This is a genomic window from Pseudoalteromonas sp. FUC4 (genome assembly GCF_008370255.1).
Lineage (GTDB): Bacteria > Pseudomonadota > Gammaproteobacteria > Enterobacterales > Alteromonadaceae > Pseudoalteromonas.
The window spans coordinates 1-57,671 of record NZ_SEUI01000009.1; the positions used below are offsets into that span (position 1 = coordinate 1).

At 40.2% G+C, this 57,671-nt stretch carries 60 protein-coding genes and 1 rRNA gene (1 of these 61 running past the window's edge); 16 read left to right on the forward strand and 45 right to left on the reverse strand.

All coding sequences use genetic code 11. From position 1 onward, the window contains the following. The 19 genes from EU510_RS18520 to EU510_RS18610 all read right to left on the reverse strand — a co-directional run. Positions 1-121, reverse strand: a 16S ribosomal RNA gene (locus EU510_RS18520); the annotation flags it as partial. Between the two features lie 1,306 nt (positions 122-1,427). Next, positions 1,428-1,829, reverse strand: coding sequence for a 50S ribosomal protein L17 (gene rplQ, locus EU510_RS18525; protein ID WP_002959450.1), 402 nt, complete (start codon positions 1,827-1,829; stop codon positions 1,428-1,430). Positions 1,830-1,868: 39 nt separating this feature from the next. Next, positions 1,869-2,855: a DNA-directed RNA polymerase subunit alpha gene (locus EU510_RS18530; RefSeq protein ID WP_002959452.1), complete on the reverse strand. Its 987-nt coding sequence runs from the start codon at positions 2,853-2,855 to the stop codon at positions 1,869-1,871. A 24-nt stretch (positions 2,856-2,879) separates the two neighbouring features. Next, a complete protein-coding gene (rpsD, locus tag EU510_RS18535; protein WP_002959461.1) occupies positions 2,880-3,500 on the reverse strand; it encodes a 30S ribosomal protein S4 in 621 nt (206 codons plus the stop codon). Positions 3,501-3,521: 21 nt separating this feature from the next. Further along, the gene (rpsK, locus tag EU510_RS18540) at positions 3,522-3,908 is read right to left on the reverse strand and encodes a 30S ribosomal protein S11 (RefSeq protein WP_002959471.1); all 387 of its coding nucleotides are present in this window, start codon (positions 3,906-3,908) and stop codon (positions 3,522-3,524) included. Positions 3,909-3,920: 12 nt separating this feature from the next. After that, positions 3,921-4,277, reverse strand: coding sequence for a 30S ribosomal protein S13 (rpsM, locus tag EU510_RS18545; protein ID WP_002959473.1), 357 nt, complete (start codon positions 4,275-4,277; stop codon positions 3,921-3,923). 125 nt (positions 4,278-4,402) lie between these two features. Then, positions 4,403-4,516 carry a 50S ribosomal protein L36 gene (gene rpmJ, locus EU510_RS18550; protein WP_002959476.1) on the reverse strand — a complete coding sequence of 38 codons (114 nt, stop codon included), beginning with the start codon at positions 4,514-4,516 and terminating at the stop codon, positions 4,403-4,405. 22 nt (positions 4,517-4,538) lie between these two features. Beyond that, positions 4,539-5,867, reverse strand: coding sequence for a preprotein translocase subunit SecY (secY, locus tag EU510_RS18555; protein ID WP_149594675.1), 1,329 nt, complete (start codon positions 5,865-5,867; stop codon positions 4,539-4,541). Between the two features lie 10 nt (positions 5,868-5,877). Further along, positions 5,878-6,312 (reverse strand): 50S ribosomal protein L15, encoded by a 435-nt coding sequence (gene rplO / locus EU510_RS18560; RefSeq protein ID WP_002959480.1) that lies wholly within the window; start codon positions 6,310-6,312, stop codon positions 5,878-5,880. A gap of 4 nt (positions 6,313-6,316) precedes the next feature. After that, on the reverse strand, positions 6,317-6,499 hold the full coding sequence (gene rpmD / locus EU510_RS18565; protein WP_002959482.1) for a 50S ribosomal protein L30: 183 nt from the start codon (positions 6,497-6,499) through the stop codon (positions 6,317-6,319). A 2-nt stretch (positions 6,500-6,501) separates the two neighbouring features. Then, a complete protein-coding gene (gene rpsE / locus EU510_RS18570; protein WP_002959485.1) occupies positions 6,502-7,008 on the reverse strand; it encodes a 30S ribosomal protein S5 in 507 nt (168 codons plus the stop codon). Positions 7,009-7,017: 9 nt separating this feature from the next. Then, positions 7,018-7,368, reverse strand: coding sequence for a 50S ribosomal protein L18 (rplR, locus tag EU510_RS18575; protein WP_002959486.1), 351 nt, complete (start codon positions 7,366-7,368; stop codon positions 7,018-7,020). 9 nt (positions 7,369-7,377) lie between these two features. Continuing rightward, positions 7,378-7,911, reverse strand: a complete 534-nt coding sequence (gene rplF / locus EU510_RS18580) for a 50S ribosomal protein L6 (RefSeq protein ID WP_002959488.1) — start codon at positions 7,909-7,911, stop codon at positions 7,378-7,380. Between the two features lie 13 nt (positions 7,912-7,924). After that, entirely contained in the window at positions 7,925-8,317 is a 393-nt protein-coding gene (gene rpsH / locus EU510_RS18585) for a 30S ribosomal protein S8 (RefSeq protein WP_002959491.1), read from the reverse strand. Positions 8,318-8,338: 21 nt separating this feature from the next. Beyond that, positions 8,339-8,644, reverse strand: a complete 306-nt coding sequence (rpsN, locus tag EU510_RS18590; protein ID WP_006794245.1) for a 30S ribosomal protein S14 — start codon at positions 8,642-8,644, stop codon at positions 8,339-8,341. A gap of 10 nt (positions 8,645-8,654) precedes the next feature. After that, positions 8,655-9,194 carry a 50S ribosomal protein L5 gene (gene rplE / locus EU510_RS18595; RefSeq protein WP_010554915.1) on the reverse strand — a complete coding sequence of 180 codons (540 nt, stop codon included), beginning with the start codon at positions 9,192-9,194 and terminating at the stop codon, positions 8,655-8,657. A 16-nt stretch (positions 9,195-9,210) separates the two neighbouring features. Continuing rightward, positions 9,211-9,525, reverse strand: coding sequence for a 50S ribosomal protein L24 (rplX, locus tag EU510_RS18600; RefSeq protein ID WP_002959496.1), 315 nt, complete (start codon positions 9,523-9,525; stop codon positions 9,211-9,213). A gap of 10 nt (positions 9,526-9,535) precedes the next feature. After that, positions 9,536-9,904 (reverse strand): 50S ribosomal protein L14, encoded by a 369-nt coding sequence (rplN, locus tag EU510_RS18605; protein WP_002959498.1) that lies wholly within the window; start codon positions 9,902-9,904, stop codon positions 9,536-9,538. Positions 9,905-10,176: 272 nt separating this feature from the next. Beyond that, positions 10,177-12,147: an AsmA family protein gene (locus tag EU510_RS18610; protein WP_149594676.1), complete on the reverse strand. Its 1,971-nt coding sequence runs from the start codon at positions 12,145-12,147 to the stop codon at positions 10,177-10,179. Between the two features lie 468 nt (positions 12,148-12,615). Between EU510_RS18610 and EU510_RS18615 the strand changes: the two genes are divergently transcribed. Both EU510_RS18615 and EU510_RS18620 read left to right on the forward strand, forming a co-directional pair. Then, positions 12,616-13,779 (forward strand): hypothetical protein, encoded by a 1,164-nt coding sequence (locus tag EU510_RS18615; protein WP_149594677.1) that lies wholly within the window; start codon positions 12,616-12,618, stop codon positions 13,777-13,779. A 275-nt stretch (positions 13,780-14,054) separates the two neighbouring features. Then, positions 14,055-14,735: a TorF family putative porin gene (locus EU510_RS18620; protein ID WP_149594678.1), complete on the forward strand. Its 681-nt coding sequence runs from the start codon at positions 14,055-14,057 to the stop codon at positions 14,733-14,735. 57 nt (positions 14,736-14,792) lie between these two features. Here EU510_RS18620 and EU510_RS18625 read toward each other — a convergent pair whose 3' ends face one another. The 4 genes from EU510_RS18625 to EU510_RS18640 all read right to left on the reverse strand — a co-directional run bounded on the left by EU510_RS18625 (position 14,793) and on the right by EU510_RS18640 (position 20,083). Continuing rightward, positions 14,793-15,122 (reverse strand): Bor/Iss family lipoprotein, encoded by a 330-nt coding sequence (locus EU510_RS18625; RefSeq protein ID WP_149594679.1) that lies wholly within the window; start codon positions 15,120-15,122, stop codon positions 14,793-14,795. After that, complete coding sequence (locus EU510_RS18630; RefSeq protein ID WP_149594680.1) at positions 15,119-15,430, reverse strand: Bor family protein; 312 nt, start codon at positions 15,428-15,430, stop codon at positions 15,119-15,121. The genes EU510_RS18625 and EU510_RS18630 overlap by 4 nt, the downstream gene beginning before the upstream one ends. Before the next feature lie 183 nt (positions 15,431-15,613). Then, positions 15,614-19,192 carry an ABC transporter permease/M1 family aminopeptidase gene (locus tag EU510_RS18635; protein ID WP_149594681.1) on the reverse strand — a complete coding sequence of 1,193 codons (3,579 nt, stop codon included), beginning with the start codon at positions 19,190-19,192 and terminating at the stop codon, positions 15,614-15,616. A gap of 9 nt (positions 19,193-19,201) precedes the next feature. Beyond that, on the reverse strand, positions 19,202-20,083 hold the full coding sequence (locus tag EU510_RS18640) for an ABC transporter ATP-binding protein (protein ID WP_149594682.1): 882 nt from the start codon (positions 20,081-20,083) through the stop codon (positions 19,202-19,204). A gap of 187 nt (positions 20,084-20,270) precedes the next feature. On the opposite strand from EU510_RS18640, the gene EU510_RS18645 reads away from it, so the two are divergent. After that, the gene (locus EU510_RS18645) at positions 20,271-20,948 is read left to right on the forward strand and encodes a nitroreductase family protein (RefSeq protein ID WP_149594683.1); all 678 of its coding nucleotides are present in this window, start codon (positions 20,271-20,273) and stop codon (positions 20,946-20,948) included. Here EU510_RS18645 and EU510_RS18650 read toward each other — a convergent pair. Continuing rightward, entirely contained in the window at positions 20,941-21,249 is a 309-nt protein-coding gene (locus EU510_RS18650; RefSeq protein WP_024594836.1) for an ArsR/SmtB family transcription factor, read from the reverse strand. The two genes, EU510_RS18645 and EU510_RS18650, sit on opposite strands and share 8 nt — an antisense overlap. A gap of 287 nt (positions 21,250-21,536) precedes the next feature. On the opposite strand from EU510_RS18650, the gene EU510_RS18660 reads away from it, so the two are divergent. Next, positions 21,537-21,881, forward strand: a complete 345-nt coding sequence (locus EU510_RS18660; protein ID WP_149594684.1) for a rhodanese-like domain-containing protein — start codon at positions 21,537-21,539, stop codon at positions 21,879-21,881. Positions 21,882-22,320: 439 nt separating this feature from the next. Here the strand turns inward: EU510_RS18660 and EU510_RS18675 are convergent, their stop codons facing one another. The 5 genes from EU510_RS18675 to EU510_RS18695 all read right to left on the reverse strand — a co-directional run bounded on the left by EU510_RS18675 (position 22,321) and on the right by EU510_RS18695 (position 24,511). Next, the gene (locus tag EU510_RS18675; RefSeq protein ID WP_262501251.1) at positions 22,321-22,461 is read right to left on the reverse strand and encodes a hypothetical protein; all 141 of its coding nucleotides are present in this window, start codon (positions 22,459-22,461) and stop codon (positions 22,321-22,323) included. 37 nt (positions 22,462-22,498) lie between these two features. Continuing rightward, positions 22,499-23,044 (reverse strand): PH domain-containing protein, encoded by a 546-nt coding sequence (locus EU510_RS18680; RefSeq protein WP_149594685.1) that lies wholly within the window; start codon positions 23,042-23,044, stop codon positions 22,499-22,501. An 87-nt stretch (positions 23,045-23,131) separates the two neighbouring features. After that, entirely contained in the window at positions 23,132-23,749 is a 618-nt protein-coding gene (locus EU510_RS18685) for a LysE family translocator (RefSeq protein ID WP_149594686.1), read from the reverse strand. Continuing rightward, a complete protein-coding gene (locus EU510_RS18690) occupies positions 23,750-23,932 on the reverse strand; it encodes a hypothetical protein (RefSeq protein WP_024599480.1) in 183 nt (60 codons plus the stop codon). A 180-nt stretch (positions 23,933-24,112) separates the two neighbouring features. Next, positions 24,113-24,511, reverse strand: coding sequence for a DUF3224 domain-containing protein (locus tag EU510_RS18695; protein ID WP_149594687.1), 399 nt, complete (start codon positions 24,509-24,511; stop codon positions 24,113-24,115). Positions 24,512-24,602: 91 nt separating this feature from the next. Here EU510_RS18695 and EU510_RS18700 point away from each other — a divergent pair, with 91 nt between their 5' ends. Next, positions 24,603-26,381 carry an ABC transporter transmembrane domain-containing protein gene (locus EU510_RS18700; protein WP_149594688.1) on the forward strand — a complete coding sequence of 593 codons (1,779 nt, stop codon included), beginning with the start codon at positions 24,603-24,605 and terminating at the stop codon, positions 26,379-26,381. Here EU510_RS18700 and EU510_RS18705 read toward each other — a convergent pair whose 3' ends face one another. After that, the gene (locus tag EU510_RS18705) at positions 26,382-27,014 is read right to left on the reverse strand and encodes an OmpA family protein (RefSeq protein ID WP_002959537.1); all 633 of its coding nucleotides are present in this window, start codon (positions 27,012-27,014) and stop codon (positions 26,382-26,384) included. A 190-nt stretch (positions 27,015-27,204) separates the two neighbouring features. On the opposite strand from EU510_RS18705, the gene chrA reads away from it, so the two are divergent. Continuing rightward, entirely contained in the window at positions 27,205-28,359 is a 1,155-nt protein-coding gene (gene chrA, locus EU510_RS18710; protein WP_149594740.1) for a chromate efflux transporter, read from the forward strand. On the opposite strand, the gene EU510_RS18715 is transcribed toward chrA, so the two are convergent. The 4 genes from EU510_RS18715 to speA are packed head-to-tail and all read right to left on the reverse strand — an operon-like array spanning position 28,316 to position 33,337. Continuing rightward, a complete protein-coding gene (locus EU510_RS18715) occupies positions 28,316-29,575 on the reverse strand; it encodes a mechanosensitive ion channel family protein (RefSeq protein ID WP_149594689.1) in 1,260 nt (419 codons plus the stop codon). The genes chrA and EU510_RS18715 overlap by 44 nt on opposite strands. Next, entirely contained in the window at positions 29,572-30,492 is a 921-nt protein-coding gene (locus tag EU510_RS18720; RefSeq protein ID WP_149594690.1) for an acetyltransferase, read from the reverse strand. Before EU510_RS18720 ends, EU510_RS18715 begins: the two co-directional genes overlap by 4 nt. 25 nt (positions 30,493-30,517) lie before the next feature. Further along, positions 30,518-31,396: an acyltransferase gene (locus tag EU510_RS18725; RefSeq protein ID WP_149594741.1), complete on the reverse strand. Its 879-nt coding sequence runs from the start codon at positions 31,394-31,396 to the stop codon at positions 30,518-30,520. A gap of 60 nt (positions 31,397-31,456) precedes the next feature. After that, positions 31,457-33,337, reverse strand: a complete 1,881-nt coding sequence (gene speA, locus EU510_RS18730; protein WP_024591379.1) for a biosynthetic arginine decarboxylase — start codon at positions 33,335-33,337, stop codon at positions 31,457-31,459. 198 nt (positions 33,338-33,535) lie between these two features. Between speA and speE the strand changes: the two genes are divergently transcribed. Then, positions 33,536-34,399 carry a polyamine aminopropyltransferase gene (gene speE, locus EU510_RS18735; protein ID WP_149594691.1) on the forward strand — a complete coding sequence of 288 codons (864 nt, stop codon included), beginning with the start codon at positions 33,536-33,538 and terminating at the stop codon, positions 34,397-34,399. Positions 34,400-34,455: 56 nt separating this feature from the next. Here speE and EU510_RS18740 read toward each other — a convergent pair whose 3' ends face one another. Continuing rightward, on the reverse strand, positions 34,456-35,688 hold the full coding sequence (locus EU510_RS18740; protein WP_149594692.1) for a hypothetical protein: 1,233 nt from the start codon (positions 35,686-35,688) through the stop codon (positions 34,456-34,458). After that, a complete protein-coding gene (locus EU510_RS18745; protein WP_149594693.1) occupies positions 35,678-36,301 on the reverse strand; it encodes a methylamine utilization protein in 624 nt (207 codons plus the stop codon). Before EU510_RS18745 ends, EU510_RS18740 begins: the two co-directional genes overlap by 11 nt. Before the next feature lie 158 nt (positions 36,302-36,459). Between EU510_RS18745 and EU510_RS18750 the strand changes: the two genes are divergently transcribed. Then, positions 36,460-38,502, forward strand: a complete 2,043-nt coding sequence (locus EU510_RS18750) for a glycoside hydrolase family 97 protein (protein WP_149594694.1) — start codon at positions 36,460-36,462, stop codon at positions 38,500-38,502. A gap of 19 nt (positions 38,503-38,521) precedes the next feature. On the opposite strand, the gene envZ is transcribed toward EU510_RS18750, so the two are convergent. Next, positions 38,522-39,838 (reverse strand): two-component system sensor histidine kinase EnvZ, encoded by a 1,317-nt coding sequence (gene envZ / locus EU510_RS18755; RefSeq protein ID WP_149594695.1) that lies wholly within the window; start codon positions 39,836-39,838, stop codon positions 38,522-38,524. A gap of 5 nt (positions 39,839-39,843) precedes the next feature. After that, on the reverse strand, positions 39,844-40,563 hold the full coding sequence (gene ompR, locus EU510_RS18760; protein ID WP_002959552.1) for a two-component system response regulator OmpR: 720 nt from the start codon (positions 40,561-40,563) through the stop codon (positions 39,844-39,846). Between the two features lie 195 nt (positions 40,564-40,758). On the opposite strand from ompR, the gene greB reads away from it, so the two are divergent. From greB to EU510_RS18780, 4 genes are all read left to right on the forward strand, one after another. Beyond that, positions 40,759-41,235: a transcription elongation factor GreB gene (gene greB / locus EU510_RS18765; RefSeq protein ID WP_149594696.1), complete on the forward strand. Its 477-nt coding sequence runs from the start codon at positions 40,759-40,761 to the stop codon at positions 41,233-41,235. A 119-nt stretch (positions 41,236-41,354) separates the two neighbouring features. Beyond that, positions 41,355-41,666, forward strand: a complete 312-nt coding sequence (locus tag EU510_RS18770; RefSeq protein ID WP_149594697.1) for a hypothetical protein — start codon at positions 41,355-41,357, stop codon at positions 41,664-41,666. Positions 41,667-41,716: 50 nt separating this feature from the next. Next, the gene (locus tag EU510_RS18775; RefSeq protein ID WP_149594698.1) at positions 41,717-42,298 is read left to right on the forward strand and encodes a CBS domain-containing protein; all 582 of its coding nucleotides are present in this window, start codon (positions 41,717-41,719) and stop codon (positions 42,296-42,298) included. 168 nt (positions 42,299-42,466) lie between these two features. Next, a complete protein-coding gene (locus tag EU510_RS18780; protein ID WP_149594699.1) occupies positions 42,467-44,791 on the forward strand; it encodes a Tex family protein in 2,325 nt (774 codons plus the stop codon). Positions 44,792-44,864: 73 nt separating this feature from the next. Here EU510_RS18780 and EU510_RS18785 read toward each other — a convergent pair whose 3' ends face one another. From EU510_RS18785 to bioH, 3 genes are all read right to left on the reverse strand, one after another. Further along, positions 44,865-45,725 (reverse strand): putative metalloprotease CJM1_0395 family protein, encoded by an 861-nt coding sequence (locus EU510_RS18785; protein WP_149594700.1) that lies wholly within the window; start codon positions 45,723-45,725, stop codon positions 44,865-44,867. A gap of 4 nt (positions 45,726-45,729) precedes the next feature. Beyond that, positions 45,730-46,038, reverse strand: a complete 309-nt coding sequence (locus tag EU510_RS18790) for a hypothetical protein (protein ID WP_149594701.1) — start codon at positions 46,036-46,038, stop codon at positions 45,730-45,732. A gap of 90 nt (positions 46,039-46,128) precedes the next feature. Then, positions 46,129-46,866, reverse strand: coding sequence for a pimeloyl-ACP methyl ester esterase BioH (bioH, locus tag EU510_RS18795; RefSeq protein WP_149594702.1), 738 nt, complete (start codon positions 46,864-46,866; stop codon positions 46,129-46,131). Between the two features lie 74 nt (positions 46,867-46,940). Here bioH and EU510_RS18800 point away from each other — a divergent pair, with 74 nt between their 5' ends. After that, a complete protein-coding gene (locus EU510_RS18800; protein ID WP_149594703.1) occupies positions 46,941-47,618 on the forward strand; it encodes a ComF family protein in 678 nt (225 codons plus the stop codon). 9 nt (positions 47,619-47,627) lie between these two features. On the opposite strand, the gene EU510_RS18805 is transcribed toward EU510_RS18800, so the two are convergent. The 3 genes from EU510_RS18805 to EU510_RS18815 form a co-directional block, all read right to left on the reverse strand. Next, positions 47,628-49,748: a TonB-dependent receptor gene (locus tag EU510_RS18805; protein WP_149594704.1), complete on the reverse strand. Its 2,121-nt coding sequence runs from the start codon at positions 49,746-49,748 to the stop codon at positions 47,628-47,630. 502 nt (positions 49,749-50,250) lie between these two features. Then, a complete protein-coding gene (locus EU510_RS18810; RefSeq protein ID WP_149594705.1) occupies positions 50,251-51,618 on the reverse strand; it encodes an alkaline phosphatase PhoX in 1,368 nt (455 codons plus the stop codon). Between the two features lie 178 nt (positions 51,619-51,796). Further along, complete coding sequence (locus tag EU510_RS18815; protein ID WP_149594706.1) at positions 51,797-54,352, reverse strand: M14 family zinc carboxypeptidase; 2,556 nt, start codon at positions 54,350-54,352, stop codon at positions 51,797-51,799. 146 nt (positions 54,353-54,498) lie between these two features. Here EU510_RS18815 and nfuA point away from each other — a divergent pair, with 146 nt between their 5' ends. Continuing rightward, positions 54,499-55,074, forward strand: coding sequence for a Fe-S biogenesis protein NfuA (gene nfuA, locus EU510_RS18820; protein WP_002959571.1), 576 nt, complete (start codon positions 54,499-54,501; stop codon positions 55,072-55,074). 9 nt (positions 55,075-55,083) lie between these two features. Further along, positions 55,084-55,353, forward strand: a complete 270-nt coding sequence (locus EU510_RS18825; protein WP_149594707.1) for a hypothetical protein — start codon at positions 55,084-55,086, stop codon at positions 55,351-55,353. A gap of 9 nt (positions 55,354-55,362) precedes the next feature. Here the strand turns inward: EU510_RS18825 and EU510_RS18830 are convergent, their stop codons facing one another. Next, the gene (locus EU510_RS18830) at positions 55,363-56,634 is read right to left on the reverse strand and encodes an MATE family efflux transporter (protein WP_149594708.1); all 1,272 of its coding nucleotides are present in this window, start codon (positions 56,632-56,634) and stop codon (positions 55,363-55,365) included. Positions 56,635-56,676: 42 nt separating this feature from the next. On the opposite strand from EU510_RS18830, the gene EU510_RS18835 reads away from it, so the two are divergent. Then, positions 56,677-57,671, forward strand: partial view of a polysaccharide deacetylase family protein gene (locus EU510_RS18835; protein WP_149594709.1) — the 5' portion only. The gene runs 43 nt beyond the window's last position; only the first 995 of its 1,038 coding nucleotides appear in the window; the start codon lies at positions 56,677-56,679; its stop codon lies beyond the right edge, outside the window.

A 57,671-nucleotide genomic window follows, 5' to 3' on the forward strand; every position in this document is an offset into this window, starting at 1 on the left:
ATTACTCACCCGTCCGCCGCTCGTCAGCAAAGTAGCAAGCTACTTTCTGTTACCGCTCGACTTGCATGTGTTAGGCCTGCCGCCAGCGTTCAATCTGAGCCATGATCAAACTCTTCAATTAAAAAGTTTTATGTCTTTCGACAGCTCAATGAATTCTGAATTTTTTAATATCTTTCGATATTGAATTGACTGTGCCGAATAATTACCGAAATAACTATTCTGTTGGTCACTCAGCTTTCAATTGAGACTCTAATTTGTTTGCCACGCTACCGAAGTAGGTTGGCTGTTAGAACTCAATCTGTACGAGTGCCCACACAGATGATTGCTTTATATTGTTAAAGAACGTTTTGAGTCGCTTTAGCGTCTCAAGGGATGCGAATAATACACCCTTTATTTTTCGAGTCAACACTTTGTTTTAAACTTTCTTTTGGAAGATTTAAAACCGAAGTTTTATTTAACTCTCTGAGTAGTTCGTGCCTCGCTATGCGTTGTCCGCTGCGCGTCGCCGTATCCCGTCTCAGTGGGGTCNTTGCTTTATATTGTTAAAGAACGTTTTGAGTCGCTTTAGCGTCTCAAGGGATGCGAATAATACACCCTTTATTTTTCGAGTCAACACTTTGTTTTAAACTTTCTTTTGGAAGATTTAAAACCGAAGTTTTATTTAACTCTCTGAGTAGTTCGTGCCTCGCTATGCGTTGTCCGCTGCGCGTCGCCGTATCCCGTCTCAGTGGGGTCGCATTATAGGGAGATCCGAAAACAGATCAACCCTTTTTTGAAGTAAACTTGAAATAATGTGCTGTTCGCTGAGTATTTGAGCTAAACGCTCAAAAACACAACTAAATTACCTGTATCAAAAAGTTTATAGAGCTATTTAAAATCAAAATTATGATAACTAGCAATCAGTAGAGACGTATTTGGATCGACAATCCTAAAAAAACAACCAATAAGTTAAGAGTCGTGTTGCTAAAATCATTTGAAATAGTCAAAGCTAAGATTTGAATCCATTGGGCTATGTTTTATTTAAGAAGTGAGTTTACTTAGGCCGCAATGATTAGCTTTACTATGAAGTTCTTAGTACCGGTATATAGATTAAGAGAGCGAACGCTATATCTTCTGAGCAGCTCTAATAAATAAAACTCATTTAGTGGTTGCTTAATGGTAGTTAAATTCGAAGTGCTATCATTAATAACTGTAGACCACTATATACTGAAAATGATCTTTAACTAGAACCTGATAGGCTATTTTGGATGAATGGTAAGTAAAGGGTAACTAGGCAGTTCTAGTAAAATAGCTGTCAAAACAACCTATCGATTCAGAATCTATGAGTCAATACCCATAATAGAAGGTAATTACTGGCTCATATAGTTTAACAAATTTTAGGCAAGAAAAAGCCGAGCATAAGCTCGGCTTTTAGGTTTCTTTAAGACTTACTCTGCAGACTGTGCGTCTTCTTGAACTGCTTCGCTAGTCGCTGGGCGACCAACTAGTTCAATATAAGCCATTGGTGCATTATCACCAGTACGGAAGCCACACTTAAGAATACGAGTGTAACCACCTGGACGATCCGCGTTACGTGGACCGATTTCACTGAATAATTTACCAACAACTTCATTATCACGCGTGCGAGCAAACGCTAAACGGCGATTTGCTACACTGTCAGTCTTAGCCAGTGTGATTAAAGGTTCAATTACACGACGTAACTCTTTCGCTTTAGGCAAAGTAGTTTTGATGATTTCATGTTTCACCAAAGAACCTGCCATATTGCTAAACATCGCTTTACGATGGCTACTGTTACGGTTTAATTGACGACCACTCTTACGATGGCGCATGACCCTATCCTTCTAACTAAACTAATATAGTGATTTAGATTATTCAGCTAAACTTGCAGGTGGCCAATTTTCTAGGCGCATGCCTAGAGAAAGTCCACGTGAAGCTAGCACGTCTTTAATTTCAGTTAGAGACTTCTTACCTAAATTAGGCGTTTTAAGAAGCTCAACTTCAGTGCGCTGAACTAAATCACCGATATATTGAATTTGCTCGGCTTTCAAACAATTTGCTGAGCGTACTGTTAATTCAAGGTCATCAACTGGACGAAGTAGAATAGGATCGAATTCTGGCTTCTCTTCTTTCTCTTCTGGCTCAGTTACATCACGTAAATCTACGAATGCATCTAATTGCTCAGCTAAGATAGTAGACGCACGGCGGATCGCTTCTTCTGGATCTAAAGTGCCGTTTGTTTCCATATCAATGATTAACTTGTCTAAATCTGTACGTTGCTCAACTCGAGCTGATTCAACCGAGTACGCAATACGTTCAACTGGGCTAAATGATGCATCAAGCAACAATCTACCAATTGGACGCTCATCGTCATCAGAGGATAAACGACTAGATGCCGGCACATAACCACGACCACGTTCAACACGAATACGCATGCTGATCTCGCTGTTATTTGTAGTTAAATTACAAATAACGTGATCTGGATTAGCAATTGTTACATCGCCATCGTGCTGAATATCAGCCGCAGTAACAGGGCCTACACCAGATTTAGTCAGGGTCAGAAAAACTTCATCTTTGCCTTCTAACGTTACTGCTAAACCTTTAAGGTTTAATAGTATTTCAATGATGTCTTCTTGAACGCCTTCTTTCGCGCTGTACTCATGTAATACACCGTCAATTTCAACTTCAGTTACTGCACATCCAGGCATAGATGAAAGTAATATACGGCGTAAAGCATTACCCAGAGTATGGCCAAAGCCTCGCTCTAATGGTTCTAAAACTATTTTAGAACGCGTTGGGTTGATAGCGTCGATGTCGACTAACCTTGGTTTTAGAAATTCTGTAACAGAACCCTGCATTTTATCCTCTCTTAACTCTTAACTTTACTTAGAGTAAAGTTCGACGATTAGTTGTTCATTAATGTCCGCAGACAGGTCTGAACGCTCAGGTAGACGCTTAAAGCTGCCTTCCAATTTCTTACCGTCAACTTCAACCCAAGTCGGCTTTTCACGTTGCTCAGCCAACTCTAGAGCAGCGATGATACGTGCTTGTGTCTTAGACTTCTCACGGATTACAACAGTATCTTCTGGAGTAATTACGTATGAAGGAATGTTCACAACACGACCATTAACTAAAATCGCTTTATGGCTTACTAACTGGCGTGCTTCTGCACGTGTGCTAGCAAAACCCATGCGATATACAACATTGTCTAAACGTTGCTCTAAAAGCTGTAACAAGTTTTCACCTGTGTTGCCTTTAAGGCGAGCAGCTTCTTTGTAGTAGTTACGGAATTGCTTTTCTAATACACCGTATATACGACGTACTTTTTGCTTTTCACGTAATTGTAAACCGTAATCAGATAAGCGACCTTTACGAGCGCCGTGCTGACCAGGTGCAGTCTCAAGTTTACACTTAGAGTCGATAGCTCTTACGCCGCTCTTAAGGAACAGGTCAGTACCTTCACGACGACTCAGCTTGAGCTTAGGGCCCAAATATCTTGCCATGTTATTTCTCCTAACCTATTGTTAAACGCGACGTTTCTTCGGTGGACGACAACCATTATGTGGTATAGGCGTCACGTCAGTAATGTTGGTAATACGGTAACCAGCAGCATTCAAAGCACGTACAGCAGATTCACGACCTGGACCTGGACCTTTAATGAAAACTTCTAGATTTTTTAAACCGTATTCTTGAGCAGCAGTACCTGCACGCTCTGCAGCAACCTGAGCAGCAAATGGTGTAGATTTACGTGAACCACGGAAACCTGAACCACCGGCAGTAGCCCATGACAGTGCATTACCTTGACGGTCGGTAATCGTTACAATAGTGTTGTTGAAAGACGCATGAACATGAGCCATACCATCAGCAACTTGTTTTTTAACCTTTTTACGACGAATTGGTGTCTTAGCCATAATACTATCCCCTTATCGCTTAATAGGCTTACGAGGACCCTTACGGGTGCGCGCGTTAGTCTTAGTTCTTTGACCACGTAGTGGTAAAGAGCGACGGTGACGTAGGCCACGATAACAACCAAGGTCCATTAGGCGCTTGATATTTAAAGTAACTTCACGACGAAGATCACCTTCAACAGTGTACTTGCCAACTGCATCACGCAGTACGTCAAGAATTTCGTCTGAAAGTTCACCGATTTTTGTGGTTTCGGCGATACCAGTCGCTTCTAAGATAGCCTTAGAGCGAGTCTTACCTATGCCATAAATAGCTGTTAAACCAATAACTGCATGTTTATGATCAGGGACGTTAATGCCAGCAATACGGGCCACTAACACATCTCCTATATTCGAATTTGGTAATCAAAAGTTTGAAAAGCCCGTAAGGATACTCAAACGAAGACCAAATCACTACTAAAAACACAGGCCGAGAAAACTCAGCCTGCACGACTGTTTACTTAGCCTTGCCTTTGCTTATGCTTAGGCTCACTGCAAATTACGCGTACTACACCAGCACGTTTAATAACTTTACAGTTACGGCATATTTTCTTAACGGAAGCACGTACTTTCATTGCTCAACTCCGTAAACTGACCTTATCGACCGTAGCCTTTAAGGTTCGCTTTTTTCAGCACAGAATCATACTGATGAGACATCAGGTGAGTCTGTACTTGTGCCATAAAGTCCATGATTACTACAACGATAATCAAAACTGATGTACCGCCGAAGTAGAATGGCGTTTGCCACGCCATCGTCATGAATTCAGGCACCAGACAGATAAAGGTTATATACAAAGCACCTGCCAATGTCAGGCGTGTCATCACTTTATCAATGTATTTAGATGTCTGCTCACCTGGACGAATACCTGGGATAAATGCGCCAGATTTCTTAAGGTTATCTGCTGTTTCACGCGGGTTAAAAACCAACGCTGTGTAGAAAAAGCAGAAGAAGATAATAGCCGCAGCTAAAACAAGAGAGTACAACGGTTGACCTGGAGTCAACGTAGTAGCAACAGCTTGTAATACATCAGCGACTGGACCTTCACCTTGGCCGAACCAGCTAGCAATTGTACCAGGGAACAGAATTATACTGCTAGCGAAGATTGGTGGAATAACACCCGCCATATTTACTTTTAGTGGTAAATGCGTGCTTTGGGCAGCAAATACTTGACGACCTTGTTGGCGTTTAGCGTAGTTAACAACAATACGACGTTGTCCACGTTCGAAAAACACTACAAGATAAGTAACAGCGAATACGATTACCGCAACCATCAACAGTACAAAAACATTCAAATCACCTTGGCGCGCCATTTCGACTGTCGAACCAATAGCAGACGGCAAGTTAGCTACAATACCAACAAATATTAGAACTGAGATACCGTTACCGATACCACGCTCTGTTATTTGTTCACCCAACCACATAAGGAACATAGTACCAGTAACTAAACTCACCACAGCGGTGAAATAGAAACCCATACCAGGGTTAACAACTAACCCCTCCATCATGCCCGGTAAGCTAGTAGCAATACCGATTGATTGAATAGTAGCTAGCACAAGCGTGCCATAGCGTGTGTACTGGCTAATTTTTTTACGCCCTTGCTCACCTTCTTTCTTAAGCTCTATAAACGGAGGATACATATGCGTTAATAGTTGCGTAATAATCGAAGCCGAGATATACGGCATAATACCCAGTGCTAACACTGAAGCTCGCTCAAGCGCACCACCACTGAACATGTTGAACATTTCAACAATGGTGCCCTTTTGTTGCTCGAAGAAATCGGCAAGTACAGCGGCGTCAATCCCAGGGATCGGCACAAATGAACCTAGACGGTAAATTATGATAGCACCCAATACGAAGAGTAATCGGCGCTTCAATTCCGAAAGTCCACCTTGTGCACTTTGTGTATCTTGACCTGGTTTAGCCATTAGTACTTCCTTAGTCTTCTACCTTGCCTCCGGCAGCTTCAATAGCTTCGCGAGCACCTTTAGAGGCTTTAAGGCCTTTAACGGTAACAGCGCGTGAAACTTCGCCAGATTTAACAACTTTAACGAAAAGAACGTTCTTTTTAACTAGACCAGCTGCTTGTAACGCGCTTAGGTCTACCACATCGCCTTCAACTTTAGCGATTTCAAAAAGGTTTATTTCTGCAGATACTAAAGATTTGCGAGAAGTAAAACCAAATTTAGGTAGACGACGTTGCATAGGCATTTGACCGCCTTCAAAACCAACGCGTACTTTGCCGCCAGAACGTGATTTTTGACCTTTGTGACCACGACCACCAGTCTTACCTAGACCAGAACCGATACCACGACCAACACGTTTTGGAGCAGTTTTTGAACCTGCAGCAGGTGAAAGTGTATTCAAATGCATCGAATTAACCCTCTACCTTAACCATGTAAGAAACCTTGTTTATCATACCACGTACACATGCTGTGTCTTCTAACTCAACAGTGTGGTTGATACGACGTAAACCAAGACCGCGTAATGTAGCTTTATGTTTCGGTAAACGACCGATAGAGCTTTTTACTTGTGTTACTTTTACAGTTTGATTTGCCATGGTTACCCCAGTATTTCGTCTACGCGAAGGCCACGTTTTGCAGCGATTGACTGTGGAGAATTCATATTCTCAAGAGCCGAAATCGTTGCACGTACTACGTTGATTGGGTTAGTAGAACCGTAACATTTAGAAAGTACGTTCTGAACACCAGTCACTTCTAGTACTGCACGCATAGCACCACCTGCGATGATACCAGTACCTTCAGAGGCTGGTTTCATGAACACTAGTGAGCCAGCATGACGTCCCTTAACAGGATGCTGTAATGTATTGCCATTTAGGTCTACATTGATCATGTTGCGACGTGCTTTTTCCATTGCTTTTTGAATAGCAGCTGGAACTTCACGTGCTTTACCATAACCAAAACCTACTTTACCTGCGCCGTCACCAACTACAGTTAGTGCAGTAAAGCTAAAGATACGACCACCTTTAACTACTTTAGACACACGGTTCACCGCGATTAGCTTTTCAGCTAGATCAGGCTGTTGTTGCTTTGCTTCTACGTTAGCCATAGTCTACTCCTAGAATTGCAAACCGGCTTCACGCGCAGCATCAGCTAGCGCCTTCACACGGCCGTGATATTTAAAGCCACTGCGATCAAAAGCAATCTTTTCGATGCCTTTGTCAGCCGCACGTTCAGCAACCGCTTTGCCAACTGCTTGCGCAGCTTCAACGTTACCGGTGCCTTTAACTGTTTCGCTAATAGCCTTTTCAACAGTAGAAGCAGCAGCCAGTACATTACCCTCAGCATTTACAACTTGAGCGTATATGTGACGTGGCGTGCGGTGGATAACAAGACGCGTTGTGCCTTGTTCAATATAATTTCTACGAGTGCGTTTAGCACGACGTAGACGAGCTGTTTTTTTATCCATCGTCTTACCTTACTTCTTCTTAGCCTCTTTACGGCGTACATTCTCATCTGAATAACGAACACCCTTACCTTTATAAGGCTCAGGTTTACGGTATGCACGAATGTTAGCAGCTGTTTGACCAACTAACTGCTTGTCTACGCCCTTAACTAGAACTTCTGTTTGGCTTGGAGTTTCAATCGTAATCCCTTCAGGAACTGCGAAATTAACAGGGTGTGAGAAGCCAAGAGTTAAATCTAATGTTTTACCCTTCGCTGCAGCACGGTAACCCACGCCTACTAACTGAAGTTTCTTCTCGTAACCTTCATGCGTACCAACAACCATGTTGTTGATTAGAGCGCGAGCAGTACCTGCTTGAGCCCATGCATTAGCTACGCCATCACGAGGTAAAGTAGTAATAACGTTGTCATTTACTTGTACTTCAACAGCGTTGTTGATTGTACGAGTAAGTTCACCGTTCTTGCCTTTAACTGTGATTTCCTGGCCTTTTAATGTAACTTCTACACCGGCAGGAACAGTAATTGGTGCCTTTGCTATGCGAGACATAGTTCCCCTCCGATTAAGCTACAAAACCAATGATTTCACCACCAACACCAGCACTACGTGCTGCGCGGTCTGTCATTAGGCCTTTAGAAGTTGATACGATAGCGATACCAAGACCACCCATTACCTTAGGTAATTGGTCACGTTTCTTATAGATACGTAAACCAGGGCGACTTACACGCTGGATATTTTCAATTACAGCTTTGCCTTCGAAGTACTTCAACTCGATAGAAAGCTCAGGTTTAGTTTCGCCGTTAACAGCGAAATCTACGATATAACCTTCGTCTTTTAGTACTTTAGCTAATGCTACTTTCAGCTTTGAAGTTGGCATCGTTACAGATACTTTCTTCGCTGATTGACCGTTACGAATTCGTGTGAACAAATCCGCGATAGGATCTTGCAAGCTCATAGTCTTACTCCCATGATTCTATTACCAGCTAGCCTTTTTAAGGCCAGGAATTTCACCGCGCATAGCTGCTTCGCGAACTTTAATACGGCTCATGCCGAATTTGCGAAGGAAACCATGTGGGCGGCCCGTAATGTTACAACGATTACGTTGACGTGCAGGGCTAGAATCACGAGGTAAAGCTTGTAGCTTAAGTACCGCGTCCCAACGATCATCTTCAGATGTGTTAACATCACTGATGATAGCTTTTAGTGCAGCGCGCTTTTCAGCGTACTGAGCAACTAGTTTTGTGCGCTTTGCTTCGCGCGCTTTCATAGAATTCTTTGCCATAACCCTACCCTTATTTCTTAAATGGGAAGTTAAACGCTTCTAACAACGCACGGCCTTCCTCATCAGATTTCGCAGAAGTAGTGATAGTAATATCCATACCGCGTACACGGTCTACTTTATCGTAATCGATTTCTGGGAAGATGATTTGTTCACGTACGCCCATGCTGTAGTTGCCACGTCCATCAAAAGACTTTGCACTTACGCCACGGAAGTCACGAATACGTGGGATAGCGATTGATACCAAACGCTCAAAAAAGTCCCACATACGCTCGCCGCGTAGGGTTACTTTACAACCAATCGGGTAACCTTCACGCACTTTAAAGCCAGCAACAGATTTGCGTGCTTTAGTGATTAGAGGTTTCTGACCAGAGATTGCTGCTAGATCCGCTACTGCGTTATCTAAAATCTTCTTGTCAGCTAGGGCTTCGCCCACGCCCATATTCAATGTGATCTTTTCGATCTGAGGGACTTGCATGACAGAGCTGAAACCAAACTTCTCTTGAAGCTCAGCAACTACTTTGTCTTTATATACTTCATGCAGTTTCGCCATCATTCTACTCCAACTATTAGATAGTTTTACCAGTAGATTTAAAGATACGTAATTTCTTACCATCTTCAATCTTGAAACCTACACGATCAGCTTTACTCGTTTCCGAGTTGAAGATCGCAACGTTTGATGCATCCATAGATGCTTCTTTCTCAACAATGCCGCCAGCTTGGTTCAATTGTGGAACCGGCTTTTGGTGTTTCTTGATCAAGTTTATGCCTTCGACAAAGATTCGACCAGATTCAGTAACAACTGAAAGCACTTTTCCGCGCTTACCTTTGTCTTTACCTGCTAGTACGATTACTTCGTCATCACGACGTATTTTTGCTGCCATGATTGGCTCCTTACAGTACTTCTGGGGCTAGTGAAACGATTTTCATGAACTTATCATTACGAAGTTCGCGAGTCACAGGGCCGAAAATACGTGTACCAATTGGCTGTAAGTTATCATTTAAGATAACAGCAGCGTTGCTGTCAAAACGGATCAGAGAACCATCTGGACGGCGAACACCTTTTCTGGTACGCACAACTACCGCGTTTTTAACATCACCTTTCTTCACTTTACCGCGAGGAATAGCTTCTTTTACAGAAACTTTAATGATGTCGCCAATCGCTGCGTAGCGACGGTGAGAACCACCAAGGACTTTTATACACTGCACTTTGCGAGCGCCGCTGTTATCAGCAACTTCCAGCTGAGTTTGCATTTGGATCATGTTAATGACCTCCGGTGTAGTAATTACAACGTGTCTTAAATTTGTTTAAAATCAAGACATTTCGATTAAATCCCACTCAAAAACAAACGAGTTGTCTCTTAAGGGCGGGCAATTGTACCAGCATTGAGGGGGTAGCGATAGGTTATTTTTTAATTAATTTGGAGTGATGAGAAATTAAAGCTGAGTAATTACGGCTATGTAGCTATTTTACAGGTGGTTACAAAACAAACAAGGCACGTGTAATGTGCCTTGTTTGTTTAAAGTGTAATAAATTAACCGAATAAACCTTTTAATTTATCTTTAATTTTATCTTTAGCTTTGTCTTTGGCTTTTTCTTTTGCCTCATCGACCTTCTGCTTAGCTTCATCTTTGAGCGCATCACCAACATCTAGCTTTATACCTACATCGTGGAAAGGCCCTTTTATACGTAGTGGTATTTTAAAACCAGTGCTGTCATCGGTAGTTCCCTGACCTTCAATAGATCCAACTATACCTGTAACCAAACGATAGTTAACCGTTGTTTGCGGTAAATCAACGTCGCCTTCACCTGATATTCTAATAAGTGGGCTGATAAGTGATAGGTCGGTATTTTTGCCAACGCCATTAGTAAAGTTAAAACTTCCCGTTAATGCTGAAAAATCTGTTTGCTCAGATTCTTCAAATCCGGTATCAAGCCCTTCAGATGCAGCACCAAAGTTACCTGAAATGAGTTCCTTCCCCTTACGGACCATCTCAGCTATATTCGCACCTTTTACAGCGCCATCAGCAAACTCAAACCCAAGCTTTCCATTAAGCGCACCAATAAACGATTTTTGACTTTGGCCAGTTGTGTTTAGGTTCCAATTTAAAGACCCCTTGCCCATTAGCTTGTCAAAACCTGCCGCATCCGTTAATAAAGGCTGTGCATCTATTCCAGCTAAGTCAAAGTTAGTTGATATTTTATAAGGTACTTGCTGTGCGTTTACATTAATAACGCCTTTACCTGAACCTTCATAAGCAGAAAAGCTATCTAGGCTTAGTTTTGCAACGCTATTTTTTAAAGCAACAGTAAATTGATTTGCGCCTAATTTAATATCATTTGCTTTTAATCCACTTGAACGAATAACTACATTTGTATCTAGTGAGTTTAATGCACTTAAATCAATTTTAGTGTCATCCCATACTATTGGCTCTGCAGGTTTATCATCTTGCTCTACTGGCTCTTCTTGTTTTGCCACTGCTTCAGGTAGATACGGGTTTAAGTCAAGCATACCTAAATCAATATCAGCATTTACAGCTAAACGCTTACCTAGGTTAAGCTCGCTCTTACCTTTTATTTCCAATGCGTCTAACGTCGCAACTAAATCTTCTAAATTAAATTTATCACCTAGTAGGTGCATTTTACCGTTTACACTAAATCCGTTATAAGCATTGTCTTTAGCATCTAGCTCTACACCTTGCCATTTCGCAATACTTTTAACAGACTCACCGCTTAGTGCTAACTGACCTTTAATGTCTTGGCCTTGCTTAGCTATGCTCCCTTCGAACGTTAAATCAACTAAACGAGAGTCTAAGGTTTGTTTAACATTAAAAGTAGCACCTTCAATTGCTTTAGCAGGAGTATCTAGTTTTATATCAAGATCAAAACGCTCTTGCATATAAGTAATACCCCCTTTTACTTCTAATGTTTTACGAAGTGAAGGAAGTAAAATAGCGAGCTCTAGATCACTAATTTGTTGTTTAGCACCTGTTTGGCCATCTAGGTAAGTAAATGTACCGCCATAAATAGCAACCTCACCTAATTCAATATCAAAGTTATCTGGAAGCTTTATCGCTTCACCTGATTCGCTTTGCTCTTTAGGTTGCTCTGCAACTGCATCAAACAACTGCCAATTAGCTTTACCATTTTTGTTGGTTTCTAATAGGATATTTGGTTCGTTTATAACAAACTTATCTAATTTAAACTCACCACCAAATAATGAAAACCAAGGTATGTGTACAGCAAGCTGTTTCATACTCGCCATATCGGCGCGCGAACCTGATTCCATGTTTGCAAAATGCACGTCGTTAAGTTCTAACTTTAATGCAGGGAATACGCTAAGTGTTTTATCACCTTTAATAGTAAGAGTACGCCCAGTTGTTTGTTCTACCTGCTGCGACACTTTATTAAAAATAGTATCAGTAGGGATTAAAAACGGTGCGGCAACAATTAGTGCTATACATAGTAAAAGTATTACACCTACAATTTTAAGTAAGGTTTTCATGATCGTCCTTTCAAACGTGCAAATAATGTTCTTATCATAGCGAGTGTTAGCCTTAAAATCATTGTAGTTATGACAAAAAAGCACTTTATTGAATTTTACAGTCTCTGTATGAATTGCTCCTGAAACATTTTAATACCTCTAGGTTGCATTGAAGACTCTATAAATAAAGACTTAAATACCGCTGATACGATTAACTTTTAGAGTAAAAATTAGTACGGTAGATATATCACGACTTACGCCGTCGTTTATAGTTGCCCTAAAAACAACTCAATATTTTAGTTGAAGTCTCTTTGTACTAAATGAAAATAATTAATACCTGTTAAAGCGCTAGTCTCATTTTATTAGCAAAAATACTGATTTAGTCACTTCAATTACAACGGATGGAGGACAGCGCTGTTGTTATTAGCGTAATTGCGCTAAAATAGACCAGCAAAAAAATATATATCTAAACCGGAGATTCTACAAGGCATGAAAAAACTGCTAATTTCACCGTCAAAAATGACGCTAGGCGAACAAGAAAATCAAATCTATCAGAACATTCTGAAGCAATCTTCAGAGTTAAGCCTTAACCTTATGGCCGTGAAAGTAGAAAACCACCCTGATGATTTTTTACCTTGGTGTTACGAATTGCTAAGTGCTAGCAGAGATCGTATGAACTACGATTTACTAGAGCCACAGCAGTTACCTGTACTTAAGAAGCTACACGATCAGCTTATTGCAGCTATCAGCTTTTTACAGGTTAAAACTTTACGTATTGCTCCGTGGCCTGTTGTAAGTGTATTTGTAGAACAACACAAAGACGTTATTGCACTTGATGAACAGCTTCGTTTAGTAGACTACATTAAAAGCATTCGTGAACAATCTCTTAAAGATATGATCCCTGAAGACTTACTTGCGTTTAGCGGTAAACACATGGCATCGCTTGATCCAAGCACATACAACTTTGACGTTGAATGGTTTGCATCTACAAAGAGTGCAAAGAGCTTCCATCAAATGCTTGGTGATTTACCAGGTGCTTTTGACGACGCACTAGCAAATATTCCACTTGAAGGTGATATTACTCAATATGAGTATCAACAATTCGTTGCTGCTTATTCAAAAATATTCACCGACAACAACGAAAAACCAACACTTGCGCCTGCAACTCGGTTGTTAGCAATGCGTCGCCCTGATTTATTTACCCCGATTACAAATAATCGATTAGATGCTTTATGTGCTGCCCTTGGTGTTTCTAAACTTAAAAATAGTGATTTTGAGCGTTACTGGCAAGATATCGTAAAAGGTATTCAAGCTATGTCATGGTACAAGATGGCTAAACCGAGTAATGAGTTAGAAGAACAATTAGTTGCTATTAAAGCGCTAATCCCATGTTTCTTTCACTATGCTGATGCTAAAACACCAGATAACTCTAACTACATTAAACTGCTAAGCAAGCCTAAGCGTACTACAACTACAACAGGTAAAACTCAACGTAGAGGTAAAGAGTCTGCAGAAATTTTAGTAGACCGCGCACTTGCCGCTGACGATATCCCTGAACATATTCGCAGTAAACGTGATTCCATTGTAAGTGAAGTTCAAAAAGGTCGCAGTGTAAACGAAACAATTAGCCTTATGCGTACCATATTCGGTTAAACCTTCTAATTTAGCCGTACTTTTATGGTGCGGCTAGGTTAATTTATGCACCACCAACGTGCGCAACATCTTCCCTAATGTTATACCCCTTCCCTATTCATAAAATGCAAGCTCATGTTTTTTAATATATAAAAATAATTTTTAGTAAAAATAATGAAGCTGGCACATACAGTGCAATTACCCTGTTAGTTAAACAATAAAAAGCCGTCAGCCTAAAGGTTCCGATTACATAATAAAAACCTTGGCGAGCAAAAATCATATAACGGGAAATGGACATGCTAAAACTAAAAAAAACCATCGCAATTAGCGCAATAGCATTAATGAGTGCTGCATCTTTCACATCTACAGCTGTGCATGCTGAAGTAACTGCTAATGCAGCGGCAACATCGAACTACTTATGGCGTGGTCAAGAGCAAACTGGGGGCGATGCAGCTATTTCAGGCGGTATTGATTACGCCAATGAATCGGGCTTTTATGCAGGTACTTGGGCTTCAAATGCATCGTGGGCAGATGAAATGACCTATGAGCTTGATTTATATGCAGGCTTTGGTGGCGATATTAACGAAAGTGTTAGCTACGATGTTGGCTATATTTATTACGCATACCCAGACGCAGCCTCTGAAGCAGACGCAGATTTCTCTGAAATTTACGGTAGCATCAGCATTGAAAGCTTTACATTTGGTGCTGCAATTCTAGCAACAACGGATGCTAGCGGTGATGGTACTGACTTTGGTGATTCATTATATCTTAACGCCGATTACGCCTTTCCGATTGGTAGTAACGGCACAGAAATGGCACTTCACCTAGGCCATTACTCTGGTGACTTTATTGGTGATGACAATATTCTAGATTACGGTGTATCTATTTCGAAAGACGGTTTTACTTTTGGTTTATCTGATACGGACATTGCTGATATTAAAGTATATGTAGGCTACGCTGTAGACTTTACTTTATAAAAAATGTGTTACTTGCTGCAACACGAAGGGCCTTTTGGCCCTTTTCTTGTTTTATAGCTATTTAGCTTTAAATGGTACCTTATTACATTGTACTTCGACTGTTTTAGGGTACCAAGCTGGGCCGATTTGATTCACAACCACCTCAGCTAAACCATTAGTAAACGATTTATACGTATGAACGCTTTGCCACTCCCCTAGTGGACAATGTGTTGTTAAATCTAACGGCTCTGATCCCTCGTACAACGCAAGTGCAAAATTATGATGCCACTGTGAGCTTTGTACCGTTTTATTGCTTACTTTGCTTTGCGCTCCGTTATCAAAGTAAATATTTGTACATCCCGTTAATATAATAAATGTGCAACTGGCTACAAGTAGCTTGATACTCATAATGTTTCCCCTATTACTTGCTCTTGGCACCACACTTTAATGGTATGAGGCGAGTATATTCCAAGCGTAATTAAACTCAGCGCTCCATCACTAAAGGTTTGCTGTGATTGCATTTGAGTAACGTATGTACTTAAACAAACTTGTTTTACATCTACGCGTTGCTCGCCTACCAATCCCCAAAAGTAAAATGAGCGACTATCTTCGTAATTAGCTTGGCTCGTTATTTTTGCTGTTGCCTGTGGCTGAATGGTTACCGCAGAACAAGCACTCAGGCTTAATACTATCGCCCCTATAATTAATGGTTTCATACTCTTCCTTATAAACTAAATACCAGTAAAGTAACTTTATAAGAGAACATAAAATATTAGCGTAAAAAGCTGTGGGGAATATGTAGAATCGCTATGAAATTTTATACAGATTATTACACATAAAGGCCGCATAAATGCGGCCTTTAAAGTAGTCAGTTTAAGTGCTTAGTAAATAAATAGACGTTAGAATTTAGCTAAATTATTTTTACTGTCCTTGTCGACTAGCTTAATGTAAGGATCTACCCCCGCAAATAGTGGTTTTTCTTTTACTTTAAGCTCAATAGTATTGGTACCAGATACTATTTGATGCTTTTGCGAGTAAATAACAAAGTCTTCAGCGAGTAAGTTTTCAGGGTCGTCGCTAAATAATGCAATATCAATTAGCTCATCGAGTGGTTGCTCGGTTTCTTCACCTTGTCCATCGGCATGCTGCTTAGTTGCTTCAACGCTCAGTGTTACTGTATAAAAACCTTCGCCATCAACATCATCTGTAATCGACACTTCTTTCATTTCAAGCTCATAAAGCGTTATATATTTAAACTGATCATCAATAAAACGTTGTTCAGCTTGTGTTGCATCTCGCTTTAAATAACTAAGTAAATCAAGCGTAGTTGGGTATGGTGTTGATTGGTACTGAAACTCGTTTAAAAATGCTTTGAGTGCTGCATTTAAGTGTTCTTCACCTAATAGGTCATATAAAGCCATCATCGCGACTGAGCCTTTATTATAGTGAAGATACAGCTGAGACTGCGTTTTATAAAGCGGCATTTCTTCAAAAGCTTCGCCAGTACGGCCCATTAAGTATTTATCTAACTCGTACTTTAAGAATTTACGAAGCTTCTCGGCGCCAAAGCGTTTTTTTAGCACCATAAGCGCACTGTACTGTGAAAGCGTTTCAGAAATAACGGCACTGCCTTCTACATTAGCCGCCGATACTTGATGCCCCCACCACTGGTGCGCTACTTCATGTGCGGTAACATAGTAAGGGTAGTCAACTTTACTCTCATCTCTTAAGTCTGTAATAAACCCCATGCTTTCTGAGTAAGGGACTGTATTGGCAAAACTTTGAGCAAACGAGCGATACTTAGGAAACTCAATAATACGTAACTGCTTATGCTGATACGGGCCAAAGGCTTGTGTAAAGTAATCTATCGAGTCTTGTACCGACTCAATCATGCGGTCAACATTCCATGCATGATTTTTGTGGTAGTACACCTCAATATTTACCCCATTATGCTCAACCTTTTTGCTTTCAAGCTCAGCTGAAAGCACCGCATAAAAGTTTAAAATAGGTGCATCCATTTCATAAACAAAGGTGCGGCGTCCATCTTTTACACTTTCACTTTGTAAATACCCTGGGGTAATCGCAAATTGCGACTCGTCGGTGGTTACCGTCGCCTTAAAGTTAATAAACCCATTAGCGGCACCAAAATCACTTTGTGTATAGTACTGACTGTCTTCTAGCTTATGGGCACGTTCAAGCTCAGGTAAATCATGCTTACGGCGCTCAAATTTGTCAGCTACTTGTAAACCACGGTTATAGCCAAAGCTAGGAAGGAGTTCCAAATTATTAATAAACGTGCCATTGGCAACCAATTGTGTATCAGAGCCTTGATCAGTAAAGCCTGTATGATCGCGAGTAACCGACAGTTGCCCTTCTCTTACTTCGTTTGGCATAAGCGGCTGCTCAAACTCAAACCATGCTGAATAAAACGCTGGTAATTTTTCAACTATCTTACCGCCAGCCATGGCTACATCCCAACTTTTAGCGTGTTGAGGTGAGGTGATCAATACTCGCGTAATTGGCTCGTTAGAGGTATTGGTAAACTTAATTTTAGCCACGGCGTTTAAAGCGCGCCTTTTAGGATAAATATCAACAGTTAAGTCAACATCGGTCACCATAGGTAGTGCTAAGTCTTTGTATTGTGCAAACTGCTGCTCATAACTTATTTGCTTGTCTTGAAACTCATCGCTCGTAGTAAACTCATTCAAAACTCGCGTGTTGTTATAAATATTGTAGCCTGCACCAACAAACACTAATGCACTAACAACCGCAATCGCTTGCCCTTTTAACGACATATTATAACGAAGCATAGACAGGCGTGTGCGCAGCGTTTGTGAAGGACCACGATGCCACAACGCAAACCCAACAATCGCTAAAACAAGGCTTAACGCGCCCCAATATAATGTGTACCAATGCGCGCCTTGTAAAAAGTGCCCATAACCATTTATATCAGAATACGGTACACTACTGCTTTGCGAAAAATGATACATATGATGCTCAAACCCATAAGAGCCCATTACTTTTTGCGCTATGTAATACAAAATAAACAAACCCATTCCTACATATTTATTCGGGCTAATAATCTGTAAAAAGAAGGCGAGTACCGTCAGCATAATTAACGGTAAAATCGATAAATAAACAATCCTAAATAAATACTGTCCTAGCTCTAAATTAAACTGACCTTTAAATAACTGAACTGTAATTGTGAGTATCATTCCCACGAGGAACAGCCCAGAAATAGCGACGATTAAAGCCAGTATTTTTGACACCCAAAAAACACTATTATGCACCGGAAAGCTGTCAACAATATCGCCCATGCCACTTTGTCGCTCTCGCCATACAAGCTCAGCACTATAAAAAGCGATAATAACAAACAAAAATAAACCGGAAATACCACTAATGATATTGACCATATTCTGAGTTAAAGGCCAGTTAGTAGTGCCATAAGCACCAATAGGCGCAAACAGAGGGATCATAAGCGTTACAATGCTTACACCCGCTAAAATCATAAAAGGGGCACTAAATATAACTTGTTTAAGTTCAAATATACTGCGCATTATTAGCTGAGATTTAGTACTAACCCTCGCTGATTTATAATTTTTAGCGCTGTTGATAAGTGCAGCTTGTTTATTTTGTACAAAAGCAGAGACTTTAAATTGCTTCTTCTGTTTTTTAGTTACTATGCGATTGCTTAGCTTTCCAAGGCCAAAAAACATTGCAACACTGATTGCTACCCACAATATACGGTTAACTAAAAGGTCACCAGTGAGCGTTAGCACTTCTGTGTTTTTATCATTTACAGTCCAATAACGTGTTAAATCAATTAACGAACCAGAGCCAAATGGATCGGCGTAAACAACAATATTTCTAAATGCTAAATCATCAAAGTAAACGCCGGCAATTTGATAGGCTATAAAAATCACAACAGCTGCTACATACACCGACATCATGGTTTTAAAATAAACCGCTACACTATTAAAAATAGCCGAAAGCACCAGTAAACTTGGCACTGCTAAATAAAGATAAGGCGCAGCGTAGTACATTAGCTTATTAGGACCAATTAATTCGCCATCGAGCCAGCCAACTAATAAACCAAATTGCGACCCTAAAAACACACCCAATGGCACGCTTAAAAACACAATAAGTACAACTAAGTAAGAACCAAAAAAACGCCCTGCTTGATAAGGCACAGGATTAACAGGCTTACTAAATACCAGCTCATCCATTTTACTTTCACTATTGCGAATAGCAGAGCTTGCAACAAAGTTAACCACTAAAAACATAGCGAGTGTACAAAATGTCACGGTTAAAAGCATAATCGAGAAAGGCGAGTTCATATGAACATTCGCCCCACCAAGTGGAAATTTACTGCTGGAGCTTATAAAAAACGCCATAAAAAAGAAGATTAATGAGGTCACATAAAACGAAGGCTGGCGCATAAAGTAGCGCAGCTCAAACGCGAGCATATTAAAAAACATAACGCCTCCTTATCCTACTTGGCTGTTACGATGATTAAGCAGAGTAGAAAAATACACATCTTCTAAATTTGCATTACTTGCTTCAAACCCTTGTGGGGCTTGCTCGGCTAATACATGTAATATGGTTTGCCCAGCAAATAAACGTTTTGAAATAACAGGCAGTTGTGGCTCAAGTTCTTGCGCTTCTTCTTGGCTCATGGCTTTACGCCAAATTTGGCCTTGAAGTTTATCGGTAAGGGCAATTGGGTTACCCTCTAATAGTATTCTACCGCCTGCCAGCACCGCCATGTTTGGGCAAAGCTCTGCTACATCTTCAACAATGTGGGTCGATAATATAACTACTTTTTGCTCACCTAAGCTTACTAACAAGTTATGAAAACGATTACGCTCTTCAGGATCTAGCCCTGCGGTAGGTTCATCAACGATTAGTAAATCAGGGTCGCCTAATAACGCTTGAGCAATACCAAAACGCTGACTCATACCGCCCGAAAAACCACTTACCGCTTTTGAGCGATGTTGATATAAATTAGTGTGCGCAAGTAATCCTTCAACCGATTCTTTACGCTCTGCTTTATTATGAATCCCCTTTAAAACAGCCATATGATCTAGCAAGTCGTAAGCACTAACACGTGGGTATACACCAAAATCTTGCGGGAGGTAACCTAAACGTTGGCGCAGAGCCTGTGGGTCTTTAAATACATCAATGCCATCAAAAGTAATGGAACCTGAATCAGCCGACTGCAGTGTTGCAATGGTACGCATGAGCGATGATTTACCTGCACCATTTGGCCCAAGCAATCCAAACATCCCTTTGCCGATAGATAAATCAACACCTTGTAGTGCATGTACGCCGTTATCGTAGGTTTTAGATAACCCTGTTATTGATAGCATTTTTACTTCCTTGAATATGAGTAATTATTTTTATAATGTTTTATACCACAAGAAAAATAGGAACATAAGTTACTTACTGGTTAATTTTGTAACAACAAATAAACATAATTTAAACTCATAACACTTGCCTGTACTGTATTCACTCGGTATAAAAACCACATATACTTTTTATAAGAAGCGAAAAGCCATGCAAGATCACCAAAGCCAGCCATTAAACGATTTTATAGAATATCCACATGAAGAAATGCTAAATCGTGCTAACGAGTTTTTACAAACCAGCCAACGCCGCCATAGCATTCGCAGCTTTAGCGATCGCCCAGTACCAAAAAATATTATTGAAGCATGTATAAAAGCAGCTGGCACAGCACCAAGTGGGGCGAATCATCAGCCTTGGCATTTTGTGGCTATAAACAGTAGCGATGTAAAAAAACAAATAAGAGAAGCCGCAGAAAAATTAGAGCGTTCTTTTTACGAAGGCAGAGCAGGTGAAGAATGGTTAGATGCGCTAAAACCGTTAGGTACCGACGCCAATAAACCTTATTTAGAGCATGCACCTTGGCTTATAGCTGTATTTAGTCAAAAAAAGGGCGGCGTAAGCACCGATGATAAAAATACTAATTACTATGTGCATGAGTCTGTTGGCTTAGCTACCGGCTTTTTAATTCAAGCACTGCACCGAAGTGGTTTGGCAACTCTTACTCATACTCCAAAGCCAATGAGTTTTTTAACCGACATATGTAATCGCGATAGAGATAACGAACGCCCATACATGCTACTTATTGCAGGTTACCCAGGTGATGATGCAACAATACCTGCTCATGCACTGGATAAAAAATCTATTGATGAAATAGCTACTTTTATTTAGTGTTTTCTGCTCGGCAAAACCACTCATATAGCAAAGCAATGATCGACTCAACTTTTGGGTCGGTCAACGAGTAATAAATAGTGTGCCCTTCTCTGCGAGTAGCAACCATATCTGCCTTGCGTAAACTTGCTAAATGCTGAGATAACGCTGACTGTGCTAAAGGTACATTTTTATTTAGCTCACCTACACTTTGCTCACCTTGTAATAAACTACATAAAATCATCAACCGATTTTTGTTAGCCATTAATTTTAAAAACTGTTCGGCTTGCTCTGCGTTGACAGCTAGTTGTTCAATATTCATTTTTATTATTTCTCTTTTTTAATACCTTTTTAAGTATAGACTTTTACATTAGTAGGTTCTAATATAATTAACATTAGACTTTGCTAATATTAAGGCAATCACAAAATTAACGATGCCGTTTTATTAATCGGCGGAAGTGCTGTGGCGGTATCCGCGCTATTAAGTTACTTTATATAAAGTAACTTTCAGTTTTTAATGTTATTTATAAGTATTAACTTAATTCAACCTACTTACACCAAGTGGTGCACATTAATACCTTTTTTTAGAACAAGAGGATTTACAAACTAATGCTTACATCAATCCCTGACTTACTAAAAATTATCACACCTAACCAACGCCGTATTGACGCAGCGCAAGCAAAACTCGAGCTTGAACAAAATAAAGGTTTACTTATTGATGTGCGAGAACCTGCAGAGCACGCGACAAAAGCAGCTACTGACGCTATAAATATTCCGCGTGGATTACTCGAGATGAAACTAATGGAAATAGAAAAAGACGCAGCTCGCCCTATTTACCTGCACTGCGCAAGTGGTGCACGCGCAACGTTGGGAGCAGAAGCATTAACGCGTGTGGGTTATGAAAACGTGACTGTTATTACCTGTGACGCAAACCAAATATGTAGCGTATTTTAAGTATCTACTAAGTACTTATAATTATGCGCCTAACAAAGGTAGGTGTTTAACGCTGTGATAAGTCAGTGCTAATTTAATACACGCTTTAAGTGGGTACTCTAGTAATGGCTTTTCACTATTTAATACAATTGCCCTATTTCCTTCAAAGGTAAGATTATGAGAGTACAACTCTCTAAATGTGCTTACTAGCTTTGATTGGCAATGAAAAAACAAATAACACGATGAGCCCTTAAAGCCTACGCGAATGGGGCTGCCATTTATTGTGTTATGACTTGGCTCTTCCTACTTTATTGATACCAATCCGCAATAATACTTAATCAATTTGAGGGATTAAATCTGACGCAAACTGCGTTAAAAATTTCTGATATAGAACAACTAAATAACGAAATTTTTGTCTGGTTATCGACACGATTTTCTCACCTCAGAATAGATCACTTAATTAAGCGAATTGGTATGACTCCTCCACAGCTCCTAAGTTTTGCTCTTGTGCTACGGTATAAATTAACTCTCGTAATTGTATAAGCGTACTTTTAGCTGCCTCAGGATGATTATTAAATATATTTTTTATATCCGTATTCATAAAAATATCCTTATAAGCATTACAATTTTAAAACAAGTTACTTTTGCTGCCTTTCATCAAGTAAAACAAGTAGCATCTGCTCAATATTTTTAACGCTATAAGTAAGTGCTCTCAGTAGCTCTTTCTCACTTTGCTCTGTTGCCTGCTGCTGCGCTTTACCTTGATTAGCCAATACATCTTTTTGCTCAAGTATCGCCTCTCTAAACTCACTTGCATTAACTACACCAAGCAAAGACACTAAAGCACCATTTCCTGACTGCCCTGCTGTTTCAAAACTTAAACGGTACAATCCAAAAATTCGCATGAGCGGTCCTTGGCTTAACCCTACATCTGTTATTTTTTCAAGCGGAATAGATTTTTCTTCTTTAAATAATATGCCACGCTTAACTACCAATTTTTGTGGTAATAAATCAGCTGACATAGCTGCAAGTATTCGTCCGCCCACCAGCCATACAATCAGTAAAATGATAGGTATAAGCGGTATAGTAACAAGAGCCAACATTGCAAATAGCGAGGCAGTAACCATCCAGTATTGTTTTACTTTAGGATCAAAATTAGCACTTTTTAAAATAAGGTTACTCATTGGTTTATCCTTAATACTCTAAACATTTTATAGATTCAAAAAGCCAAACTTCACTTTTACTAATTGATTTATAGTGCTAATTAATTATTACACACTAAGCACTACCCTTATGGCTAGCATGATAAATACGACTCCCAGTATTTTATCAAGCCACGGGTTTTGTTTGGTAAATCCAAAGCGGTTTTTTGAAACCTCTGTCAGTAACGCCACCAGCAAGTACCAACCGGTATCAATTACAAACACGGTTAAGCACATAATTATGCCCACACTTAAAGTAAGTAGCTGAGGGTCAATAAACTGTGAGAACAAGGCTAAAAAGAAAATCGCGAGCTTGGGGTTTAAAAAAGCAATGGCAAAACCATCTTGTAATGCTTTAGCTGCACTTACCTCACTTTTTTGTACTTCAAGTTCGTCATTACTTGGTTTTGCTAGCAATATTTTTATACCTAAATACGCCAAATAGGCCGCACCTAAGTAAACGAGTATTTGATAAACAGTTGGAAACTGCATCATTAAAGCGCCTAACCCTAATAACGATGCACCGGCATACAAGCCAACGCCAGTACCATGACTGAGCGCGGCAAGCATACCGTTTTTCATACTACCGTTAAGTGAGTGCTTTAAAACCACCGCTAAACTTGGTCCTGGCGACATTGCGCCCATCATACAAATAGCCGCTAGGCTTAACCATACTGTAAATGTCATTTAAAGCTCGTCAGTTTCAATAAACAAAGTATAACCATGCACTTGGCCATAAAAGCCTGTCAATGGCACTGCGTTTATTACTTTCCAGCCATCTTGGTTTAATTCCTGTATGCGGTCATTCAGTGCGACTATATCTACCCCACCCAAAAAACGGGTCTTTCTAAATTCGATTACTTTTTGCATTTTAATCCTTGAGTGTCTTATACCAATTCGCTTATTTAAGTGATCTTTTTTGAGGATGGAAAAACGTGTTGATAGCTAGGCAAAAAATTCGCTATTTAGTTGTTCTAAAAGAGAATTTTTTAACGCAGGTAGCGACACGTTTAGGCCCGCAAAATGATTAAGTAATATTGCGGATTGGTATTATAAAGTGTATTCAAAATCGTAGTGGTGAATCCCTTGCTCAATACGTATTTTCATACTGCCCGTTAACCCTTCTAGCTCATGAGTGCCTGAGTCGGGAATTACATTTAAAATCAGGCTGTCTTGGCCTTTATCCATCGTGCCAAAATGCTGCAGTACAAAGCTGCCTTTTTTGCCGTCAAGCTCGCCTATTACTTGCTCTATGGCAACGTAACCGGCACTGCCTTGCGTGGGTGTCATGGCGCTTAGCATTTCGCCCTGGCTTGTAGCATTTAAGCTACCTTTAAATGTTTTATCTATCGACATGCGCCCTAAATTAACGCCGTTTTGGCCGCTTGCGTAGCCTTCTATTGGGGCTAAATTTACATTAAATTCTCCACTTACAGTTGCAGTAGTCATAACGTTTCCTTATTGATGCTAATATTTAAGAGTATTGATTTTTATTATCTTAGTGCCATATCTATACCTTAACCTTTAAAAAGAATCCACTATGTCAAAAACAACACCTAAGCCCGAAAAAACCGCTTTTAGTAGTTTATTACCTATTTTTGCTTTTATTAAACCGTATAAATGGATGGTAGTAGCGGCGCTTGCTGCCCTGTTAGTAACAGCAGGTGTTAACTTGTCATTAGGGCAAGGTGTTAAGTTTGTCATAGATCATGGCTTTATTGCAGGCTCTAAAGATCAGTTACAACAAGCTGTATTGGTGCTTATTGGTTTAATTAGTTTATTGGCCGTTGGCACATTTAGCCGTTTTTATTTAATGTCGTGGATTGGCGAGCGAGTCAGTAACGATATTCGCAAAGCCGTGTTTAATCGCATTGTTACTTTGCACCCAAGCTACTTTGAAGAAAACCGCAGTGGCGAGCTTATGTCGCGTTTAACAACCGACACAACGCTACTGCAATCAATTATTGGTTCATCATTTTCTATGGCGCTGCGCAGTGTACTTATGTTGGTTGGCGGACTTGCTATGCTGTTGTTTACTAATTTAAAACTTACTTTAGTGGTTGTTGCTTGCGTCCCGTTGGTATTAGTGCCGATGATGGTATTTGGTAAAAAGGTGCGCAAACTTGCAAGCTCCAGCCAAGATGCCATAGCCGATATAAGTACCTATGCCGGCGAGATCATACAAAATATTAAAGTAGTGCAAAGCTATAGCCACGAAGAACAAGAGCAGCACGCTTTTGCACTTGAAACCGAAAAAGCCTTTAATGTGGCTAAAAGCCGCATTAAACAACGCTCATTTTTAATTGCAGCGGTAATATTTTTAACTTTTAGCGCTATTAGCGCAATGCTGTGGGTCGGCGGCAGCGACGTATTAGCAGGTACCATGACTGGCGGTGAGCTAGGAGCCTTTGTGTTTTACGCTATTATGGTGGCAATGTCGGTGGCAACCGTTGCTGAAGTATATGGCGAACTACAACGCGCAGCAGGCGCAGCTGCAAGATTACTTGAGTTACTTGCTGTTAAAAGTGAGATAGAAAACCCACTAAATCCACAAGATAGTAACTTACTAAAAAATAGTAACAGCCCTGCTATTACGCTTGAGAATATAAGCTTTAACTACCCTTCTCGCCCAGACGTAAGCGCACTTAATAAAATAAGTTTAAATATACTTCAAGGCCAAACTGTGGCTATTGTTGGCCCTTCTGGCGCAGGTAAAACAACCTTATTTGAATTGCTACAGCGCTTTTACGATCCGGCTAACGGAGCCATTAAATTTAAAGAGATAAACATTAAAGAATTATCTCTTAATACCCTCAGAGGTAAAATGGGTATGGTCGCGCAAAACCCTATCTTGTTTAGCTCCGATGTAATGCATAACATTCGCTACGGCAACCCAAATGCAAGTGACGAGCAGGTATATGCCGCTGCCAAACATGCCCATGCAGATGAATTTATTAAACAATTACCGCAAGGTTATAACAGTTTTTTAGGTGAGCAAGGTGTCAGGTTATCGGGTGGGCAAAAGCAGCGTATTGTACTGGCACGCGCTATTTTAAAAGACCCTGAAATACTCCTTCTTGATGAAGCCACCAGCGCACTCGATGCGCAAAGTGAGCACCATGTACAAGCAGCGCTTGAGCATTTAATGCAAAACAGAACAACGTTAATTATTGCCCATAGGCTGGCAACGGTTAAACATGCCGATGTGATTGTAGTCATGGAAAATGGAAAGATTATAGCAACGGGCACCCACCAAGAATTAGTGGCAAGTAACCCGTTGTATCAAAAACTGTGTGAATTACAGTTTAATAAAGACTAATTATTCTTCTGTGTTTGGCACTATTTGAATTTCTACACGGCGGTTTTGAGCACGGCCATTTGCACTATCGTTAGTCGCAATTGGACGTGTTTCGCCATAACCCATAGTACTTACACGCTCAGCCATAATTTGCTGGTTCACTAAGTAGTTTTTAACGCTTTGAGCACGTTCACGCGATAAGTTCATGTTGTAGCTGTCTTTACCTGTGCTATCTGTGTGGCCTTCAATACTTAGGTACGTTTTTTCGTATTTGTTCATCACTTTAGCAATAGCATCTAAGGTATCGTTAAAGCCAGACGAAATATAAGATTGGTCGGTCGCAAACGTAATATTAGATGGCATAACTAAACGCAAGTTATCGCCTTCACGTACAACTTCAACACCAGAGCCTGCAAGTTCATCACGAAATGCTTCTTCTTGCTTATCCATGTAGTTACCAACTGCAGCGCCAGCTAGTGCGCCGATAGCAGCGCCTATAAAAATACGCTTATCTTTATGGTTACTTGTTGCTTTACCTAATACGCCACCCGCTGCCGCGCCAATAGCCGCACCTTTACCAGTGTTATTCATTTCACAACCAGAAAGTAATACAGCTACTACGGTTACGCTTAAAAGTGATTTAGTTAAAGTCATGGTGATACCCTATTCATTAAGAATTTAGCAAGAGTATGCAAATACATGTATGAACAAACTATGAAGAGAGTGTTAAAAGCAGCGCATCTTGCTTGATTGTTAAACAGACCTCAAACTAATGTGCCGTTTTAATAAAAATGTCATACTACGCTGTGACAATTTAATGAATTTTACAAAGGATATTGGCGCAATGTTAATTGCTATTTTTAGACAATTTTTTTTACTAGGGTGCATGAGTTTTGGTGGCCCCGCAGCGCATTTAGGCTATTTTAAGCGCCACTTTGTAGACTCGTTAAATTGGCTAACTAACACCCGTTACGCACAACTTATTAGCTTAAGCCAAGCATTACCAGGCCCAGGCTCTAGCCAAGTTAGTTTTGCTATTGGTGTTGAGCGTGCAGGAGTACTGGGTGGTATAGCTGCTTTTGTAGGCTTTACCCTGCCTTCGTTTTTAATAATGGCGCTACTTGCGGTTAGTGCCCATCAGTTTGACGCTGTTTACTTTGCTATTATTGCAGGCTTAAAATTATTTGCGGTTGTTATAGTCGCTGATGCAACACTTAGTATGGCTAAAAGCTTTTGTACAAGTTCTGCCCTTAAGTTACTTGCGGTAATGAGTACACTTGCCTTGGTGTTATTTCCAATGATGGGAACTCAAATAGCGATTTTAATCACCGCTGCAACAGTAGGTGCTATATGGCCTTTATTAAAACTTGGCACAGTAGCAGACGATGTTAACAGTAAAAACAGTAATATTAATTGGATTGCACTGGGGTTATTTGCGCTCTTACTTGGGGTTGGCTTTATTCCACTAGGGCATGAGTTTGCTTTGTTTACCCCTTTTTACCAAGCGGGTGCAATGGTGTTTGGCGGCGGACACGTAGTACTGCCGGTACTTCAAGCTGGCGTACCAGCATTGAGTGATGATCAGTTTTTAAGTGCTTACGCGAGTGCACAGGCAGTGCCTGGGCCTATGTTTACTATTGCTACTTACTTAGGCGCACAACTTACTACTGAGCAACCTTTAGTGGGTGCCCTTATAGCTACACTGCTTATATTTATGCCTGGTTTTTTACTTATACTGGCGTTTCAAAAGAGTTGGATTAATTTGGCAAGTAAGCCACGTTTTGCAAGCTCAATTGCAGCGCTTAATGCTGCGGTAGTCGGTTTTTTAGTGGCCGCATTGTATTCACCAATTTGGGCATCGGCTGTGCATAATCTTTGGCAGGTTGCGTTAGTAATAATTACATTTGCATGGCTGCGATTTAAAAAGCCACCTATTTGGTGGCTCTTAGCTTTATTTATTGCTGTGGGTCTTTTGCAGCACTATTTGCCATCACTCTAAATGTTGGCTTATCTATTTGTTGCTCGTTAGGAGGGCTTAATTGCCCACTAACACTTTGATATGCCCTAAGCCCAAACACAGGCAATACCGCAAGTAAATGATCCATTATTTCGGCTTGTAAATGTTCGTACGAAATCCAGCGTTTGTCTTCACTAAAACAATAAAACTCAATCGGTAACCCGTGGTTCATTGGTTGTAGCTCTCGTACCATTAACGTAAGCGACGTATTAATTTTACTGTGCTGCTTTAAATAGCCCTCAGCATAACGACGAAACAGCCCTAAATTAGAAACTTGAGCGGGTAATGTCGTCACTCGGATATAGTCGTGAAGCGGAATAGCCGCATCTATTTGCTTTCTAAATTCATCACTTACTAAACAAATACTGTGCATATCAATATTGAGTGAACGTTTAATACGTCTACCGCCTGACTCTTGCATACCGCGCCAGTTTTTAAACGAACCCGCAACGAGCATATAAGTTGGAATTGTTGTTATGGTGTTATCCCAGTTACGGACCTTTACAGTGTTTAAACCCAAATCAATTACTTCACCATCAGCGCCGTAGTTTTCTACTTGAATCCAATCACCATAGGTTACTAGGCGATTTGCTGCTATTTGAATGCTCGCTACAAAGCCTAAAATAGTGTCTTTAAATACTAATAACGTAACAGCAGCAATAGCACCAAAGCCAGAGAGAATATAAGTGGGAGATTTCTCAAGGAAAATACTTACAATTAAAATAGCACACACAATAAAGGTTACTAACTTAACAACCTGAATTAAGCCCTGAATAGGGACTTCGCGTGCAAACTCCAATTGGTTATAAATAGAACCCGCAATACTTACAATACTGCTAAAAATAAAACCTACATGAATAATTAGTATGGCTTGGCCAACCGTTTTCAAAATTTCAGCGGTAAGCTCATTAACCGGATAAACACTGTCAAAGGTCGCCAAAAATAATACAGAGCAAAGCATACCTGCAATACGTCTATTAAGCTTATTAAGCATAGGCGACAACAAACCAATACGTTGAGGCGAAAGCTTAGTTACCACTTTTTGAATGCCTGGTAACATTAACCTACGAGTAAATAAGTAAACAATTAATAAAGAAAATATCCCTATTGAGACTGCGGTAATAGAACTAAGAAAATCCGCATCGGGTACTTTTTCAAACCAAGGAGCTATTAACTCCTGAAGATGGGTGTTGGTCATAGTGTTTCAATTTCCTTACTGATTTGTGGTTCAGGTAAATCTTGTTGAGCATAAATGTCGGCAAGCTGCTGGTCTTTAGCAACCCATAGCTCATTCACATAATGTTGAAAATTAACTTTAAATATGTCATCGCTTTGATAGCTGCCCTGCATATTGTCATTAATGGGCGTTACGTCTATTGAAATATAAATAGAATCTAGCTCACCTTTGAGTAGGTTACGACAAACGTGATCTGTTTTACCGCTATACACTAAATTTGTATTTAGCATGGCGTCAAATTGGTTGGCTAATACTTCAAGCGCAAAAGCAATGCCGCCCGCCTTGGGTTTTAATAAGTGCTTAAAAGGACTTTGTTGGAGATTATGCTTGGCTGGCGTAAAGCGTGTGCCTTCAACAAAATTAACGATAGTAGTAGGATAGTGACGAAAATTGCGACAGCTGTGTTTTGTGCGCTCTACATCTAACCCTTTCAACTTTGGGTTTTTAGCAAGCTGTGCTTTGCTTACCCGTTTCATAAACGGCATACCCATAGCCCACGCACCAGTGCCAATAAAAGGCACGTATTTTAATTCATCTTTTAAAAAAAATTTAGGGGCTGGCAATGCATGTAATGAGCTAAGTACGGTTATGTCTAACCAACTCGTGTGATTACATATAAGTAAATACCAACTTTTTGAATTTAAATCGCCACTTATATCAACCACAATATTAGGACAACCTAGCCACAAGCCAAACCGATTGCCATTACACCACCCTCGATAAGCGCTGTGCAATAAAGAGTTAACAACAGACAAAGGCAGTAATAACTTAATAAGCCCTAGTACAAACACCAGCGAGCCAAAAAGCATTACATTAGAAAACAATACGCAGCCCACAATTAAGCCGTTAAGCCAATTTGGTAACCACTTTTTTAGCATAACTGTAAGCTCATATTTTTGCCTTTTATTTGGGGTGTTTTTCGAGCGATTGTAATGTTTGCTCTTTGTTTTCCCATAAACGATTTAGCTCGCTTTGAAAGCGTACTCTAAATTCAGAATCGCCGGTGTAGTCACCAATAAGCTCTTCGCTTACAGGCCTCACTTCCACATGTACGTTAATATTTTTTACCTTACCACCTGCAAAATCCATGAACGTAGGAATGCCATCTGGGTAATGAATGGTGACGTTAACCACTTTAGTAATTTGCTCACCCATCGCTTGCATTACAAAAGCAATACCGCCCGCTTTTGGTTTTAATAAATGTGGAAACGGGCTATTTTGGCGCGCGTGCTTTTGCGTAGTAAAACGAGTGCCTTCTACAAAGTTAACCACACTTACTGGCATCTCTTTAAATTTTTCGCAGGCTTTACGCGTGGTTTCTAAGTCTTTGCCACGCAGCTTTGGATTCTTTTTTAATTGGCTTTTACTCGTGCGAGTCATAAACGGAAAATCAAGCGCCCACCAACACAAACCTAGAATAGGCACGTAAATAAGCTCTTTTTTCAAAAAGAAGTTTAAAAATGGAATTTTACGGTTAAACACGCGCTGCAATACTAAAATATCGACCCAGCTTTGGTGATTTGCAATTACTAGGTACCAATCCTTTAGTTTAAGTTCTTCAAGGCCAGTTACATTAAGTTTAGTTGGCGTAAATAACTTTTGATTTAAGCTATTAAAGGTCACCCAAATAGTTGCAAATTGCTTTGCAGCCCAGCTCATAATCTTTTGTAGAGGTTTAATAGGTATAAGCTTTATAAGCCCACAAACAAAAATAGGCACAAACCAAAAAAGTGTGTTTATTGTGTAAAAAATAATACTAAATACACTGCGAATAACTGACATTACTTCCATTCCTTTAAACATTGCGCAGCCACTAATACTGCGCTTTCAGTTGCTTACAAATTAATCTTCAAAATAGGTATAGCCTTCAAGGCCTGCATTAAGCTCAGCTAAGTAACCTTCTTTACACTGCGTCGATACATCAAGTTTATTAACTTGGTACGCAAAGTTGTCAGCTAAAATGGCGCTATCATAGTCAACAAACTTTAATACATCCTTAACGCTATCACCTTTTATGGCATTGGTTAACACATAACCTTCATCGTTAAGCTCTACATGCACTGAATCAGTGTCACCAAATAAGTTATGCAAATCGCCTAAAATTTCTTGATATGCGCCCACCATAAACATAGCAATGTGGTATTGCTCGCCGTGTTTATATTCTGGTATTGGTAGGCTAGTTTCGATACCAGCGCCTTCAACGTATTCGCGGATTTGCCCGTCAGAGTCACAGGTAATATCTTGAATAATCGCGCGCTGAGTCAATGGCTGAGTTAAGTTCTCGATTGGCATTACCGGAAACAACTGCTGAATACCCCATACATCAGGCAATGACTGAAATAATGAAAAGTTAACAAAGAGTTTATCTGCAAGCTTTTCGTTTAAATCGTCGAGTACTTCACGGTGTGCGCGCGCGTTGTTACTAAGCGATGCACGTACACGGTGTAAAATAGTAAAGTAAAGCTGCTCTATTTTCGCCCACTCTAACATGCTTACTAAGCCATGCACGTACTGATCGTGCGCTTCGCTAAATAAGTGCATAGCGTCGTGATAAATCTCAAGTGCCATACGCGGGTTTAAACGCTGTAAACACTGCCACATTTCATCAAGCACTAATGCGCTATTTTCAAGCGGTGGCTCTGGATTTAAATGATTTGGCGCTTTTTCTACGTCAATTACATCGGTAATTAATACCGCATGGTGAGCAGTTAAAGCACGCCCAGATTCGGTGATAATAGCCGGATGCGTAAGGTTATGCTGATCGCACACCTCTGCAAATGCATTCACTACATTACGCGCGTACTCTTCTACTGTGTAGTTCATTGAACACGCACTGCGCGACCCAGAGCCCTCGTAATCAACGCCTAAGCCGCCGCCCACATCAACGGTATTTAACGGTACGTTTAATTGTGTAAGCTCAGCAAAGTGGCGTGCGCATTCACGCAAAGCACGGTGAATATCACGAATGTTGGCAATTTGAGAACCTATATGAAAATGCACCATTTGCATTAAGTGCAGCTTATTATGCTTTTTCAGTACTTCAACAGCACTTAATACTTGGCCTGCCGTTAAACCAAACTTGCCTTTTTCGCCGCCCGTGTTTTGCCACTTGCCTTTGCCTACTGAGTTTAGGCGAATGCGAATACCAATAGCAGGTTCAATGCCTAGGTTGTCTATTTCTTCAAGTAGTGTGGTCAGCTCTGAAAGCTTCTCTACCACAATTTTTACGCTGTGGCCCATGGCTTGACCAATACATGCTAAGCGTAAAAATTCACTGTCTTTATAGCCGTTACACACAATAGTGATTGGCTCTTTTGCTACGCCCAAAATAGCCATAAGTTCTGGCTTTGAGCCTGCTTCTAGGCCAACAAGTCCACTTGGGTGCGCTAATAATTTACTCACAACAGAGCGCTGCTGATTGACTTTAATTGGATAAACGCAGGTATATTTACCGTTATATTCACGATTTGCTCGTGCTTGAGTAAATGCATTGGTAAGCGTATCTACCCGATTTTTTAAAATATCGGTAAAGCGCACTAAAACCGGCAACGTTAAACCTTGTTGTTTAAACTGCTCAGTTAATTGCGTTAAAGAAATGGCCGGTTTTGTTTGGTCGCCATCTGGGTAAGCCACCAGTTCGCCTTGTGCGTTAATATCAAAATAACCATCACTCCAATGAGCAACGTTATAAGTGGCGCGTGCTGTTTCTAAACCCCAGGTCATGGCAACTCTTCTTTAGTCAATTAGGTATAAAGGCGCATTTTAATACGTCACTATCCACTAGGCTAACAAAAATTGAACTTTCACTCACTCCTAACTAACTTTATTCGTCAAATCAGTTAAAATGTCATTGAGCAAAACGCCAAGCACTGGCAGAATTGCCCCTTTTTCATACTCAACCTAAAAAGTGTAATAGTAACTATGGCAAATTTAGATCAAAGTAAGTGGTTTACTGAAATTAGCGACCGCGATGGCAGCGCATTTTCATTACGTATTAATAAAAAGTTAGATGAAAAACAGTCTCCTTTTCAAAAGGTAGAAATGTTTGAAACCACAGACTTTGGTAATTTAATGATCATCGACGGGTGTACTATGGTAACAACCCGCGAAAACTTCTTTTACCATGAAATGATCAGCCACCCTGCACTTTTAGCGCACCCAAACCCTAAAAACGTCGTTATTATTGGCGGCGGCGACTGCGGTACTTTACGCGAAGTATTAAAACACCCAGGCGTAGAAACTGTAACGCAAATAGATATAGACGAAGTAGTAACGCAAATGTCGTTAAAGTACTTCCCAGAGCTTTGTGAATCTAACAACGACGCCCGTGCAACGGTTATGTTTGACGACGGTATTAAATACATGCGCGAAGCCGCTGGCGAATCTATCGACGTGGTTATTGTTGATGGCACCGATCCGGTGGGCCCAGGTGAGGGCTTATTTAACCATGCGTTTTACACAAGCTGTTTAGATGCACTGCGCCCAGGTGGTATTTTAGTACAACAAAGTGAATCGCCACTTATGCATATGCCATTATTAGTTGAAATGCGCGAAGCAATGCTAAGCGTAGGCTTTAACGATTTACAAACACTGCCATTCCCACAACCAATTTACCCAAGTGGTTTATGGTCGGTAACACTTGCACGTAAATCACAAGCATTTAACGGTTTCAGAGAAGATGGCGCAGCACAAATAGCCGAGCAAAGTGAATACTACAACAGCGGTATTCATCATGGTGCACTCGCTACACCTAACTACATGAAACGCGCTTTTGATAAAAAATAATACCAATTTTATTAAACTAAAAAGGGAGCATTTAAATGCTCCCTTTTTTTATACTTTTAAAAACGCCATTGCGCATTTAGCATTATTTGCTGCTGCGAGATTCGTTCATTAAATCCAATTGGCTCTCTGTTTTTTGCAACACTTTTAAGTGCAGAACCCTCAACCCCTATTTGCAGTTTATTAGTGAGCTGGTAGCGCCATGTTGCGGTTAAACCTTCCCCATTGCTTGCATTAGGATCAAACGCAGTGGTGTCGTTATCTGTCACTTTAAAATAATCATAGCGAACAGAAACTCGATGCTTGCCTTCTTTATGGCTTAACATTAAATAATGGCTGTAAAAGGCATTATCTATTAAAGCATTAGCGCCCATTTCGGTTTTACCATTGAGCACCTGTGCTATAAAGCGAGTTTTACTATTAAGCTTATAAAGCCAAGCGGCGCTCGTAAAGCGAGTATCCCAAGCATACTGTCCTGTACTAATATTAAGTGTGGTTGGGTCGCCATTATTGTTGTAATAATAAATTCGAAATTGTGATTTTTTTAAGTAATCCCAATGTACGCCAGCGTAATAGCCAAAACGCCCGTCTACCTCTTCAAACGGTAAAACCTGGTTAGCTTGCCAACGTAATTCATACTCATTAAATGCCGCTACAGGCGCAAATTTAACACTTTCGTTAAATGTAGTTTGTCTATCGTGTAATGCAAAACCACGCCACGCAAGTAAAGTACCTGCTGGGTCATTGCCTTTAAATGTTGCACCTACAAAGCTAAAGCTATGAGCGCTGTTAAAACGTTTTGCTGGGCGCTTAATAGTTATCTCTGCACCAACAGTGCGTACTTCTTCGCCAATCCAGCTATTAATAGCTGAGTTTGTATAGTTATAAGGAGAAGTCCACCCTATATCAGGGTTTTCAAGCGACATAAGTGGGTAAAAGCCCCCTACGCGCATGTGCCATTTATAGTTGCTGTTAGATAGCGGCTGATACTTTATATAAGCCTGCGTAAAACCAAGGCCAACGTCAGGATCTTGATTCGCATTTAGCACCCCATGAGCCGACCAACTAGATGCTAAATCAACATTAAAATCTAAAATACCTTGGGATAAAATAAGTTCGTCGCTTTTAGTATCATGTCGATATAGCCCAAGGCCGCCCTCTTGGAAGCTACGTATATCGCCACCCTGCACGGCTCTAATTTGTATCAAGCCTTTTACTTGTGCATACAATGCATTACTAAAACATAAAGCACCGGCTAAAAATGCCAGCCTCATTAAGCGATTAATAGTCATCAAATTCATCCGTAGCAAAATCAATTTGCTCCGCAATTTCCTGCATTACTTTATAAGTAATAGGGTTAGTAGCCACATTAATAGTTTGAGATTCAACCTTACTAATATCACTAAACCCAGAATGCCAAACACTTAACGTGTATTCGCCTGCATTGGCATTTAAATCAACATTCCCGTTTTCATCAGTGATTGCAAAAATAGTACTATCTACCACCACAATATAACCTAACATCCAATCATGAATATTACAGCCAAGCTCAACAACCCCTGTTTGATCAAAAGTAATGGGCGCTTTTGGGTGCTCCTTATATAGCTTTAATTCAAATGTTTTAGCTTTAGAAAATGAATAAACATGATGCATAATTGAGTCCGCATTCGGAAACTCTACCTTTGCATTTTGTGGGACAACTAAAATACGCGGCTTAAATTCTCGATTTTGCTGGGTCATCGCATAAGGTGCTTCTGGAGGAATAACGCTAGAGGAATCTCCTGCAGTTAGCCATACAACAGCATTAGCTAATGGGTCGTTATTAGCATTTTTAATTGTTATATTTGCTGCAAAAACTCCAGTACTAACACTTAGTAAAAATACACAAAGTAAGCTTTTTATCATTTTCTTGTCGCTATTATCAATTTGTTTACATTATAGACCGATTAAGCCACCAAATTCTTTCTATTTTTTAAAACATTGAATACGTATGTAGGCAGTCGTATTAATCATCAACAGTCATTATCCTTAAATGTCACCACCGACTCATCTAAGGACACACCATGAGAATCCCTGCACTTGTGCTTTTAGCCTTTGCTAGTAATAGCTACGGACAAACTGTAGAGCTAAAATCGCCAGACACACAAATAACAGTAAGCATCTCTGATGAAAACAACACGCCAAGCTACGCAATAAAATTTAAAAACAAAGCGGTTATAAACAAGTCTTTACTGGGGTTTGAATTTAAAACACAAGCGGCCTTTAGTGACGGTTTTAAAATTAAAAGCATTGAACAACAAAGCGTTAACTCGCAGTGGCAACAACCTTGGGGCGAACGCCAAAACGTTGTTGACGAATATAACGAGGTAGCAGTTACCTTTACAAAAAACGAGCCAAATAAAGGCACCTACACCATTCGATTTAAAGCATTTGATAGTGGTGTTGGATTTAGATACGAAGTACCACTACAAACCGGCTTCGAACATACAGAAATAACTAAAGAGTTAACTGAATTTGCAATAAACAATAGCCATGATGCAACAGCATGGTGGATACCTGCTCGTGGCTGGAACCGCTACGAATATGTTTATAACACCACCGCGCTTAACAAAGCTCCACTAGCTCATACACCATTTACGTTTAAAACAAGTGACGGTACTCATATTAGTATTCATGAAGCCGCTCTTGTCGATTACGCGGGTATGGTGCTTAATCAGCGCCGTCCAGGCACATTTATAGCAGACTTAACCCCTTGGTCAGATGGTATTGCCGTTAAAAAGCAAGGCGCTTTTAAAACACCATGGCGCACCATTCAAATAGCCGACAGCGCTGTTGGCTTAGTTAATTCAGATATAATACTAAACCTAAACGAGCCTAATAAACTCGGCGACGTGTCGTGGGTTAAACCTGGCAAATACGTCGGTATTTGGTGGGGTATGCATATAAACACGCAAACTTGGGGTAGCGGTAAAAAACACGGCGCCACTACGCAAACCACAAAATACTATATGGATTTTGCAGCGCAGTATGGCTTTGATGGCGTACTCGTTGAAGGCTGGAATATTGGCTGGGATGGCGATTGGTACTTTAATGGCGATGTATTTAACTTTACCAAACCGTACGACGACTTTGATATAGCAGCGCTGACTCAATACGGCAAAGAAAAAGGCGTACAGCTCATTGGCCATCACGAAACATCAGGCAATGTAAGCAACTACCGTGACCAAATGGAAGATGCCTTTGCCCTTTACGAAAAATCAAACGTAAGCCAAGTAAAAACAGGTTATGTAGCCGATGGCGGAAATATAAAACGTATAGACAAAAACGGTATTGCTCGCCACGAATGGCATGACGGCCAGTTTATGGTTAACGAATACCTTTATAACGTAAAACTTGCAGCTAAACATAAAATTAGCATTAATACTCACGAGCCAATTAAAGATACAGGCCTGCGCCGTACTTACCCAAACTGGATCGCGCGCGAAGGCGCACGCGGACAAGAATATAATGCATGGGGTTCGCCTCCTAACCCACCAGAACACGTACCAATGCTTGCCTTTACCCGCATGCTCTCTGGCCCTATGGACTTTACGCCAGGTATTTTTGATATGAGCTTTAATGGTTTAGGAGGCGATACAAACCGCCCACAAACCACACTCGCCAAGCAACTTGCACTTTATGTTGTGTTGTATAGCCCAATTCAAATGGCTGCCGACTTACCTAAAAACTATTTGGCTAAGCCCGACGCATTTCAATTTATTCAAGACGTACCAACAGATTGGCAGCAAAGTATTGCCCTTGATGGCGAAGTAGGCGACTTTATTGTATTTGCCCGTAAAGAACGTAAAAGCACTAAATACTCAGGAAACGATTGGTACCTAGGTGCTGTTACTGACGAAAAAGCCAGAACAATTGAGGTGAAACTCGACTTTTTAGAGCAGGGCAAAAAGTTTGAAGCGCAAATTTATAAAGATGGTAAAAACGCAGAGTGGAAAAACAATCCGTACGATATAGCTATCGAAAAACGAATTGTAACTGCAAACGATAAACTAACGCTTAAACTGGCCACCAGTGGCGGTACCGCTATTCGCTTTAAAGCACTTTAATATAATTAAACCCCTGTATTTATTGTGCAGGGGTTAATACCTTGATTGGCAAATATACTTGTGCACTTAAACCGCCTTCTGGGCGGTTTTCTAGTTTTACTTTACCGTCGTGCATATCAACAATGCGCTTAATAATAGCAAGGCCTAAGCCGCTACCTTCACTACCACGCGCTGCATCGCCTTGTTTAAATGGCTCAAACACAGACTCTAGTTCGTTTTCAGGAATGCCGGGGCCACTGTCGTTTACAGCAATAACCACGTATTTTTTGTTTGAATTAAAATAGCTAAGTACTTCAATATCGCCCTCAGAATAACGCAGCGCATTACCAATCATGTTGGTAATTACACGCTTAATAGCCACAGAGCTTAAAGGTATATTGCCTATATTTGGATTACTTTTAAACGTAATAGTACGTTGATGCTGAAGCTCAGAATTAACAACCTCGGCAACTAAAGCATTTATATCTTCGCAGCTTAGCTCATCTGTTTTATGGTGGCGTAAATATTCAATAAACTGATCGATAATCCCATTCATATCTTGTATATCGTAAATAATACCTTCACGAAGATAGTCGTCTTCATCAACCATCATCTCGGTGGCTAAACGAATACGCGTAAGCGGTGTACGTAAATCATGCGATACACCAGCCATTAGTAAACGACGGTCGTTTTCAAGTGCGGCAATTCCGCGCGACATTTGATTAAACGCGCGCGTTACTTCTATTACTTCTGTTGAGCCTTCTTCTTCTAATTTGGTAGAAAAATCGCCTTTACCTACTTTCACTGCAGCTTGTTGCAGTGCTTTTAATGGCCTATTAAGGTGTCTTGCAAACAACCACCCACCCAACACGCTTAAAAAGCCAATACTTGATAAGTAAAAAGTTAAAAACTCTAAGTTATTCTCTTTAAAGCCTTTAAGCGGTACTTTTACCCAATAACCTGGCGCTTGCGGTGCTTCAACCCAGTAAATCAATGGATCTGTTTGGCTAATACGTACACGAGAAAAACCACCAAGTTGCTTAGTCATGCTACGCGATAGCATAGAATACTCGCGGCTTTGCCCAAGCCCTTGGCGCATTGCTTCGCGCTGCGTCATTACCTCAATGCCAGTGATTTCAAAAAACTTTGCAGATACTTCGTCGTTTATTTCAACGCCGTCTTCCCAGTCAATAAATACCGTTTTAATTTGCTTAGCAAGCATTAAATTAACTTGCTCAATAGTTGGCTTTACAACGTAAAAACTAACCGTAACGTACGACACTATTTGATTGATCAGCAGCAACGCTGCCACTAAAAATACAGTTTGCCCAAACGCACTACGCGGAAAAAAACCCATAAATATTACTTTTCACCATCGGGAACAAACACATACCCCAAACCCCAAACGGTTTGAATATATCGCGGATTAGCAGCATCTACTTCAATCATACGGCGAAGTCGCGACACTTGCACATCAATACTTCGCTCAAGCGCACTGTAGTCACGCCCACGCGCTAAGTTCATTAGCTTATCGCGGCTAAGTGGCTCACGCGGATGCGAAACAAGCGCTTTAAGCACTGCAAACTCACCACTGGTGAGCGAAATGGTTTTATCGCCCTCGCTCATTTCGCGCGTTGCTAAATTAAGCGTAAATTTACCAAAAGCGATTAAGTTTTCTTCAGCAGCAGGTGCGCCTGGCACTTCTTTTGCGCGGCGACGTAAAATTGCTTTAATACGCGCAAGCAATTCACGAGGATTAAAAGGTTTAGGAATGTAGTCATCAGCGCCAAGCTCAAGACCAATAATACGGTCTACTTCGTCGCCTTTAGCAGTAAGCATAACAATAGGAATTTCATTTTCTTTTTGACGTAAACGGCGGCAAATAGATAAGCCATCCTCGCCTGGGAGCATTAAATCGAGAACCATTAAGTGAAAGTTTTCACGCTCTAGGAGTCTATCCATTTGCTCCGAATTTCCTGCGGTTCTAACAATAAAGCCTTGCTCTACTAAATAACGTTCAAGCAAACTGCGTAAGCGCATATCGTCATCTACAACTAATACTTTTGTGGTTTCGTGTCCCATTATTTCTTTCTTATTTTTATATCCAATTACTAGTTAATATAAATGAAAAACTTAATAATCAAAAACTAATTACTTGCTTAGATTGTTACTGAACATTTCAAAGCTTTCTTACTCGTATTTTATTACATTTTACGCTCGACAAATTTTGGCAAATTTAATAACGTGCACACCATTAGAGTTAAAAAAGAATTGGCCATGAAAACAAATTTAGTTACCCGCGAAGGTTACTTGCAATTACAACAAGAACACGATCAACTATGGAACGTAAAACGCCCAGAAGTAACAAAAATAGTAAGCTGGGCAGCCAGCCTCGGGGATCGCTCTGAGAACGCAGACTATCAGTATAACAAGCGATTGCTGCGCCAAATTGACCGGCGTGTTCGCTACTTACGCAAGCGCATACCTGATTTAAAAATAATTGACTACTCTCCCGTTCAAGATGGAAAAGTGTTTTTTGGTGCATGGGTTGAAATTGAAAACGAAGAAGGTGAAATTAAAAAGTTCAGAATTGTCGGACCTGATGAAATTTACGACCGTAAAGATTACATATCAATAGACTCACCTATGGCGCGAGCACTGATTAAAAAGCAAGTGGACGACGATTTTGAAGTGACCACTCCTCAGGGAAAAAAGCAGTGGTATGTAAACAGTATCGATTACCAAAAAAAGTAATAAAAAGTTTTGATTCAGATCATGTTAACTTTTGATTGTGTAAATTAAAGCAATAAGCTATAACTGAATTATTCAAGTTGATTTGTTTAATTTGAAAGCAGTTAATTAAGGTCGTGATTATGTCAAACATGGTACAGCGCATATTTAGTAATGCCGTATTGTTTGCACTTTTAATGAGTGTAAGTTTGACGCTGCATGCCAGCAACACTGACGTAAACCTTGATAACGCTAAACTATCTAATCACTTTATTACTTGTGATGTTCCTGACCAAGCAAACCTCGATTTTGACGTGGACTCTCACGTTAACACGATTACCTTTAGGTCGCCTCAACCACTTCCTAATGTCGTAGATTCTTTTTATAAGAGCACTAATCTAAACAGACCTTTTAGCACTGCGTACCAACGCGGACCACCTAGCTATTTAATTTAATTCATTAATTTACCACTTAATTAAATTTTATAACTACTAAGGTGACTACTATGTCTAACTTTAAAGAATTACGTACCCAAAATATTTCTCATGGTGTTATTGCTAGCACATTTGCAGATGATCAACCATTAATTGATTTAGCATCTCCAGCGCTAAAAATGGTGAATAACTTTACTCAAAAAACACCTATTCGTGCAGAGTATGGAACAACGATTACAGATGCACTTAAACAAGTAAGTGCACAACAATCTGACTTTGTTTTAGTAACAGACGAACACCAAAAATTAATTGGCCTAGTCTCTAGCGCCGATTTACAAAGCTCTAAAATTACTATTATTGCAGAGCGCTTAAATATGCAACGAAGCGAAGTAAGCTTACGTGACATTATGACACCAGTTAGCCGCCTTACAGGTGTAAGTATGCAAAGCTTGAGCTATGCATGCATTGGTGATGCACTGCAAACGATGGAGCATCAGGGCACAATGTTTTTATTGGTTACAACAGCGAGTAACGAAATTTGTGGTTTAATTTCAGCTCGCCAAATAGCTAAAACATTACATATTCCACTGCATATTAGCCCTATTGCTCACTCTTTCAGTGAAGTATTAGAAAACATTGAGCACCCTCACTAGGGCGCTCTTTTAGTTGAATTGATTTGCTCCCGACCCAACCATCTTAAAGCAAGTAAAATAGCTTGCTTTAAGAGCTTTTCATTACTACCTCCTGTGATATTATTCAAGCAATTAACAGCGCCAGTAACACGCTTCTGGTCTTATTTTATTGTATAAAAAGGTTTTTGCATGAGCGATATCTCTGCACGTTTAGCCGGTGAGTTAAACGCACAGCAGCAACAGGTTGTTGCTGCAACAAAGTTACTTGATGAAGGCGCAACTGTTCCTTTTATTGCCCGCTACAGAAAAGAAGTTACAGGCGGCCTAGACGACACCCAATTACGCCTTTTAGAGCAGCGTTTATCGTATTTACGTGAACTAGAAGAGCGCCGTAGTTTTATTTTATCGACAATCGAATCGCAAAATAAATTAACGCCAGAGCTAAGTGCCGATATAACCAATGCACAAAGTAAAACAGAACTTGAAGATTTATACCTACCATATAAAGCTAAGCGCCGTACTAAAGGCCAAATAGCAATTGAAGCTGGTTTAGAGCCTCTTGCGGATGCACTATTTAAAGATGCTAACCTTGACCCAGAGCAACAAGCAAAGCAGTTTGTAAATGCTGATAAAGGCTTTGCAGATACAAAAGCGGTTCTTGAAGGCGCTAAATTCATCTTAATGGAACGCTTTGCTGAAGACGCAAAATTACTAGCTAAATTTAGAAGCCATATTAGTCAAAACGGTGCTATTGAAAGTGCTGTGATTAAAGGCCAAGAGCAAACCGGTGCGAAATACCGTGATTATTTTGAGCATCAAGAACTTCTTAAAAAAGTACCTTCTCACCGTGCGCTTGCAATGCTTAGAGCCCGAAATGAAGGTGTACTTCAGTTAAATATAAACCCAGAGCCTAGCGCTGAAAATTCAGCGCAACTATGTGCCAACATGATTGCTGAGCATTACCGTTTAGATATTAAATATAAAGCGGCAAGTCCTTGGTTATTAAACGTTGTTCAATGGGCGTGGAAAGTTAAGCTAGGGTTACACCTAGAAAATGAATTTTTTGCAGCAATGCGCGAAAAAGCAGAAGCTGGTGCAATCGACGTATTTGCTAAAAACTTAAAAGATTTATTAATGGCAGCACCTGCCGGCCCTCGTACTACTTTAGGTCTTGATCCAGGTTTACGTACTGGCTGTAAGATTGCCGTTGTTGATAGTACAGGCAAATTGCTAGCTACACAAACTATTTTCCCTCATGCACCACAAAACCACTGGGATAAATCGTTGCGTACATTAGAGCAACTTTGTCGTCAGCATAAAGTAGAGCTTATTGCGATTGGTAACGGTACAGCATCTCGCGAGTCAGATAAATTAGTTGCTGAACTTATGAAAGCCAATACCGAGCTAAAACTTAATAAAATAATGGTTAGCGAAGCGGGCGCATCAGTTTACTCAGCGTCTGAATTTGCCGCGAATGAATTTCCTGATTTAGATGTTTCTATTCGAGGTGCTGTATCTATTGCACGCCGCCTTCAAGATCCACTTGCTGAACTAGTTAAAATTGAGCCGAAATCAATTGGTGTTGGCCAATACCAACACGATGTATCGCAAAGCCAGTTAGGCCAAAGCCTTATTTCAGTTGTTGAAGACTGTGTAAACTCAGTTGGCGTAGATTTGAACATGGCATCAGTACCGCTACTTACCCGCGTGTCTGGTTTAAACAAAACATTAGCGCAAAATATCGTTAATTATCGCGATGCTAACGGCACATTTACTAAACGTAGTGAGCTTAAAAAGGTTGAGCGTTTAGGGCCAAAAGCTTTCGAACAAGCGGCTGGATTTTTACGTATCAACAATGGTAGCGATCCACTAGATAACTCATCAGTTCATCCTGAAGCTTACCCTATTGTTAAACGTATTTGTGAACGTAACAGCGTAGATGTAAGTAGCTTAATTGGTAACAGTGACTTTTTAACTAAACTTGCTGCTAACGATTATATTGACGATAAATTTGGTTTGCCAACCGTTACCGACATTATTACTGAGCTTGATAAACCAGGTCGAGATCCTCGCCCTGAATTTAAAACAGCTGAGTTTAAAGCCGGTGTTGAAAAAATTAGTGACCTAAAACCAGGTATGATTTTAGAAGGCGTGGTTTCAAACGTTGCTAACTTTGGTGCGTTTGTTGATGTAGGTGTACACCAAGATGGTTTAGTTCATATTTCCGCGATTACTAATAAATTTATATCAGATCCGCGTGAAGTTGTTAAAGCGGGTGATGTTGTAAAGGTTAAAGTAGTTGAGGTAGACGCTGCACGTAAGCGCATAAGCTTTACTATGCGCTTAGATGACGAAATTGACACAAGCAAGTCAGCAGCTCCAGCTACGCAAAAGCCACAAACACGTGCTAATAATTCGCAAACTCGTGCTACAAAGCCTAAACGTGACAATGGTAATGCGTTAATGGGTAATGCATTTGCCGATGCGTTCGCTAATGCTAAAGTAAAAAAATAATACTTGTACAGCTAAGCTAAAACAAAAAAAACCGCGTAAGCGGTTTTTTTTGTGGTTATGTTTTGCTAAATTATTAACTTAACGCTGAAAAACTACCTTGGCTCGCTGGCGATGTAGCCATTTGATAAAAGTTAGCAATACGCCCCGCCCGTGCCTCAACATCGGCATCACGTGTTTGCTCGTCACTTTTAGCTGTTTTTGTATCGCCGCTTTCATCGCTAGAGAATGAAGCTTCAAGTTTACTTTTTGCGTCTTCGTCATCTTCTTTTTCAGGTTGTGCAAGCTCAGCCTGAGCCGCTGCTAGCTTTTGCGTAGCATCTGCAGCAATAGAACGATCAGCTCCCGAAGGCTCTGCAGGCGCTAATGCGGCAGCGCGCACGGTTTGCATTTTATCGATAGTGGCTTGCGGATCATTGGGGACTTCAGATACATCAATTTGTACCTCACCACTTACAGCATAGTTGGTGCCATCTGGACCACGTTCATACCCATAGCTAGGCGATCCTGCATATTGCCCGCCAACAGCAGCATGAGCTTGTTCGTGCACACGTACTTCCGTATCGCGAGCTTTAAGTTCTTTAATTTGCTGTTGTTCTTGTTCGAGCTGTTGCTCTTCTTGCTCAGTTTCTTGTTGAGACGCTTCTTGCTCGGCCTCTTGATCGGCGCTCTCTGAATTTTCTGAATTGCCTTCACGCTGCTCAATTGCTTTATCGTCAGCTAGTTTACCGCTGGCATCATAAATCGATACGTCACTATTACTGCCTGGAAGTTTAGCTTTTTCAGCATCACTTTGCGCTTTGGTTTCAGTATTACTCGCACTGCTTGAAGCAGGAGCCGGAATAACTTCGCGTAGCTGGTTGTCACGCCGTGCGGTTTCCGTATAAACATTTGCGGTGTTTATATTGATAGACGGAAATGGCGTGACAATATTCATAATACTAGACTTTAATATCGATTAACGTGCCAAGTACATCATCGGCAGTTTGAATTGATTGCGTGTTTGCCTTGGCATTAAACTCTTCAACTTTTAAGTTAACAAGCGCCTCATCAACACGAGCTGGTTGTGCTACTGGTGCAGTAATCGCTTCTTCAGGGCGTGCTGCGCTAAGCTGACGTTGTTGCGCTAATTGCGCGTCATCTTGTTGTTCTATACTGGCACGGTTAATCTCAGCACTGGCTTTTTCAATACCTTGGCTAGCGCGATTAAACCCTTCTACACCACTATTAAATACTGATCCGATTGGCATATTAAAACCTCCACCAAATAAACATTGTTTAATTATCGCTCAGGTTCTGCTCAAAATAAAGCTTTAAACAGCGCTATTCTTAGCTCTATTTTAAAGCATTGATTTAACGACAGATAAAAACTCACTTTTATGAGAAATAAATGGTGCATGAGACGCTTTATCTAGTACTTCATATTCAAAATCAGCATTTAGTGCTGACATTTTGCTAATAGCTTTATATGGTACTAAAGCATCAAGCCGGCCAAATACTCCTCTAATAGGGACTGGGCAATGAGTAAATAAGTCACGTAAATCGTCGTTTTGTAAAATATCTAAACCAGCACTCAGGGCATCGCTTTGGGGTGCGCTGTACTGATTTAGCAATTGTTTAAGCTGCTTTATATCATCACGCGCCGACTCGCTACCCATTGCTTGAATAGCTAAAAAGCGCTCTATTGTTTTTTCTCGATGATTAACTAACTGCTCTTTAAACTGCGCCAATACATTCGCTTTTATTCCGGGCCAATTATCTGCCTCAGCAAAAAAAGGAGTCGATGCTATTAAAATAACTTTAGATACTTTTTCAGGCCAATGCTTAGCAATATAAAGTGCAAATAATCCACCTAACGACCATCCCATTAAAATGCTCTTCGGCTTTAATTGCTTACTTAAAATTTCTGCTGCATCATGCAAAGTATAAGGGCTTGGGCACACATCGCTATTACCAAACCCAGGTAGGTCAAGGCTACGTACATTTCCTGAATATAAAAACTCAAGTTCTGGCTGTACTAACTGCCATACACCCTGATTCATTCCCCAACCATGTAATAACACTAACTCATTTTGCATATTTGCCTAACCTTTACCAAACTTAGGCTCATCATAACGTTTAAAAAGGCGATTGCAATGCAAGGAGCGAGTCTGTGAAACAAGCCGTTTTAAATTGGTTATTTCCCTCTTATTGCGTGCAATGTCAAAGCCCGATTACAGCTAATTTAGGGTTGTGTGATTATTGCCTTAAAGATTTACCGTTATTTGATTTTAGTAAGCATACTAATTTACTGCACCGACCCGATATTGTTGAGATGTTTCCTAACTGCGAGTTTGATAAGTTATTTGCCTGCGCTTTTTATCAACCGCCCTTTGAGCATTGGCTTAAACGGTTAAAATTTAATAACCAAATCCATTATAAAAAAGCATTACAGCAAACTATTAAAAAGCAGTTGGCGCAGTTTTTTGAGCAAAGTCCCGCTTTACCAAATATTTTTATTATTTTACCTCTTCATAAAAGTCGGTTCGTAACACGCGGCTTTAATCAGGTAAGCCAAGTATGGCAGCCTCTTTTGTCTCAATACGCACCTTTAAATAATAGTCTTATACGCAATAAAAAAACCCAAGCGCAATCTGCACTTTCAAAAGCAAAGCGAGTCAAAAATTTAAAAAATGCCTTTATTTGTACAGAGGATATGAACGGTAAAACCGTCGCTATCATTGATGATGTGATGACGACAGGGGCAACACTTAATGCAGCTACACACGCCTTAAAGCAAGCCGGTGCTAAACACGTTTGGGCTTTTACAACGTGTTTAACACCTATTTAGTTTTAACGATTAAAAACGAGCTCTTATACCTAGGCTAACTGAACGACCAGGTAGAGGTGCTTCATCTTTTAAGTATGACGAATGCACTCGACCTTCTTGGTCCGTTAAGTTATCGCCTTTAATGTAAATAGTCATATCGACATCACCTAAATCAAGGTAATAATTAGCTGAGGCAGATAGCATTGTATAGCCCTCTGTTTGCGTTTCGTTCTCGGCTACTTTGTCTTGCTTAGCGTTACGAATAACTTCGACTTCGGTATGCCAATTTCCATACTCGTAGTGAACAGATGATCCAAATCTCATTGGTGGCATTCTTGGTACATTACCACCTGAATCTAATTTAGCGCGGGTATAATCAGTAAATACCTCTAAGCGCCAATCATCATTTAAATGCCAATCAACTTGTGCTTCGTAGCCATATAAACGCGCGTTTTGCTGTGAAAATAACACCACTGGCAAGCCGTCACTTTCTTCATCCGGCTCTCCTGATATAGCAACTTGGTTTTCATAGTCTGTCGATGAAATAAAGGCGCCATCGCTAATAACTAAATCTGTAAAGTCTTCAAAAATGTAGTTATTTATATTATTATTAAATACACTAAAATTAGCATTCCAGGTGTCTGCATTGTAGCGATAAGTAATGTCTATATTATTTGAGACCTCTTTATCCATGCTTTCGTCTGTTTGAATCACATTATACTGACCATTGTCGTTATTAAGCTCAAACCCACCGCCCACTTCATATGTGCCTGAGCCAATATGCGGCCCATATGCATATATTTCTGAAGCAGATGGTGCACGTTGCGAGTAAGCATAATTAAAGGCTAATGAATGATTTTTGTTAATACTCCAAACCACACCAGCAGAGCCTGATACTGCTGTGTAATCTTTGTTGTCGAACAAAATATCATTTGATGCACTGAGCTCAGTAAAAAAGTCATTATTTACATTATGCGTTGTTTGTTCAACACGCGTTCCAAGCTGCCATAACAAAGCACCAACCTCTTTTTCTTCCATTAAAAATGCAGCAATACTGTCTGTTTTAGTCGGTGGGGTAAATGCTTCTTCACCAATAGCTTCAAAGTCACTTTTATTATAATGTAAGCCAGCAACACCCTTCCAGCCATATACAGGTGCATGTTCAGCCCATAATCTAGACTCTATACTTTCGTTTTTAAACGTAGTGCCAATTTCTGCACCTTCAATTTCTGAGTGTTCGTAGTCCGTATATGCATTTTGCCAATGCACGGCTTTTATAAAGCCATCTAAATTATTCCAGTCAACTACGCCTTGGTAGCGATCTTGGTTTAGCTTTATAAACACGCCTTCTTCGCCTGGTAAACCGTATTCAGAGTCCATGTGCCCATACGAAAACGCAACGCGTGTATCATCGGTTATCCAACCCGCACCTAAGTTATAGCCACTTGCATCAATGTCTGAGTTAGTAAGCGTAGTACTTCCGCCCTTTTCATCAATATCAGCCGGTACCGGAATTTTATAATCGTCGGTTTTTCGGGTATATCCATCAATATGAAAAGCAAAATCACCAGAGCCTGCATTTAAATCTGTTGAAAGTGTTTTAGCATCAGCCACATTATCGTATTGCGCAAATACTTCACCACTTACACCTTCTTGCCTTTGTACGGGTAAGCGGTTGTCAACTACATTCACCMCCCCGCCAATAGCGCCGCTTCCGTATAAAAGCGTAGCGGGGCCTCTTAATACCTCAATTTGAGTAGCAGTAGATGTTTCGGTTGAAACTTGATGATCAGGCCCTACACGCGATGCATCAGATGCACCTAAACCATTTTGAACAACTTTGATTCGGGGTCCGTCTAAGCCACGAATTATTGGGCTACTTGCTACAGGTCCGTAATAAGAGCTGTGTACCCCAGGTACGCTTTTCAAAGTATCGCCTAACGTTGCGGCTTGATTTTGATCTAACTCTTCGCCACTTAAAATTGTTACAGGGGTACTTGATTCAAGTACGGTACGTTTTAGTGGAGAAGCCGTAATTAACACTCTTTCTATATCGGTTTCATCTTTTTGAATGTTTTTGTCGGCTGCATATGCGGTGCTGCTCATTGCTGTTAATAAGGCTAGCACTAAAGGTGAATAGTTATTTTTCATGTTGTTATCTCTAAAAATACACAATAAAACACACTCACTATTGTTAAATAACGAGCGTTTAAAATACGTTTAACTGATTAATTAAAAATAACGAACGGTGGATCTCTATTGCCTGTAATAGCAACAAACACGCTGTGAAAGTGCTGGCTATTTAATTTTATTAAAGAAAAAGAATGAAAGTCTGACTCAAACAAAGTCACTTTGGCGGGTATTGAATGCTCTAAATCAATAGAGCTTAAACAGAGTTCACATTCTTGATCTGTCTTTAATGCGTGAGAAGTATCGTGCCAAGCAGAAAAAACACTGAATAGCACAACAAGCACTAATGCATATTTTATTAGTGTTGTTTGATTTCGAAGTGAATGTAATGTGAAGCTCTGCATAATAGATATAATATAACGTTACCAATATTTGTGTCGAGAAATTAATTTACTTTTTATCTACCATGTATATTAAACCTGTTAATCGATTCTAAAATTATCAACTCAACAGGTTTAACCTTTTATCTTTTAAAGCTATTCCACGGACCCGTTATTGCTAATGTTTTAGTTGGTGAATATACGTTTACAAATAGTGTATTACCGTCAGGAGAGAAACACGCGCCCGCAAGCTCTGTTTGTTCAGTTAAACGGGCAAATGTATAAACATCTCCGCTTGGTGTTACCCCACGCAAATGGTTATCAACAATATCGGTATACTGATCTTCACAAACAATAAGATGGCCATTCGGTGCGACTGTTAAATTATCACCAAAATTAAATAATGATTCATCTTCACTCTCTACAAACAACTCTATCTTACCTGGGGCAGAGCCTTCACTTTCCCTACCCTCAAACTCTGATGGCTGGTATTTCATAACTTGACCAAGCTGTTTTTTACCACCATTCGTGCAGCAAAAATAAAGCTCGTTGTCGCCCCAGTGTACACCTTCGCCACGAGCAAACAGTGCAGCCCCTTGTTTATAACCTCTAATTCTTAAATCATCTTTTGGGCTCTCTGGCTCATCTAAGTCAATCCACTCAACATCCATCGGTGTATGTTTAAGCATTGTTGATTCACTCCAATTGCGGGTATCAAATTGCGAGTGCTTTTTAATAACCATTGCTTGTAGCTTGCCACCTTTACTGAGCTTGCCAAATTCATTGGGGATAAATCGATAAAATAAGCTATCACCTCTATCCTCAGTAAGGTAAACAATGCCTGTGCGTGGATCTATTGCAGCTGCTTCATGGTTAAACCGTCCCATTGCAACAAGTGGCTCTGGTTCTACCAAACCTTTTGCAGTAGCGGGTATTTCAAATATATAGCCGTGAGATTTACCTAATCCATCAGCCTGATTGGCCACGGTTTCTTCACAGGTAAGCCAGCTTCCCCATGGTGTAATACCACCAGAGCAATTGCGTATTGTTCCACAAAGCGATAGGAATTCTTGTTCTTTTTTATGCTCTTTAATGTTGTAAATTATGTGGCTTGTACCACCTGGGAGCGCTACTCCATCATCAAATACGTCGTAAGCTAAAGGCGTTTTATGCAACTTAATACTCGTTGCTGCATGTTTAATATTTTTAGGTGAAAGTTCATGGTTACGAACTAACGCTACAGTGTCGCCATCAAGTGCAATACAGCCCATGCCGTCGGCTTTATCCGGTACATTTAAACCATCATCCATAGTATCGCCCAATTGCGAAATAACCTTGTAGCTAAAGCCAGCAGGTAAATCGAGTAATTTTTTTGTATCAGGAATTAAACCACCGTATGCATATACGCTATCTGCTAAGTTAGCTAAAGTAACTTTACCAAATGCGCTTTTAGAAAGGCCGATAAATGCGAGCGTACCTGCACTTAAAAGAAACTGTCTTCTGGAAACCATAATTAAACCTATAGCGATAATGCTTTTAAAAGAGGGTAGATAGTAAATTAAAATGACGAACTAAAATGCGCCTGTATTGTAAATTCATGAAAATGTCATATTAAAGATAATTAATAACGCAGGTAAGCTTGTACTTTAAAACAGGCCTTAACAGCCTGCTTTAAAGTACAAAATAATTTTACCCACCATTTACTCTAAACGTATGACCAAAAAAGAGTGCATTGCTTAGTAGTCGACTAGTACCATACCAGTAACCCCTAAATACCGGATCGTCGGTCATACCAATCACAGTACCTCGTCCATATGAGTGTGCAATTAAGCCAGCACCACCAGCAACTTGCTCAACATTAACGGCATCAGTAAAACCTGCCAATAACGGTTTTTTAGTGTAGGTAAGTACATTTACGAACGGCGCATCGGAAGCTTCTAGCAGCCAAGTACTATTTTTGAATACGGGCAATGTATTGCGCTTAAGTGAAAATGTAAGTGGATGAGTCAAATCTACATTAGTATTAAAAATAGCCCCGGCAATGCGCTGACGCCCCGCTAAATGGTCCTTATCGGCGTAACTTAACCCTTTGGTTTTAAATGCACTTGCTACATCTTGTCGTGATAGATAGCTTGCTTTGAGTAATTGCTGATCAGCTAAAAATTTAGCACCGCCTTTATGGCCCCAAGTAACACCGCCTTTTCTTACCCAGCTTTTTATAGCCACTTTATCGGCATCAGATAAGCTATTGTAGTTTCCATGAGCAAGTACTATATGACTGTAATTACTGAGCTCGATAGAGCTTAAACGCTCCATTTCTACAATTGTTGGCGCAACACCGACAAAGCGATCGAGGTAATACCATACTTCCCCAGCTTCGTACTGGCTTACGCCTTTACCACCTACCAATAATACTTTTGGCTCGCTAACAACCGCCATTGTGCGAGACCCTAAGTCGGCTCCTTTGTTTGTAAGACCTGAGTTAATAGGCTTGATTGCAATTCCAAATTCGTTTTGTGCTTTATTTAATATCCCAACCCAATCATTATTCGTTTGTAAGCCTGCTGGCACAATAATACTACCAGCATCAAAGCTTACTTCACTTGAGTTTGATTTGGCTGTTAGTGGACTTAGCGCAACACGCGCTTTAATACCTTGCTTTAAAAGGCTGTTTAGCATTTTAGGTGCTAGGTAATCATCCCACGAAAAGCCAAACGCATAGCTTTGCTCAAGTGCGGCAAAAGAAGGTTTTACCGCTTTTTGCCACGGTGTGCTTGCAACCTCTAAACCCCAACTGCTTTTTACTTTTGCAAAAGGTAAGTTAAACGCATGCGCTAAAGTCCAGCCAGATACGTCATAAAAGGTGTTATCAGCAAAGTTTTTTTGCTCGCTAAAAATAGCTTTTATTAGGCGGTACTGTGGCTGGGCTAAGGGCACAAAGTAACTATTGGTTGTATAGTTGTTGCCATTTGCCTTAAGTGATTTAGTAAGCGAAAAAGCATCTATTTGATGCTGTTTCAACAACCCTAAAAAATCTTTAATACGAGTGTTGTCATCCGCCCCCTCAATTACATAACCTTCAAAGCTTTCATCACTGGCTAAATCAGTGGCTTGATTATAAAACTTAGCTTGGTAATCAAGTAATGCTTGGCGGTTATCAACAGCGGCTTTAAAGGTAGATAAACTCGTTAATAATTGATTTTTAATAGTAAAGGGAAAGCTCAAAGGTCCATTTATAGTATCTTGAATATGCCCGCGAGAGCTCGCTTGCTCAAATAAAATACCTACACCACCATTTACGTCGGGATAAGTTGAGCCTTTACCGTAATAGAAGTCATCAAAGCTTTCTTCCGTAAAATAAAGTGCGTTATTTTCATCTAACGTTTTTGCGTGATAGTTAGCAATCGCTTTAGTTAAAGTTACATTTTCATCCGGTGTTATAGGATGCTTACGGCTAGGAATACCTGGCTGAAAAAAGTAACTGCTGTTTGGTCCCATTTCATGAAAATCTGTTAAGACATTTGGTTTCCACTGATGAAATTTAGCAATACGCGCGCGCGATTCAGGATGTTGTAGTAATAACCAGTCACGATTTAAATCAAACCAGTAATGATTGGTACGGCTACTTGGCCAGTTTTCAACATGTTCACGGGTTTTAGGGTCGCTTGATAAGTTCATACCTCGGTTACTGTTAGCCCAATTAGCAAAACGAGCAAGTCCGTCAGGATTAAGCGAAGGGTCGAGTAAAATAACCGTGTTATTTAATAACTCATCTATTTCAGCACCTTGTGCAGCAGCTAAGTAATATGCCACCAGCAAAGATGAGTTACTACCTGATGACTCATTACCATGCACACTGTATCCCATCCATACAACGGCAGGCTGTTTTGTAGAATTAGCATCTGATCCATCGTTACTCAAGCGTGCTAAGTGAGCTTGGCGTGTTTGCTCTATGCTTGATAACTTGCCAGCTGCTGTAATTGTTAGCATAACAAGTGGGCGTTGTTCATGTGTGCGGCCAATCACTTCAAAATTTATACGGTCGCTTTTATCAGCAAGTATTTCCATATAACGTACTAGCTGATCGTGTCTCACATGCCACTCTCCTACTTCGTAACCGAGTACTTGCTCAGGGGTAGGAATTGAAGGGTCAAATTTTACATCTTGTTCAAAATAATACGAAAGTGGCTTAGCTACACTTGAAAAGCTAAGCAACACCACCATTAATGTTAATACCAAACGCATATAAATCACTCAAAAAATGTTCGTTGTTTGCACGCTACCATTGCTTAAAATAGATGCCAACTTTTTACGCTCAACACTAGCCGCAACACGATGAGCGGAGTATGATACGCATTATCCGAGTAATTTAGTCAAGTATAGATGGTTTTATGATTTCTATTTCCGAAACAGCGCAAGCGCATTTTGCTAAACTATTAGCAGATCAATCACAACAAACCAATATTCGTGTGTTTGTTGTAAACCCTGGTTCATCACAAGCGGAATGTGGTGTGTCTTATTGTCCAGAAGACGCTGTAGAAGCGAGCGATATTCGCCTAAACTTTAACGGTTTTGATGCCGTTGTAGATGCAGAAAGTGCGCCATTTTTAGAAGAAGCTGAAATCGATTTTGTTACCGACAAAATGGGTACTCAGTTAACGCTAAAAGCACCAAATGCAAAGGCGCGTAAAATAGGTGACGATGCATCGTTAAACGAACGTGTACAGCACATGCTAGAAACCGAAGTAAATCCACAACTTGCTAACCACGGTGGTCAAGTAAGCCTTGTTGAGATTACAGCTGCAGGTATAGCTATACTTCAGTTTGGTGGTGGTTGTAACGGTTGCTCTATGATCGATGTAACACTAAAAGAAGGCATTGAAAAAGAAATGATAGCTAAGTTTGAAGAAATCACCGGTGTTGCTGATATAACAGAACACGAAGCGGGCGATCACTCTTACTATTAGGCCTTGTAAATGCTAAAGCAGCTTATCTATCGCTTAGGGAGCAATCCTAAGCTGAGCTTAAAGCGCTTTTTTCGCGGCTTAGCACTGTTTGTGCTAGCCGTGATATTCATATCTATTGGGTATTACACCCACTACAGCTTACAAATAATTGGCGTTACAATTTTACTCCCCGCATTATTTTTTGCCGGTTGGGGCTACTGCGGTATTTTTGCTAATCGTTTTTCACAAGTTTTAAAAGATATGGGTCCTAAACACCACGACCCCGACCTCTGGAAATAAATCATTTATTTAATCTAATAGCTGATTATTTATTTTTAAGTGGTGATATTTAATTATTAGTGTAACCCCGCGCATTAACATAAAACAGCTCATAGCCAGCCATAACCCGTTATTTTGCCAGTCTATAAACACCCAAAATACACCAAAAAAGCCAACTCCAGCTGAAAGTATCATACTGTTACGCATGTTCTTTGCTCGCGTAAGCCCTACAAAAACACCATCAAACAAAAAGCAGCTCATGGCTAAAATTGGTAATACTATTATCCATGGTAAATAATGCGTTGCTTCTTGAATAACCTCTGGCACATTAGTTAAAAGCTTGATTATGGTATTGCCAAATAATGCAAAAAATAGGCTATATAACACACCAAAAAGCATACCCCAGAATACGCTTATTTTAACCCACAGCTCTATATTTTTAACACTTCCTTGGCCTTTAGCTTGCCCTACTTTTGCCTCAGAGGCGTAAGCAACACCATCAAGAGCAAAGCTCACCAACATTAAAAAGTTAAGTAAAACAGCATTAGCAGCTAATGTGGTTTCGCCTATACGGGCTGCGTAAAATGTCATAAAACTAAAGCATAATTGCAGTATTAAAGAGCGAATAAATATATCTCTATTCAAACTCAATAATTCAGCCATTTTGCTAATACTCAACCAATTCGGTACATTTAGCTCAACGCCTTGTTTTTTAGCTAGTTTAACTACTAAAAACAGTGCAAATACTAGTGCTGTATAGTCAGCAATAAGTGACGCCCATGCAGCGCCTGCAACTGCCCAATCTAAATAAACAACAAAATAAATATCGAGTATTATATTAACAATATTAGTGACGAGTAATAAATAAAATGGACCTCGACCATAATGCACACCAAGCATCCAACCCAGTAACACTAAATTACATAATGCTGCTGGAGCACTAAAAATACGAATGCTAAAATACTGATAAGCTTGGGCAAGTACGTCGCCATTGGCTGCGGAGAGGTAAGCTATAGCGTGCTTTATTAATGGGGATAACACAATTAATAGCACGGCCACTGCGCTTGCAAGTAATAAGCTTCGTTTAAGTAAAGCGGCAAGTTGGGTTAAATCGTTTTTTCCGTATGCTTGTGCCACGAGCCCCGTGGTACTCATTCTTAAAAAGCCAGCAAGCCAAAATAAAATAGATATAACTGCAGAGCCAAGGGCAATCCCAGCTAAGTAATGAGCGCTTCCTAAGTGCCCAATTACAGCAGTATCAACAATTCCTAACAACGGCACTGTGATATTTGATAGTATCATCGGACCCGCTAACAACAGCAAGCTTTTATGGTGTGCCTTATTATGTATAAGAAATTGTTTCATTTAGTATTATTTATCCTCATTGGTGTATCTTTACGGGCTCAAGCAGCCGTTATTTTACAGTATCATCATGTTAGTGAAACCCTACCCGCAGTAACGAGCGTTAGCGCAAATACATTTACGGAGCATTTAAGCTATTTAAAAGAGCACAACTTTAATGTTATTCCTCTTAATGAATTAATTAGCGCGCTTCAACAAGGTGAAACTTTACCTGATAAAACACTCGCCATCACCTTTGATGATGGTTATAACAATAACTATGAACAAGCCGCGCCTATTTTAGAAAAGTTTGGCTACCCGTACACTATCTTTGTAAATCCTAAATTAATAGACGAAGGCATGAGTTACGTAATGGGGTGGGATAAGCTTAAAGAGTTATCTAAAAAAGGGGCATTAATAGCCAATCATAGCGGGCAACATGATTACTTACACCTTAAGCTTGAAAACGAAACCGATGCACAATGGCAATCACGTATTAAGCAAGATATTCTTAGCTCTCAAAAGCGCATAAAAGAAGAAATAGGCCACGATTATAAATACTTAGCATACCCGTATGGTGAGTTTAATAACGAGTTGCAAGCACTCGTGACAGAGCTTGGTTTTGTGGGTATTGGCCAACACTCAGGCGCTGTAAATAAAGATTCTAATTTTAGCCGCTTACCGCGTTTTCCTGCATCAGGCTTTTACAGTAAACTAGAAACCCTTATTACTAAGCTTAACTCACGCGCGTTTAATATCACCAATTTAACTTATCAAGATAGCGTTACACAGCAAAATCCACCCACGCTCACAATTGAATTTAAGATGGGTGATTTTCATAAGAGCCAATTTGCCTGTTATGTATCAAGCGTAGGCCAAGCAGATTTAAAATGGATAACTAAAAATACTGTCGAAATCACCTCACCAAAGGTGCTTAATAAAGGGCGTTCTCGTTTTAATTGCACAGCCCCTTCTATTTCAAGCCCTGGTGATTACTT

What these genes read in the sequence shown, in the direction of transcription:
- EU510_RS18830 (WP_149594708.1), bottom strand. Translation starts at nt 56,634, where the DNA reads ATGATACTATCAAATATCACAGTGCCGTTGTTAGGAATTGTTGATACT.
- secY (WP_149594675.1), bottom strand. Translation starts at nt 5,867, where the DNA reads ATGGCTAAACCAGGTCAAGATACACAAAGTGCACAAGGTGGACTTTCG.
- rpsH (WP_002959491.1), bottom strand. Translation starts at nt 8,317, where the DNA reads ATGAGCTTGCAAGATCCTATCGCGGATTTGTTCACACGAATTCGTAAC.
- EU510_RS18825 (WP_149594707.1), top strand. Translation starts at nt 55,084, where the DNA reads ATGCTAAAGCAGCTTATCTATCGCTTAGGGAGCAATCCTAAGCTGAGC.
- EU510_RS18740 (WP_149594692.1), bottom strand. Translation starts at nt 35,688, where the DNA reads ATGACTATTAATCGCTTAATGAGGCTGGCATTTTTAGCCGGTGCTTTA.
- ompR (WP_002959552.1), bottom strand. Translation starts at nt 40,563, where the DNA reads ATGGGACACGAAACCACAAAAGTATTAGTTGTAGATGACGATATGCGC.
- EU510_RS18775 (WP_149594698.1), top strand. Translation starts at nt 41,717, where the DNA reads ATGTCTAACTTTAAAGAATTACGTACCCAAAATATTTCTCATGGTGTT.
- EU510_RS18640 (WP_149594682.1), bottom strand. Translation starts at nt 20,083, where the DNA reads ATGCTATCAATAACAGGGTTATCTAAAACCTACGATAACGGCGTACAT.
- EU510_RS18675 (WP_262501251.1), bottom strand. Translation starts at nt 22,461, where the DNA reads ATGAATACGGATATAAAAAATATATTTAATAATCATCCTGAGGCAGCT.
- rpsN (WP_006794245.1), bottom strand. Translation starts at nt 8,644, where the DNA reads ATGGCAAAGAATTCTATGAAAGCGCGCGAAGCAAAGCGCACAAAACTA.
- EU510_RS18630 (WP_149594680.1), bottom strand. Translation starts at nt 15,430, where the DNA reads ATGAAACCATTAATTATAGGGGCGATAGTATTAAGCCTGAGTGCTTGT.
- EU510_RS18770 (WP_149594697.1), top strand. Translation starts at nt 41,355, where the DNA reads ATGTCAAACATGGTACAGCGCATATTTAGTAATGCCGTATTGTTTGCA.
- nfuA (WP_002959571.1), top strand. Translation starts at nt 54,499, where the DNA reads ATGATTTCTATTTCCGAAACAGCGCAAGCGCATTTTGCTAAACTATTA.
- EU510_RS18720 (WP_149594690.1), bottom strand. Translation starts at nt 30,492, where the DNA reads ATGCTAAAAAAGTGGTTACCAAATTGGCTTAACGGCTTAATTGTGGGC.
- EU510_RS18685 (WP_149594686.1), bottom strand. Translation starts at nt 23,749, where the DNA reads ATGACATTTACAGTATGGTTAAGCCTAGCGGCTATTTGTATGATGGGC.
- rplF (WP_002959488.1), bottom strand. Translation starts at nt 7,911, where the DNA reads ATGTCTCGCATAGCAAAGGCACCAATTACTGTTCCTGCCGGTGTAGAA.
- rplO (WP_002959480.1), bottom strand. Translation starts at nt 6,312, where the DNA reads ATGCATTTGAATACACTTTCACCTGCTGCAGGTTCAAAAACTGCTCCA.
- EU510_RS18610 (WP_149594676.1), bottom strand. Translation starts at nt 12,147, where the DNA reads ATGAAAACCTTACTTAAAATTGTAGGTGTAATACTTTTACTATGTATA.
- EU510_RS18815 (WP_149594706.1), bottom strand. Translation starts at nt 54,352, where the DNA reads ATGCGTTTGGTATTAACATTAATGGTGGTGTTGCTTAGCTTTTCAAGT.
- EU510_RS18615 (WP_149594677.1), top strand. Translation starts at nt 12,616, where the DNA reads ATGAAAAAACTGCTAATTTCACCGTCAAAAATGACGCTAGGCGAACAA.
- chrA (WP_149594740.1), top strand. Translation starts at nt 27,205, where the DNA reads ATGTTAATTGCTATTTTTAGACAATTTTTTTTACTAGGGTGCATGAGT.
- EU510_RS18750 (WP_149594694.1), top strand. Translation starts at nt 36,460, where the DNA reads ATGAGAATCCCTGCACTTGTGCTTTTAGCCTTTGCTAGTAATAGCTAC.
- greB (WP_149594696.1), top strand. Translation starts at nt 40,759, where the DNA reads ATGAAAACAAATTTAGTTACCCGCGAAGGTTACTTGCAATTACAACAA.
- EU510_RS18705 (WP_002959537.1), bottom strand. Translation starts at nt 27,014, where the DNA reads ATGACTTTAACTAAATCACTTTTAAGCGTAACCGTAGTAGCTGTATTA.
- EU510_RS18745 (WP_149594693.1), bottom strand. Translation starts at nt 36,301, where the DNA reads ATGATAAAAAGCTTACTTTGTGTATTTTTACTAAGTGTTAGTACTGGA.
- rpmJ (WP_002959476.1), bottom strand. Translation starts at nt 4,516, where the DNA reads ATGAAAGTACGTGCTTCCGTTAAGAAAATATGCCGTAACTGTAAAGTT.
- speE (WP_149594691.1), top strand. Translation starts at nt 33,536, where the DNA reads ATGGCAAATTTAGATCAAAGTAAGTGGTTTACTGAAATTAGCGACCGC.
- EU510_RS18725 (WP_149594741.1), bottom strand. Translation starts at nt 31,396, where the DNA reads ATGTCAGTTATTCGCAGTGTATTTAGTATTATTTTTTACACAATAAAC.
- EU510_RS18530 (WP_002959452.1), bottom strand. Translation starts at nt 2,855, where the DNA reads ATGCAGGGTTCTGTTACAGAATTTCTAAAACCAAGGTTAGTCGACATC.
- rplN (WP_002959498.1), bottom strand. Translation starts at nt 9,904, where the DNA reads ATGATCCAAATGCAAACTCAGCTGGAAGTTGCTGATAACAGCGGCGCT.
- EU510_RS18715 (WP_149594689.1), bottom strand. Translation starts at nt 29,575, where the DNA reads ATGACCAACACCCATCTTCAGGAGTTAATAGCTCCTTGGTTTGAAAAA.
- EU510_RS18625 (WP_149594679.1), bottom strand. Translation starts at nt 15,122, where the DNA reads ATGAGTATCAAGCTACTTGTAGCCAGTTGCACATTTATTATATTAACG.
- EU510_RS18690 (WP_024599480.1), bottom strand. Translation starts at nt 23,932, where the DNA reads ATGCAAAAAGTAATCGAATTTAGAAAGACCCGTTTTTTGGGTGGGGTA.
- rplR (WP_002959486.1), bottom strand. Translation starts at nt 7,368, where the DNA reads ATGGATAAAAAAACAGCTCGTCTACGTCGTGCTAAACGCACTCGTAGA.
- EU510_RS18810 (WP_149594705.1), bottom strand. Translation starts at nt 51,618, where the DNA reads ATGGTTTCCAGAAGACAGTTTCTTTTAAGTGCAGGTACGCTCGCATTT.
- rpsK (WP_002959471.1), bottom strand. Translation starts at nt 3,908, where the DNA reads ATGGCTAAGACACCAATTCGTCGTAAAAAGGTTAAAAAACAAGTTGCT.
- EU510_RS18650 (WP_024594836.1), bottom strand. Translation starts at nt 21,249, where the DNA reads ATGAATATTGAACAACTAGCTGTCAACGCAGAGCAAGCCGAACAGTTT.
- EU510_RS18780 (WP_149594699.1), top strand. Translation starts at nt 42,467, where the DNA reads ATGAGCGATATCTCTGCACGTTTAGCCGGTGAGTTAAACGCACAGCAG.
- rpmD (WP_002959482.1), bottom strand. Translation starts at nt 6,499, where the DNA reads ATGGCAAATCAAACTGTAAAAGTAACACAAGTAAAAAGCTCTATCGGT.
- bioH (WP_149594702.1), bottom strand. Translation starts at nt 46,866, where the DNA reads ATGCAAAATGAGTTAGTGTTATTACATGGTTGGGGAATGAATCAGGGT.
- rplQ (WP_002959450.1), bottom strand. Translation starts at nt 1,829, where the DNA reads ATGCGCCATCGTAAGAGTGGTCGTCAATTAAACCGTAACAGTAGCCAT.
- envZ (WP_149594695.1), bottom strand. Translation starts at nt 39,838, where the DNA reads ATGGGTTTTTTTCCGCGTAGTGCGTTTGGGCAAACTGTATTTTTAGTG.
- rpsD (WP_002959461.1), bottom strand. Translation starts at nt 3,500, where the DNA reads ATGGCAAGATATTTGGGCCCTAAGCTCAAGCTGAGTCGTCGTGAAGGT.
- EU510_RS18660 (WP_149594684.1), top strand. Translation starts at nt 21,537, where the DNA reads ATGCTTACATCAATCCCTGACTTACTAAAAATTATCACACCTAACCAA.
- speA (WP_024591379.1), bottom strand. Translation starts at nt 33,337, where the DNA reads ATGACCTGGGGTTTAGAAACAGCACGCGCCACTTATAACGTTGCTCAT.
- EU510_RS18695 (WP_149594687.1), bottom strand. Translation starts at nt 24,511, where the DNA reads ATGACTACTGCAACTGTAAGTGGAGAATTTAATGTAAATTTAGCCCCA.
- EU510_RS18680 (WP_149594685.1), bottom strand. Translation starts at nt 23,044, where the DNA reads ATGAGTAACCTTATTTTAAAAAGTGCTAATTTTGATCCTAAAGTAAAA.
- EU510_RS18700 (WP_149594688.1), top strand. Translation starts at nt 24,603, where the DNA reads ATGTCAAAAACAACACCTAAGCCCGAAAAAACCGCTTTTAGTAGTTTA.
- rplX (WP_002959496.1), bottom strand. Translation starts at nt 9,525, where the DNA reads ATGGCAGCAAAAATACGTCGTGATGACGAAGTAATCGTACTAGCAGGT.
- EU510_RS18645 (WP_149594683.1), top strand. Translation starts at nt 20,271, where the DNA reads ATGCAAGATCACCAAAGCCAGCCATTAAACGATTTTATAGAATATCCA.
- EU510_RS18790 (WP_149594701.1), bottom strand. Translation starts at nt 46,038, where the DNA reads ATGCCAATCGGATCAGTATTTAATAGTGGTGTAGAAGGGTTTAATCGC.
- EU510_RS18785 (WP_149594700.1), bottom strand. Translation starts at nt 45,725, where the DNA reads ATGAATATTGTCACGCCATTTCCGTCTATCAATATAAACACCGCAAAT.
- EU510_RS18620 (WP_149594678.1), top strand. Translation starts at nt 14,055, where the DNA reads ATGCTAAAACTAAAAAAAACCATCGCAATTAGCGCAATAGCATTAATG.
- EU510_RS18635 (WP_149594681.1), bottom strand. Translation starts at nt 19,192, where the DNA reads ATGTTTTTTAATATGCTCGCGTTTGAGCTGCGCTACTTTATGCGCCAG.
- rpsE (WP_002959485.1), bottom strand. Translation starts at nt 7,008, where the DNA reads ATGGCTAACGTAGAAGCAAAGCAACAACAGCCTGATCTAGCTGAAAAG.
- rplE (WP_010554915.1), bottom strand. Translation starts at nt 9,194, where the DNA reads ATGGCGAAACTGCATGAAGTATATAAAGACAAAGTAGTTGCTGAGCTT.